We start from the raw sequence: 57671 nt of genomic DNA on the forward strand, positions 1-57671 counted from the left end.
GGAACTCCTTGGGATACGGCTTGGGCACTGCGACATCCTTCCAGGCCGCCTCTCAGCAAGCCAGGTCAGGTGTCACCCAACCCTGCAGCAGTCCCTCCCGCGATGCTGCGTGAACAGGTGGCAGGGCTGGACAGGGCGGCTCTGATACGCACCCTGGCCCGGCTGCGGCCCGGCGAGGACCTGTCCCGGCCCCTGGCCGCGACCCGGGCGGCGCTGCGGCGACTGGCCCGCCGTCACCAGGCGCTCGACGAGGAGATCGCCGAGCTGGACGTCGAGATCGCACCCCTGGTCAAGCAGGCCGCACCTCAGCTGCTGGAGCTGTTCGGCGTCGGTCCCGAGACCGCCGGACAGCTGCTGGCCTCAGCCGGGAACAACCCCGAGCGGATGCGCTCGGAAGCCGCGTTCGCGCACCTGGCCGGGGTCGCGCCGATCCCGGCCTCGTCCGGACGCACCCACCGCCACCGCCTCAACCGCGGCGGCGACCGGGCCGCCAACAACGCCCTGCACACCATCGTGCTCACCCGCATGCGCTTCGACGAACGCACCCGCGCCTACGTCGAACGCCGCACCAAGCAAGGGCTGAACAAGAAGGACATCATGCGCTGCCTCAAGCGATTCGTCGCCCGCGAGGTCTACCGCGCCCTGACCAGCACACCAACCGAACGAATCCCCCAAACCGACCTCGCTCCAGCGGCTTGACAGCCATAGGAGCATCCTCTTGGCTGGTCAATCGAGGCGTCCGCGCCGCGGACAGCGTGGCCGCCACGGCCATGGAAGTCGCCAAGGACCAGCAGACCACACTGCCCGGCGAGGACACCGCCGCACAGATCGTCGCCGACCTCGCCACTCAGATCCTGGCCCTGGACGATCGACTCAAGCGCATCGATCCCCATCCTCGGAGCCGAATTCGTCGTCGCATCAGGCGACATGACCCCCTACGCCGACGCCGGCCACCTCGCCTCAGCCGCCGGACTGGTCCCCGTCCCACGCGATTCCGGCCGCCGCGCCGGCAACTTGCACCGCCCCAAGCGCTACAGCCGCCGTCTGCGCGGAGTCTTCTACCTCTCAGCACAGCGCAGCAACTTCAGCGACGGCCCCAACCGGGACTACTACCTCAAGAAACGCGGTGAGGGCTGCAAACACGTGTCCAGGCCGTCATCGCCCTCGCACGACGCCACACCAGTGGGTTGTGGGCCCTCCTACGCGACGACCGGGCCTTCACCCCCACGCCGCCCATCACACAGACGGCTTGAGCAAGGCCACAAAGTCGACAGCATGGCTGAGGCCGACGGGGCTGCAGCGAGACACACGCGCACCTGATCGGTCGGCGTGCCCGCCGTCGTGGCTGACTTTCGTCGGCTGAGGCGCAGACGATCTCCGGGACGAGGTGCCGCCCTCACGGGTGGAAGGCGGCCGCAGCCTTGACTCGGTCAATGAAACTCCCGCCCAAGGGCGCTCCACCGACCTTGACCCCAAGCGCGCGTCGATACCGCTCCAGTTCAGATACGCATGTCAAGGAGGCCCAATAGCGGGTCCTGGACCGCCGACTCGTCACCAGTTTCTCTTTTGGCACACTCCACTGTGTCAATAGCCGACATTACAAGGTCGCGTACGCTGCTCTCGTCCTGCCGATACTGCAGGAGCCATTCGAATCCTGCGTGCGCGTAGCAGTCAAGCAGGGCCAGCTGCTCGACCAAGTTTTCGCTGGCCAGCAGATCCAGCTGGGATCTCAGGGAGTCGTCGATGGCTTGGTCAGGCGCACCGCTGGTCAGCACGACCGCGGCCGTGATTTCGGAAGCCCCATCAGCGCCAAAGAAGACCCGGTCCTGAATGGTGAGCACGTCCTTCTTGGAGGCTGGCATCTTGTCCATCGGTGTGGGCTGGTTCAGCGCCATCGCCAGCGAAGCAGCGAATACGTATGCGTCACGCATCTCCTTGAACGGCCCCGTCTTGGTGCCTGCCGCAACCGACTTCGCTTTACCCGACGTGACAAGCGAATCAAGAATATCCCTATGGGCCGGATAGATGTTGACGTTTGCCATATCCCATCCTTCAGCTGATACTGGTTATGCGTGTCCTAGCGTGTGCCACGCCATTATCTTGAGCGCTGTAGATGTGATCCTTTCCATTCCATCGTACTTTTCTATTGGTTGAATTGCGCGAGGTCAACTCCATAATGTTGGCACTTCCGACACTGTCGGCGATCCCCTCCCACACAGTCACGGATTTCGCTGAAACGACCACCACGACTTGCGGCAGCAGCTTGGGCAGCGCGTCCACAACATCGACCTCGTACTCATCATCCAGTGGACTCGTTGGCGAGTCGAGGACGACCGGGAATCCCTGACTCCGGGATGTTGCAACGCTACCTGTACGCTTCAGCTGTTGCTGGTTCCGGGCAATCTCCTCGTAGATCGGAGCGAGCCTCGCTATAGCTCCCAGGAAAGCAATCAAGACCAGCACCTTCTCTGATTGAGAAAGTGGGATCTCCTCAACTTTCCCAGGAAAGCGAACTGTGATCCCGAAGTCGTCACCGACGTGAATTTGATACGGCTTGGCGATCAAGTCTGAATAGGTGCCATTGATTGCCTTTTCGAAATCCTCTCGACCGAACCGGTTCAGACCATTTCGCGCCGCGTCAAAGAACTCTTTGGCCTCTCGAAGAATCTCAATGGCGAGCGTCTTACGCTTGTGTCCCTCAGATTTTGAAGACTTTTTGCGATAATCTGTTAGCGAATCTCGGGTTTTGGCTGACAACTCTTCGATCTTACCTCCTATCTCTTTTGACTCAGCCTCGAGTACGTCCACGGTCTGTTGACTCACCATGGCGATCTCTACAGGGCTTTGCCCTTCTGGGGGCCGCTCGACGTCCTGGGCAGCGGTGAAGTCATTGAGTTCACGTGATGTTTTCGCAAGCAGCCCGTCGGCCACGTCGACGCATGTCCGCAGCACCGCCTGGAGCATTCTCATGTCCGCGTCCTGCTGTGGGGGAGCAACCCCGAGGTCTGTCGCGAGTGAGGCGACGTCCATGCGTAGGTGCGCGACCTCATTATCTCTCTGCGTAGCATGCCGCGTGAGAAGGGAGCGGGTCTCCATGCCGCGAACAGCAACCCGCGCGTCAGCAACGTGCGCACGCAGCGTCCTGACGCGATCGTTCGCCACCTCGGATAGAGGCTCACCGCACAGCGTGCAGCGGCAGTCCTGCAACGTCTTGTCGAGGACCGACTCGTGGATGCGTGGAGGCATCAAGCCGGCTTTCTCAGCCAAATTGAGCTGTGAGATCGCGGAGTGAACTGCGCTCTGAGCGAAATGGAGATGTGCCTTGCGGGCGAGGTTGATGTAGAGCTGGTTTGCCCGTTGCGCTGCGTCTTGTGCCTGTTGCACATGGGACGTCCGCTCGTTGTACCCCTGCTCCCATTTTTTGATCTCCTCTGGGTTGTACTTTTCAGCGTTCTTTTTAGCCTTACTGGCTTTATCCCTAGCCTCTGCTAGTAGCCCTGGGAGATTTTCGCGACGCCTCTCCGCCGAGTTGAGCTCCTCCTGAGCCTGTTCATACTTCCGCCGGGCCTCTTCGACGGTGATGTCACTGTAGTTCTTAGGCGGCTTGAGGGCGTCACTCTCCATCGCCTTGCGAAGGTCCTCGATCGCTCGATCGTAGATGTCCCCAGCCAACAACGACCTGATCGCCTGTCCAATGTTAAGGGAGGAGCCTTCGCCTGGCCTAGTCCCCTCCAATACACTGGCGGTACTGAAAGTCTCGGCAGGAAAGAAGAACAAGTCTTTGAGCGCTTTAGGTAGAATTCGGTAGATGTCGTCCTCGACCGCGCGTTCGCCATTCTTTGTAACAGTTAGGTCGAATTCGCCAGTGGACTGTCTGCGCGCATCGGTGACTCTCCGAACGTGAAACTCATCTTTCTCATGAGCCAGCGTGAGCTCCACCCAGGTCTCCGCAGAGGGGTCCATCTCCACTGCGTCGAAGTTGACCAACTGGCTTGGATGCGCGAATCCGTCGGTGAATTCACCGTACAGAGCCCATGTGAACGCATTGAGCAGCGCCGTCTTGCCAGCACCGTTGGGTCCCAGAATCAGAGTCACAGGCTTGCCGGGATCGGTGGAAAACTCGACCCGGTGGTCGCCGTGAAAGGATCGCCAGTTACGCAATGCCAAAGTCACGAACTTCATTTGTGAGTCTCCTTAGCCATCGCCATTTGGAGGGCCCGTGTAGCGAAGTTCTCGGGTAGGTCGCTGCGGTCGTCAGAGAACCGCCGCCTGTGTTCCGCTGTAACTACATGGTTGACCACCTCCCTCGCCTCCGGGCTCAAGCTGCGGGCGAACGCCTGCATTTTCTCCTCAAATGGGTTCATTAGACCCATTCCTCCATGTCGTCGTCCTCAGCCATGTTCATCCAGGGCTGGCCGGCAGGGCGTAGTCCGTATTCGTATGCCCATTCGATGATGGTCAACATTGCCTCACGGTTCCGTGCCGCCTCGGCAAGTTCGGCTGCTCGGGACAGCTCGGCCCCGATCAGTCGCTTTTCCGAGTCGGAGGGCTCGCCGTCAGGTCGCGGGGGCATGACGATGAAATCGTGGATGACAGCATGCGATTTCGGGTTTTTCGGGTCACGCCGCAGCAGTCGCCCACGGCGCTGCACGAACTGCCGGGGGTTCCGTGTCGACGCGGTGATGACCCCAATACGCGCGGACGGGATGTCAACTCCTTCGTCTAGGCATTTCATCGCCAGTAGAGCGTGGATGTCCCCGTTGGCCAGGCGCTCCTGGAGTACCTCGCGACGCCCCCTGTCGGTCTCACCGTAATAGCGCTCGACCCGCATACCAAACTCCTCGCGGAGCATCTTCTCGGTCCTTTCGAGCGCGGGAAAGTCAGTATCGGGGTCTTTACCTTCAGCAATGTAGATAATTTGGTGCGTCTGGTCTTTCAGACCGCTCGCCATCAGATGATGTAGGCGATCGTGCTTGCCAGCAGCGTGCTGGGTTAGCCTGGTACGCGCCCGTATTTGAGCCTCTGCCGCCTGCTCATCTCCCTTGGCGAACGCCGCCGCGATCCGTTGGGAGATCTGCCGATACCGCTTGGCCTCGTCATCGGTCAGCTCGATCGGGTAGGGCAAGTAGTCATACGGCACGAGGGCGTTATGCTTATAGATCGCCTGCTTGATGCTGATGGAGACCACAGAGTCGCCGAAGTAGCTAAGGAGAGCTTGGGTACCCTCGTCGTCGCCGTGTCGCTTGGGCGTCGCAGACAACCCCAGGGTGAATGTGGGGTTGGAGGGCAGCGCGTCCAGGCGTGGCTGAGTGCCCAATGAGTGCATTTCATCGCCGATGACCATTATTCGGCCACGATGACGAGCCAACTGCCGCTGTACGAAGTGCTCGTTATCGATAAATTCACTTGTACGTGGGGTGAGACTGCCCGCTGTGGTGATGACCATCTCAGCGCGGCGTCCTTGGCTTGACCGGGCAGCTGAGAAAACGGATTTCAGATGCTGCCTCTGACTGTTACTAAGGGAGCCGTGACAGACAGCGGGGCGAAAGCCGAACCTCTCGGCCTCTTTGCGCCATTGCTCCACTAGGTCGATCAATGGCACGATCACCAGAACAAGCAATGGCTGGTTGGTTTGGGCGGAGTGCACGGAGGCTTGTGTCGCGGCGGTCAGGGCGGTGATGGTCTTCCCGGTGCCCGTCGCCATAGCGAAAACGCCGCGACCACCAGCCCGGAGCCAGTCGTTCACCGCGTCTTGCTGATAGTCGTGCAGTTTGAGGTCGTCAGGAAGCGACGGGACGAGCGACACCCCATCCAAAGGCGGGAGTTTCGATGACGGTGGCTGGTCAACTTCCGTTAGGCTCCGTGCTGTGGACGGCTCGCGGATGCCGAAGTTGGCCCGCATCGGATGTTCGATCCAGTCGTTCACCCTCCACAAAGCTATGCCGTCAACGTGCTCGCCCCATAGCTGCTCGAACCGATCCCTCTCTTCATGGGCGTACTCACGCTGCTCCTCGTTCACCCAGCTACGGTGCAGTGGGAACGACTCCGAATGAAGCCTGGCCCCGCCGATGGTTTCATTCGGGCTGCCCGTGAACGTCATCCAGTTGCCGTCCTGGTCAGAGAAGACCCCGATTTTTTCGTGAAACAGTGCGTAACTGTGGGCATGCTCCCGCAGTGCAATGCGGACATCCAGCCGGCCAGTGGCGATCATCCACGTCAACAGCTTCAGCCGGTCCGCCAGCACGGGACTGGGAATCGGCTGCATGATGGCGCGGCGAAGACCCTCCTTAATGTGACTCTTGAGGTCCTCCCCCTTACCCATTGCCTCCAACTCGTCGTCGCCGAGGTGTGCAGGAGACGTGATGAGACGCATCATGCCGCCGTTGAGAACGAACCTGTCGAGGGAGGGCGCAACTGCCGCCAGGATGCCCGCTGAGAAGAAGCCAACGGCGCGGTCGTAGTTACGCGACCGGGCGAAGGCAGGGACATAAAAATCTCTGATTAGGTCGTCCGGTGGCGAGTTGTACCGGCGCTTCCATCTGGGTTCCCAGGACGGCAAGTTGTCAGCCATCACGCGCCCTTCAGGAGGTCAAGCAAGGGGTCCTTCACAGTCTCGTCATCTGTGCTGTCGTCAGGAGACCTCTCAGGCTCGAGCGGATCCAGCTGGGCGTCAATCCCCGGCAACGGGACATCGGACCTCTTCGGCTGCATCCCTGAATCGCCAACTAGTGTCAGCAACAGTGCGGCCAAGATGTCTACGGCACTCTCTCTGCCGCACTGCCGTATGCTTCGCAAGTCGGAGATGGTGAGGCCCAACAGCCGATCGAGCCGAGTGAGATGGTTCTTTAGAAGCAAGTTGCGCGCTCGCTGGGTACGGCAGCAGACATCGACCTCACCATCTGTGGTCGCCGGACGCCCCAACAACCGTCCCAGGTCGTGGGGAGAGTCGACGGCTACGAGGATCCGAGCCCATGTCTCGGCCGTCGCCACGCGCATGGCGCCGGCAGGAGCCGAGTCCACGTCGACGACAGCCTGCTCATACTCCACGTTCTCGCCTCACTCCTAGCGATACCTAAACCGTCATTGTTCTCAGCCTGCCGCCACGCGACAAACGCCTTGACGAGCCTTGCCTTCGATCGTCACCCCCGGACATGCCAGCGCCGCCGTAGGTTGTGCCCCTGGTCAGCCATTTGTGAAGAATTAGCGTAGACGATCACCCTGACACATTGGGGTCTCGGAAGGTTGCCCTTAGATACCAACCTGTGATCCAACCCGGCGCCCCCTGGGAACTCGGACAACCCCCACCACCACATGGACGGCACCAGCAACCCTTCATCCCAGTCAAGACGTGCCCGCCCCACGCAGGGCCTAGACGGGCTCCTCGCCGCATCGCCATGCAGCTCGCACACCTGCCACCCTCCCCGGGCGGAGAAGCAACACCTCACCCACCCCTCAAGAAATGCTTGGTCATTACACCTTTTACGGCGTGATCACACGCTTCCGCACCAGGAGCAGCACGGGGTGCGGCACACCTAAAACTGACATGCTGTTCGGGCAGCGAGGGGAGAAAGCGGCATATCGAACGAGTCGCCGAGACTTCGGATACGCGGCGGGAGCGCATGGCCACAGTCTGGCATCCTGGGCGAACCCGGTCGAGACGGGTCGTCGTCCATAGGACGGGCTAGCGCTACAACGGCAGCGCTCTGCCGCCAGCGCAGCCCAGATAGACTGATCCCCCAGGACAATGTGCCTGGGGGATCAGTCAGAGGCGCGTCAGGCGGGTACGACAGCGCCGACTAGGCCTTCGATCGTGGCCATTTGCTTGTCGGCGCCGAGGTAGCCGATGCCGCGGTGCAGGTGGACGGTCATGATGCGCTGGATGTTGTCGTCGGTGGGTTCCTCGCCTATGGCGACGCAGCGCTGTTTGAGCAGGGCAAGGTAGAGGTCGCCGTGCTGACCGGCGAAGGTCTTCCAGGTCATCTCCACGTTGGAGTCGGTGACGATGTCCTTGACCAGCGGAGTCGAGGGGTCTTTGAGGGACAGCAGCAGCGCCCAGCGGCACAGTACGTTCCACTGAGTGATGCCGGTGGTGCGCTTGAGGTAGATCAGCCGGTCCTTAGCTGGCTGGGACAGGCGGACGTTGTCAACCGGCATGCTGTGCTCCTGCGTTCCACCAGTAGCCTTCGACGACAGCGGTGGTGAACTCGGTGTCGTCGTGGACGAGGGTGTAGGTCTGGGCGACGGACTTCTTCAAGCGGCCCAGCAGGTACTCGTCGATCTCCTCGTCGGTGGACAGCAGGAGGACCTGGTCGCTGGCGTTCGGGAAGTAGCGGTCGACGAGGTGCTCGCGATGACGGCTGTCGAGGCGGCCCAGCGGGGTGTCGATAACGCTGGGCAGGCGGTTGCCGGCGACCCGCATCAGGCCCCACAGCAGGGAGACGGCCAGGAGCTGGCGCTCGCCGGCGCTCAGGCGCGCGGGGTCGATAGGCTCCCCGTCGGCATCGGCGAGGGTGAGGGTGAACTTATCGGTGTCGATGCGCAGGTCGTGCACGAGTCCTTGCTTGCGCATGAGGACCTTGAAGCTCTGCAGGACGGCCACTTCGAGTCGGCTGATGTGCCGCTTGAGGAGTGCGGAGCCGAAGCGTTCGAGAGTGTCGCGGGCCTTTTCAGAGTATTTGATGATCCGCTCGACTTCTTCTGCTTTGACCTTGGTGCGGACGAACTCCTTGTGGGCCCGTTCGAGCAGGGTGGTGACGTGCTCGCGGCGTCGCTTGAGGTCCTCCAGCTTGGCCGTAGCGCGGTCACAGGCGGCTTGGCTGCGGGCGACTTCCACGATCTGCTCGTCCCGGGCGACTTGCAGGGCTTCGACCTTGTCCTGGGCAGGGACGCCGGCGAGCTGCCGGTCCAGTTGGTCGAGTTGTTCTGTCAGTTCTGCGGCGCTGTGCAGTAGCTGCTGTGAGCGCTCCTGGTCCCGCTGCAGGAGTTCATTCAAGACGGTGAGCTGGGCCAGTGCATCGTGCGGCAGGCGTAGGTCCACTGGGAGCTGCGTCTTGTCGGCGCGCTCGGCGCGGTCGGCGTCCAGTTGCTTGAGCACATCGGCGCGGACGGTGTCGGGCACCAGATCCAGCAACCACTGGTCACGCGCTTCGAGTACCTCCAGGACCTGTGCCGATTGCTGGGCTTCTTGCTCCCTTTCGGCCTGCCGACGCACGTCCTGCAGGAGCGGTTGGGCCATCAGCAGGGGCAGCGGGCCCGCGGCGAGCTGGATCAGTTCGCCGCGCACGTGGGCCAGGCGGGCGGCGGTCTGCTTTTTGTCGTTCTCCAGCTCGATGCGCCTAGTGAACAGGTCGCCGCCCTCGTCGGCGAAAGCCTTCTCCAGGCTGTCCAGCTTGCGCTGCGCCTTACCGAGCTCGATGCGGGAGTGGCCCAGTTCCTGATGTGCGACGTCGTACTGGGAGAGCACCGCGTCGCGTTCGGCTTCTTGGGCGCGGATGTTGTCCAGCAGGTGCTGTTCCTCGTCGGACAGCTTTTGGCGACGCTGCAGGGCCAGCAGGTCGTTGCGCAGCTGCTGGACGGTGCTCACGCCCAGGAGAGAGTGAACGGCGGACTCGATGACAGAGGCGGCCCGTTCGGGGTCGGCCAGTGATTCGATCTTCTCACCGTCGAAGAAGGCCAGGGAGGCGATCTCCAAGGGGAGGAGGGATTCGACGTGGTCAGCCCAGCCCTCGCTCAACAGCCGATTGAACTTGCCTTCGGGCGTGACGTCGCGTTGCGTCTTTGCGCGCGCACCGTAGGTGTCGTCGACGTAGACATTAAGGAATTCTTTGAGGGTTTTGCCGCTGATGTGCCAGCTGCGGACGACGCGGTAGTAGTGCTCGTGCCCGCCGGTCATGACGGTGAACTCGAGGGTGATGGCAGAGCCGCGGGTGGGGTCAGCCTTGCGGTTAATGCTCTCGCGCAGGTAGGCGTCGTAAGCCTTGGTGCCGCGGCCGCTGCAGCGGGCGCGGTTGCCGTAGAGCGCCAGCTGGATGGCGTCGAGCAGGGTCGTCTTGCCGCACCCGTTCAACCCGCCGATCAGGATGATCGGCTTGTTCTTCTTGGGGGTGAGATCAAGAGACTGCTTGCCGCGGTAGGCCCCGAATTCTTCGAGGGTGATCTTACGCAGGAGCATCGAGTTCGTTTTCGTCGTCGAAGGTCAGGTTCTCGGCGATGTCGTCACGCCACTTTTTCTTGCGCGTAGCGAATTCCACGGCGTCTTCGTGGTTGTCGTAGTAGCCCTTTTGCACGGCTTGCTCGAGAGCCTGGAAGAGGCCGGATCGGCGAGCCATGGTGCGGTACTTCCGCTCGACGGCGAGGAGTTCGCGGACCATGTTGTAGTGCAGGTCGTCGCCGTCACAGACCTGTTTGAGGACATCCATCTCGTCGGAGCCCATGACAAGCTGCTCATCCAACGGACCGCCCGGGAACGGCTCGCCGGTGGCGTCCTGGTAGATCTGCGGCAAGCTGTCCTCGACCTCATGCTTGTCGAACACCCAGATCCGGCGGATCTCATGGAGTTCGTCGAGCGTGATGAGTTCGATGTTCTGCACGTGCTCGGGGGCATGGGCACGGATCCATGTTTGCGCCTGGAGCAGCTCCTTGAGCCACTCTTCGCGGTAGGACTGCAGATAGGGGCCGTGGATGGCGCCGTCGTTGAACAGCATCACCTTGCCGTTCATCCGCCGGAAGTCACGGGCCGGCTTGTCCGGGCGCGGGAAGGGTGCCTTGCGGCCGGCCGGGAGGTCGGGGTCGCCCTCCTGGTAGTGACCGAAGGGTGCATCGAGCTTGTTACGCAGATCCAGCAGAGGGAGCATCCACTCCTTTTCCTCGTCGTTCTGGATCATGGCGGACATGGACTTGTCCTGCTCGACGAGGGTGCAGGTCCAGCAGCCGAAGCGGCTGGAGCCGCAGGAGGGGGTGGTGGAGTCGACCACGAGAGGGCATTCGCCGTCCCCGGAGGCGCCCTGGTACATGGTGAGCAGGTCCTGATTGTTGTAGCCCCAGGGGTTGGGCTTCTGCATCAGGAACTCCCACACATCGTCGTTGGTCCAGTCCTCAACGGGACTGTAGACGAGGGAGTTGGGCAGGTTGGCGTTGGGTGAGAGGCGGTCGCGCACGCGTCGCTTCTCGTGCTTTTCCATGGCGCGGGCGCGGGCTTGGCTTTCTGCCTTGCGAATGCCCAGCACCATGATCGCTTCGCCGTGGGCAGCGACCACGCTGCGGATGAAGCTGTTCGACGGCTTGATCTTCAGTCGTTCGGTGCACCAGCGGAACTTCGGGCGCGGGGCCGGATAGCCGCGGCCGATCAGGTTCACCCAGAAGGTGTCCTTTATCTCCGGCGTAAGGCGGTGCGGTTCGATCGGCAGGTTCTGCGCCTGTGCCGCGTCCTGCATAGTGCCCAGCGAGGCGGAGACCCAGGCAGCGACGACAGGGTTCTCCACGAGGGTGTCGGTGGAGATGACGTGCACGGTCTTGGTGCGTTGCTCGGCGGGCAGGTCTGCGAGGGCCATCCACACCAGTTGGAGGACAGCGGTGGAGTCCTTGCCGCCGCTGTAGCCGATGACCCAGGGCACCTGGTCGGCGGTGTAGAGCTCGCGGATCTCCTCGGTGAGCTCGGTGACGACCTCGTCCAGCGAACGCCCGTTGAAGGGCTTGCGGCGTACGGGGGTGAGCCCGAGGTTGAGGGGGATGGTGGTCATGCCTCGCCTCGCAGGTATGCGTCTTCCACGCGTTGTTCTTCCGGGCTCAGCTCCAGGCCCAGATGCTTACGCAGGTAATTAACGGTAAGTGTCACGTTTTGGTGGCTTTTGGAGACCCGGCCGCCGACGATGGCGCGCCCCTCCCAGTCGGCGTTGGCCCGGCTCCAGTCCACGTGCTTCAGCGGAGCCAAACGCTTCTTCCACACAGTCACCTTGATGGACTCTCGCAGCAGCGAGTTGCCGATACGGCCCAGCGCATGCAGGGCGATGCCGTGACTGTGAATGAAGTCTCGGCGCATCTCTTGCGCGGACAGCTGCTTGTCACGCACCATCGCCCATTCTGGCAGCGCGGCGTCCATGGCCTCCCAGAACGACTGCGCTAGCCCAGTCGCCTCGTCCTGCTTCAGCCCGAGGCCTTTGAGCAGGGATTGGTTGCCGAAGTACAAGGCGCTGAGGGTGAACAGCTTGCGGGAGCGGGCGGACAGGGTGCTTTTTTCCATCTCCACAAAGCCCTTGAAGATGGCCGAGCGTTCGGTGAGGGTCCGGGTGATCTGTGCGTTGACGTCTCGGTGGTCGTACAGGACGCCGATCGAGCGCGCCGGACGGACGGCGTGCCGGTTGAGGTCGGCGAACATCTGCTGAGAGCGCGCGAGTCCCGTGTCGTGGAAGAAGACCACGGCGATGGTCTCGTCCCCCAGATCGGGGTTTTCCTTCAACGCCAGCTCGATGGCGGCGCGGCGGTGCTGCCCGTCGTTGATGAGGAAGCGTGCGTCCATGGGGATGCGCAGCTGCCCGGTACGGTGCGCGGCTCCTTCGGCTCCCTGGCTATCGAAGACCATGTCTCCGTCCACGGAGGCGGTCAGGGCGCTGAAGACGTAGTCCTCGGGGTTGTCCAGGATGTAGCGGGCGAGCGCCGGCAGGCGTCCCTTGTTCAGGACGCGCTGGGCTCTCAGCTCGGCGGAGAGATCATCTTCGTCGAAGAGGAAGATCTTCGGGATGAGTCGCAGCGGGCACATCGACGCATAAAACTCCCGCCCCGCCTGCACCCCGCGGATCGCAGGGAAGGTGTACTCAAAGCCATTAGACGCTCGCGAGACAGCCCGCCCCGCAGCTTTGCTCGCCGCTTCAGTCTGCACCCGTGCACTCTAGCGTGCGCGTACGTGTCCTGAGAAACGTACGTCGCTTTCGTCTCGACGTACTCAGGTGCACCAAATGACGTACGACTCCTTCGACGGTGCGTCTGCAGTCGGCGAAGCGACACGGGAACAAGCACCGCGAGGACGATGTTGACGTACTGGGGTGATGGCTACGTGCGCTGCGGTCTCAGCGTGTACGTTAACCACTTGACGTACGACCGTTATGCAAGCGTGCAAAGAGGCGGGTGAGCGCCGTGGTGGCGTATCTGGATGTGGCGGCGACGACACGGGTGGACCCGCGGGTTGCCGAGGTGGTGCTGCACTGGATGACCGAAGACTTCGGCAACGCCGGCAGCCGCACCCACGAGTACGGTGCACGCGCCAAGAAGGCGGTGCAGCAGGCGCGTTCCTTCATCGCCGGCACCGTGGGCGCCAAGACGGAAGAAGTGATCTTCACCAGCGGGGCGACGGAGTCCAACAACATCGCTCTGCTCGGGTTGGCGCCGCACGGCGAGCTCACGGGTCGCAAGCACATCATCACCTCCGCCATCGAGCACAAGGCGGTACTGGAGCCGCTGACGCACCTACGCGATACCCGCGGCTTCGAGGTTGACTTCCTCTCCCCCGGCCCCAGCGGCCGCATCACCGCCGACGCCGTGCTGGAGCGGCTGCGTCCGGACACCCTTGCGGTGTCGCTGATGCACGTCAACAACGAAACCGGCGTCATCCAGCCGGTCGCCGAACTCGCCGAGAAGCTGCGCGTCACGCCCACCTATCTGCATGTAGACGCCGCTCAGGGCTACGGCAAAGTCCCCGCCGACCTGATGGCGCCCATCGACCTGATCAGCATCTCGGGCCACAAGATCGGCGCCCCGAAGGGCGTCGGCGCTCTTATCACCCGCCGGCGGGGATGGGACAAGGTGCCGCTGGAGCCGATCATGTTCGGCGGTGGGCAGGAGCGCAAACTGCGCCCCGGCACCCTCGCAGTGCCGTTGATCATGGGCCTGTGCGAGGCCGCGAAGATCTTCACCGAGAGCCGGGCAACGTGGGAGCGGGAGGCGAAGGCGATGCGCGAACGGATCCTTGCTGCGCTCAGCGCGACGCGCTTCCGTCTCAACGGAGACCCAGAGCACAGCGTCCCCCACATCCTCAACGTCAGCTTCGATGAGCTGAGTGCCGAAGCACTCATCGTCCGCCTCAAAGACCAGGTTGCCATCGCCACCGGCTCGGCCTGCACCAGCGCCTCCTACACCCCCAGCCATGTCCTTCAGGCGATGGGCCTGGACGACGCCGTGGCTGCCAACGGGCTGCGTCTTTCCTGGTTCCCTTCCCAGGCAGCCGATTTCGATCCTCTCCCGCTCGCCGAGACCATCGCCAGCATGCAGCCGCAGGAAGGTTGACCAGCCCTACGCCTCTGAGCGACGCACCAGCCGGTGCCCGCGTAGCTGCCGGCCGCACCTGACGAGCTCGGCCTCCCAGCCGTTCTCGGTCCCGATCAGATGCGGCCGTTCATACAACCCCACCCGCATCTCAGACTCGGTCAACCGGCGGTATCGCGGCACGTCCGGATCATCCGGTGCCAGAAACTCGTGCTTGCGGTGCAGCAGCGGCCGGTTGACCGAGCTCTCGTATGAGAGATGGGACGCCTCAAGCGTCTGCAGATCCACCATGTAGGAGGACCGGATCCGCGGATGCGGGTCTTTGTCAAAGTCTGGGTAGTCCAGCCACGAGACCGCTCGCCCTTGGTGCTTGAGCTTGGCCACGGTCCACTGCTCCGGGCGGCCTGCGGCGATCGATGCGCAGTGCTCGTACAAGCGCAATACCGTCGGGATCCGCTCCAGCGCGCGTCGATGCACATACAGCGCCGTCGGTGTCACCTTGCCGGCAACGGAGGCATTCATGGCATTGCGCACATAGCCGTCGTCGCGGAGCTTCAACAACAGTCGGTCAGCCCGCTGACACGCCTCCTTGTAGGAACTGAAGAACGTGCGCACGTCCTGTTGCAAGCCCACTGGCAGACTCCCGAACGGCCCACGACCGTTGAACAGCTCCACCGCCAGGTAGAGCAGTGTGTTCAACGTCGATCGCTTAGCCCCCGCAGTGGCCCGTTCAGGATCAGCACCATCCCGCACCAGGCGCTTGACGTCGCCGGGCCGCAGGTGAGCCAACAGCTCCGCAACGGTCCGCGGCATCTCCTCAATGCGCGGCGGACGTCCCCTGCGCTCGAAGAAGTCCACCACCGCACTCACCGCTGAGGCAGTGTCCTCGGAAGCAAGCCACTCGGCATCCGGGATCACCCGCTGCGCCAGGTAGCTCAGACGGGCGCCCTCATCCCGAAACGCGTAGACGACTCCGGGCGCGGCCGCTACCACCCGCGCGCCGGTCACCTGCTCCACGTACGCCCGAAGCTCACTCGCGGCATATAGATGCTGGAACGTCTGCCGACTCGTCAGTAGACCGTCACCGAACTGCTCACCTTGGACTTTTGACTTCTCCCAGGTCAGCCGGGCTGAGACAACCAGCAGCGTCGAGGTCAGCTCCCACGCCTGCTTCAAAGTCTGCCGACGCTCTAGCGGATCCTCGATCACGTTCAACACGTAGGTCAGCAACACAACGTCGCTGGCAGCCAGTTGCGTGCCAGGGCGGTAATACGGATCCCACCCCGCCACCTGGCAGTCCAGTTGCTGCAATGCTCTGACATCGTCACCACGGCCACAGCCGTAGTCGAGGATCGTTCGCTCAGGTACCAACTGGCGGTCCGCCAGCGCCTGACGGGCGGGCACCGACAGCGCCATCCGCCCAATCGCCGTCCGGCGACGCTCGCTACCCCAGATTTGCTGCATAACAGACACCTGCGTCCAGGTACGACACCATCAGCAGGATAGAAGACATGGGACCGGCACACCTACGCAACGACAAAGTTGCCCCCAAAGCGCCAGCAGGCGGCTGTCTGGCAGTGGACGGTTGTCGCGCGCCCTGGCCAGTCCTTGCGACGGTAAACGTAGCCCGGCTATGAGCACACGCGAGGGGTGCGGCACCTGACACTCGCCGCCGCCGCGTCTGCTACCACGCGTGCTATCGGGATGCGGCAGGCCGCTTTATGTGACTGAGCCACTTCTCGACCAGTGTCGCTTGAGTAAGTGTAAGCCCCGCCAGAGATCCATCCTGGAGTTTTTTGCGTAGATCCGCCCTTGTGAGGGACCTGGATAGTTCTTCGATTTCCCGGGCACCCACGATACGACTTAGGAACAGCTCGAGGAGGAAGTTTGAATCAGGGTTTTCTAGCAATTTCCGACCAGCCAGGGTCAAGTTCATGTGGTCATTTTCAACATCCACTAGCCCCAGGGAGACCAGGACACGGGACCGTCGACGCGCCTCATCGGAGCGCGTAATCGTAGGGAACCGCTCTTGGAATTTGACGACGTAGTCATCCCAACTCGGCTGACCGTCGGCAAGGTCGGTCATAGAAACGATGCAGCCCAAGAGATCCTTGCCTCGATCCGATGGCATCTTCTCGATGTAGTAGCGCGGCTGAGCAGTTTGAGGCGGTCGGGAGGAGCTTCCTTGAAGGGGGCTACCAGCCTTGCCTGTAATAGTTGCCAAGGCCTCCAAGTCGAGAGAAAGGAGGGAAAGACGCGACGCCTGGACGCCAATACCATGCTCAGTTAGCAAATCAGTCAACAACCGGCCATCGATCAGGTGAATTGGAGTGAGAGCATCATCCAGGGCCTCCTTGGGAGCATCTTTAGTGTACCCTCCAGTGGTCACAATGATCCCTTGCGTACCAGCCCTCAGCGTGCCTCTGAGCTCTCTGACCTCCTTTACTGTTACCGGTTTCGACCAGCGCTTCACCTGAATAGCTGTAGGTACTGTCATAACGCCGCCTGCAACGAGAGTGGCTCGGACGTCAACGCCACCATCCTTAGATCTTCTAGTGACCTTTACGTCTTCGTATTTCATCGCAGTGAACAAATCGGCTACGATGTGCTCGAAAACCTCTGGAGGAACTTCCCGCAACTGCTTCAGCAGCTGCTCCTTAACTTGCCCATTTTCTTGTTCAATGGCCAGCTCAGCCCGGTTGCCGGGAGGGCGGAGGCGAATAGACCTCCCGGACATCGAAAAGCGCTGTCGATACCCTCGCGCCGAACGCAATCTGTCATCCCTCAACAACGCTTCAAGCAGCTGCTCTTGCGCAAGCGTGCTGCCGGCAATCTGTTCGTCACCCAATTCCGTGAGAATGCGGTCAAACTCCAGAGGGCCCCCACTGTGGTCACGGAGGACTTCGTAGACCTTGCGAGCGGTGAGCTGTCCAGGAGTGGCGAGAACCGTAAAGGCGGAGTCCATCAGAGGTTTGCGTACCTTCTGTCAGATTGTGCGCGTGTTGTCGGTGCGGCCAACGCATGAAGCGAGGCGAGTATCAGGAGCAAGCATGACACTGAGGTCTGACAACCCATCGTGGCGCCAGGGCATTTGGCCCCGCACCCATCGGACAGGCGGCGGACGGGCAGTGGCTATCGAGACCTACCCATCCCCCTGACCAGCTCAGACACCGCTGAAACAGACGCCCTCCGCTTCGCCGGCTGGCCAGGGAACACCTCAGGAGGGGTCCGTCGGCGAAATCGTCAGCCGCGCCCTATATGTAGACGCAATGGCCTCGATGGCGCCTGGAGGTTGCTCTGACGTACATCGTTGTCTTCACCTGGCCTCCGGAGCCTGTTGCAGCGAAGACAGTGACGACCGTCCTGATGTTCTCCTTCGACTCGCCGGTACTGCTGGCGGGCACGCCCCAGGTAGCCCTACACCTCGCCGACCTCTGGGAAAACAGCTGAGCTGGCGCGCGAGGCGGGCACCGCGCGGGGTGGGGCGGAGCCGGACCACTGAGTGAACACACGTACGGTAACAATTGCTTGACAGGTCGCCTGGCCGACCGGTGTGCCATTCGCCCAGGAAGAGGGCGCCTCGTGGTCGTTCACCAACCCTGATCTACGTACGCTCGGTCAGCGTACGCGCACGGTGAGTGGACGGTACTCATCACCCGGGGTGACGATGGAGCCGAGTCAGAAGCGGTACGGCGAGGCTGGTGCGCGGGAGGTGGCCGACGGTGGCCTACGGCAACACGGACGACGGCGTTGCGGAAACGACGACACGGGGAGCGGGAGTCTGCACCGAGCCGGGCACGTCGGACAGTCTGCGCACCTTCGGCGCCTTCCTCCATGCCTTACGGGAGCACGTGGGCCTGAGCCGCGAGGAGTTCGCGGACCTGGTCGGCTTCTCGAAGCACACGGTCGCCTCGATCGAGCAGGGCCGGCGGATGCCGGACCGCGACTTCGTGGAGCGCGCGGAAAAGGCTCTCGGCAACACGGGGGCGCTGCGGAGGGCCGCGCCGCATCTGTCGCGGCAGGCGGGGCTGGCGAGTTGGTTCCGGCAGTGGGCACGCTTGGAGACGCAGGCGGTGACCTTGTGGACCTACGAGTGCCGGGTGATTCCCGGGCTGCTCCAGACCGAACGGTATGCGCGCGCGGTGACCGAAAGCGTGCCGCCCGTGAAGGACGAGGAGCGGGTGGCCGAACAGGTCGCGGCCCGGTTGGAACGCCAGCAACTGTTCGAGCGCAAGCCGCCGATCGCGTTCAGCTTCATCATCGAGCAGGCACTTGTCGAGCGCGGTACGGGCGGCCCTGACGTGATGCGGGAGTGGCTCAACCATCTGCTGGAGCGGTCGCTGCAGTTCAACGTCGAGTTGCAAGTCATGCCGAGATATCAGCCCGATCATGCTGGATTCGACGGTCCGTTGATGCTCCTCGAAGCGCAGGACAACAAGTGGTTCGGCTACGCGGAGGGGCAGCGTGGCGGCATGCTCGTCTCGTATCCGAAGGAGGTCAGCATCATGCTCCAGCGGTATGCGAAACTGCGCTCACAGGCTCTCAACTCCGAGGATTCCAGGGGCCTGCTGAAGCGACTTCGAGGAGCGCTATGAGCAGCATCGACGAACGGGCTTGGTTCAAGAGCAGCTACAGCGGTTCCGACGGTGACGCCTGCGTCGAGGTGGCGAAGGGCAGCCGGGCCGTCCACGTCCGGGACTCCAAGGATCAGCGGAGCCCCGAGCTCGCCCTCTCCCCCACCGCGTGGGACGACTTCGTCACCTACGCCGCTCAGGGCTGATCCGCACGCAAACAGCAGCGCCCCGCGCCGGACCCTTCCGGCGCGGGGCGCTGTCACTCACCGGGTCGGCGGCATCCACTTGCCCTGTGCAGGGGAAGGGATCAGCTTCTTTGGAAGAACTCGATCTCCGCCAGGGCCAGTTGACGGCCCTGTGTCAGGCCTGCGGGTGAGCGCAAGGTCAGGCTTACCGTCTTCACGTCGCTGATGCCGGTGGGGATGGTCTGGGGGCCGGGTTTGTCGCTGAGGGTGAGTTGCTTGTGCTGCTTCTCGCCGTCCTGCGTCGTCACCTCCAGGTCCATCTGGAGTGCGCGTGCCTCGCGGGCGTACGCCTCCGGTTCCGCGGATGGGCCGTTGGTGATGATCAGGTCCACCAAGCGGAATGGCTTGCGGAAGGTGTACGTCACCGAGGCGCCCGGCGCAGGTGCGCCCCAGTAGCTGTTGGTCAGCCCGTCCGTGGTGTTCTTCGCCGGGTGCCGGGGGGACTCGGCGCTCGCCTTGATGTCCACCGGGGTGATGGGCTGGGCCTTGCCCAGTTTGTCCCGGGTGTCCTGGAACAGCGCGCGTCCGGCGGGGAGCAGGAGGAGACCGCCGGCGCACAGCGGCACGACGACTGCCGTGATGACCAGGAAGCGAACAGCCCGGCCCGAACTCGCCCTTGTCTTGCGGCGGAACGGCCAGACGGTCCGCCACCAGGGCAGCTGTTCGGGCTGCGCGGCGGGGGTCAGCGGGGCCGCACAACGGCGGCAGAAACGGCGGTCCGGTGGGTTGGGTGTACCGCAGGAGGGGCAGGGCACGCCTGCCACCTCGTCGGGCACTTCCACGGGGCGTACGACGGGGCGGGGAGCCACCGGCTTCGCGGGGCGCACGGCCTGGATGGGATCGACGGGCTGGACGGGTTCAACGGGGCGGATGGGCGCGGGAGTCGGCGGCTCGGGGGTTGGGGCGGCCTCGTCGGTGCGGGGGGCATCGGCGGTGTGGGAAGGCCTGTCGTCAGTGGCAGGCGGGCGGGGGGCGGGGCTCGTCGTCGCGTCCTGGACGGAGGCGGGCACGGAGTCCCCGGTCCCGCTGTCACTGTCCCCGGAGCGTGGGTCCGCGGCAGGTACCGGCGGCGTCCTCCGCGCCTCGCCGCGATCGCGGCCCGTCAGTCGCGTACGCAGGGACGGGCCGTGGCCGGGAGCGGGGGACGTCGGCTCCGGAGCCGACGGTGGGGAGGGCGTGCCGGGGGTGGGCGGCTCCGGGGCTGTGGTTGGTGTCGGTGGCTCCGGCGACGTTTCCGGAGACGCCGGGTCCGGAGCTGACGTGCTGGGAGGGGGCGTGCTGGTCGACCAGCCCAAGTATGTGCCGCAGTTGCCGCAGAAGTCGTCTGTGGGGGCGTTGGACGCCCCGCACGCGGGGCAGGCGCGCATGGCGTCACCTTCCTTCGTCGGTGGGGTCGTCGGTGGGATCGGCGGTGGGTGGGCCGGGGAGGATTTCCAGGCGGCAGGTGGTGTGTACCGGGCACATGGTGTTGACGACCTCGCGGATGCGGGCCGGGTCCGGGCGCGCCTCGGCGGCCGGCCACACGCGGACCAGGATTTCGGCGGGAGGTTCCGGGGGGAGGTCGGTGCCGGGGGTGTTGGACCACACGGCGGCGCCGTCTCCGGTGACCTCGGCGTGGAGGCCGAGGGTGAGTCGGAGGGCTTCGGTCAGGCCGCGTCTGGTGCCGCGCCAGCGGTGGAGTTCCACGGCTCGGAGCACTGCCTCGCGGCGGCGTTGCAGCGGCCAGCGGGGGTCGTGTGCTGCGCCGACCCAGGACGCGAGCCAGGCGAGGAAGTCGGGCGGGGTCAGCCGGGGGTCGAGGTAGGCGGGCAGGTTGTCGAGGGTGGCGAAGGCCGGGGCGAGGACGGTGTCGAGGCCGGCGGTGAAGCGTTGCGCGAAGTCGTCGTCGGCGTAGAGGGCGGGGAGTTGCTCGCCGATCGGGTACCGGCTCGGCAGGCCGGGGATCGCGGCGCGGCTCATCCGCGTGCCTCCGGCTCCACGGCCGTGACGACCACCTGGTGCTGGTGCGAGAAGACCAGCGCGCCCGGCGCCACGTCGATGCGGTCCGTCGGTGCGCCGCGTCGCCCGGTGATCGGGTCGGCGGGGAACAGCCGGATCTCCTCCACCAGGGCGTTGCCGGTGGCGCGTTGGATGACGCCGAAGACGTCGCCGTACTGGACCGGTCGTCCGAAGGGCCAGCCGGTGCCGTCGGGGCCGCCGACCAGCGGGTTGAGGTGGCGGAACAGTGCGGCGAGTGCCGCGTCGCGGACGCGGTCGGTGTCGGCCGGGGCCGCCGCGAGCCTGGCGACCACGGTGACGCCCTGGTAGACCGGCGGCTCGACGACAAGGCGGGTGCCGATCAGGCGGCGTTCGTCGAGGCTCGCGGTGATCGCCCGGAGCACCTGGTCGGAGGGGATGAGCTGCTCGAAGCGGAGGCGGTCGTCGCCCTCGTCGGCGACCGCGTCCGGCACCACCAGGACCCGCACCGCGCCCGGACCGTCGGCGGCGGGCAGGCAGCGGACCCGGCGTACCGAGGGGGCGGCCTGGCGGCTGATGATCTCGTAGTCCTCGGCGGTGACCGCGCGTTCCTGTATGCGCAGGGCGTCCGGCGCCCGCAGCTTGGCGTTGGAGACGGTCTCACCGGCGACGCCGCCGCGTGCCGCCTCCCGGTTGACGACCCGCGCCACATACGGGACGGAGCTGCGCAGTACGGAGATCGCGCCGCGGGCGACGTTGCCGGCCGGGCCGCCGCCGGTGCGGTAGCGGGCCACCCGTATCCGGGCGCCCTTGGGCGGTACGGCGCCGCACTGGCGCAGGGTGCCGTCCGGTTCGCGCAGCGCCGGGGGGAAGGTGAACTCGGCGGTGGTGGGGTTGACTTGGACGTGGTGGGCAGTGGGGCCGGAGCGGCCGAAGTGTTCCACCACGTCCCAGCGCCGCCAGCCTTCGGCGGAGGACACCTCCACCACGGGCGGTTCGCCGTCGAGGAGGACGGGCGGGCGGCCGAGGCGGAACGTCTGGCCCGGGACCCCCTCGGAGGTGCCGAGCGGTACGTCGGTCTCGGTCTCGGCGTGTTCGACGGACATGGTGCCGCCCACGGTGAACACCGACGCCTCGCGCACCGTCGGGGACTCCGAGTAGAACGGCTGGCCCGGCTCCGCCTCGGTGACGCGGCAGCGCAGCCAGCCGGCCCGGGTCCCGCCGATCACCGACGCCGTGTGTCCGGGCGGTACGTACACGACGACCTCGCCGGGCCGGTTCAGGCCGCCGGTGGTGTCCTCGCCGGTCTCGCATGCCTGCCAGCCGCCGCCGTCCCACGCCTCCCACACCAGCGGGGGCTGGCGGGGGTCCACGCCGATGCCCTCGACGCGGCTGTCCAGGCGCACCGCGACCACGCAGCGCGGCACCGCCGCAGGGAGGCCGAACAGCAGCGCGTCGCCGGGCTGGGGTGCCGCCTGGAAGACGGGTATGTGGCGGCCCTCGGCCAGTTCCCCGGTCCGGTCGGTCTGGTCGCCCGTGCGGGGCGCGGTCACCAGGCGGGTCAACTCGGATGGGATGATGCGCAGTTCGTCGGTGGTGGTGAACACCACAGCCTCGTCGCTCTCGCCGCCCGCCGTGGTCACCTCGGTGCCCGCGGGAAGCGTCACCGTGTCGGGCTGCGGCGCCGACAGCCAGAAGTCGACCTCGGCCACCGCCGCGGACGGCGGGAACAGGCGGATGCCGAGCAGGTCGAGGAACGCGGTGTAGTTCTTGTCCGGGACCCGGTTCAGCCGGTACAGCAGCTGGTCCACGAGGTAGGCGAACGTCTCGATGAGGGTGACGCCCGGGTCGGAGACATTGTGGTCGGTCCACTCCGGGGCGCGCTGCTGCACGTACCGCTTCGCCTCGTCGACGAGTTGCTGGAACCGCCGGTCGTCCAGGTTGGGGGAGGGCAGGGTCATCAGCCGGCGCCCCGTTCCTCGGCCCCCTCCTCGGAGGGGATCGTGTAGAAGGGAAAGACCAGGTTGCGCCGGTCGTTGGTGGATCGCAGGGTGTAGTGCACGTCGATGTAGAGGGTGCCGTCCTCGACGGCGTCGTAGGCGACCACCACGTCGTCCACGGCGATGCGCGGCTCCCAGCGTTCCAGGGCCTCGCGCACCTGTTGCGCGATACGTCCGGCGGTGGCGCCGTCGCCGGGCGCGAAGACGTAGTCGTGGATGCCGCACCCGAACTCGGGGCGCATCGGGCGTTCGCCGGGCGCGGTGCCCAGGACCAGGCGGATCGCCTCCTCGATCTCCCGCTCCCGCTCGACCATGCCGATCCCACCGGTCGGCCCGACCCGCATCGGGAAGCCCCAGCCGCGGCCGATGAACCGTTCGCTCATCACACGCCCCCGATCAGCACGGTCGGGTCGCCGGCCGAGATCATCGCGCCGCAGGTGGTCTTGTCGCGCATCCGGGCGGCCGGCAGCCCGCCGATGAGGACCTGGCCCGTGGCGAGGGCGGCCGGGTCGGGCATGATCACGTTGCCCGGTCCGAGGGCCAGGTGCGGGGGCATCGCGCAGGTGTGCAGGCTGCCCACGACGGCGGCGGGACGGCCGCCGATGAGCACGCTCGCGACCGCCGCGGCAGCGCCGGGCGGCGGCGTGGCGATCACGCCGCCGTGGTTGGTGGGGTCACCGGAACGGGCTGCGGCCGGCATGCGGTGCTCCTTTCGTCCTTCGTCGGTTACGGATTCGGGCTCGCCTCAGTTGATGCGGAGCAGTTTGGCCTTGAGGACGCCCAGCAGGCCGCCGTCGATGGTGACGTCCGTCCTGCCCGTGACCTTCACCGAGGCGCCGTCGATCCGGACCGCGGCCGTGGCCTCCAGGTCCACCTGCCGGCCCTTGACGGTCACGTTGCCCTGCCGCGCGTCCAGGGTGATGCCGGTGCTGTCGAGCACGACGGAGGTGAGGGGCCTGCCCCGCCCGGCGTTCACCGTCAGCTCGATCCGGTCCCGCCGGTCGTCGAGGCGTACTTCCAGGCGTTCATCGCCGGTCACGAGTCTCAGTCCGGACGGGCCCGGTGCGGCGGCGTCCAGCAGTTCCACCCGGTGTCCCGAACGCGACACGAAGGAGCGGCGGTTGACCTTCCCGGTCGTCCTGTCGATGAGCGGGACGTCGTGCGGCGAGGGCTTGTCCACGCCGTTGTAGAGGCCGCCGATGACGTACGGGCTGTCCAGCAGGCCCTGTTCGAAGCCGACCAGGACCTCGTCGTTGACCTCGGGGCTGACCACGCCTCCGCCGCCCTTGCCGCCCCACTGCACGGTACGCACCCAGTCGGTGACGTAACTGTCGTCCAGCCAGGGGAACTTGAGTCGTACGGCGCCGTTCTGGGCGCCGCCCGGTTCGCGTACGTCCGTCACCACGCCGATCGCCAGACCGGGGATGCGCGGGCCGCGGCTCGGCGCGTTCGCCCCGGTCACCAGGCCGGTCAGGGAGCGGTCCGGGCTGGCGCTGACCCACACCGTGGTCCGGTACCCGCCGTGCGGTTCGATGACGTGCCGCACCGCGCTCGCGGTGTACCGGCCGGAGAAGTCCTGCCCGACGTTGCCGAGCGCTACGGGCCTGCCCGCCCGCAGCTTGGGGTTGCCCTCGGCCTCCGCCTCCAATTCGGCGAATCCAGAGCTGACTTGGGCGGCAGCGGCGTCGGCGACCGCCTTCGTCTCGGCCTGGGTGCGGTACGGGGTGTCCGTGACGGTCAGTTTCGTCGACCTGCCGAACCGGGAGGCGCCCGCCGTCGGGCTCAGTCCCGGCACCACCGTGCCGCTGGTCACCGACGCCTTCCGGGCCACCAGCGGGCGCTTCGTGGTGACGTCCCAGCCGCGCACCTCCACCTGGGACGCGCCGTCCGCGGCCGACAGTGAGGCCCGCAGCGCCAGCAGGTTGCGCCCGTACTCCAGCACCATGGGGTTCCGGGTGGCCGGGGTCGACGGCGCGGGCGCGCCGGACGCCTTCTGCGGCCTGGTGAACTGCAGCAGACCCTGGTCGTCGACGCGCACCTGAGCGCCGTTCTCCCCCGCCAGGAACTGCAGGAAGTCCCAGTCGGACACGTTCGCCTGCGACAGCTGCCGGTAGGTGACCGGCGCGGCTTCGACTCTGCCGCAGGCCAGCCCGGCCCCGGCGGCCACCTTGCGGACGATCGCCGCCGCCGTCATGTCGCGGTACGCCACCACCTTGCGGCCCCGCTGGAGGCGGTGCGCCTTGGAGTAGGCGCGCACGACCGTGAAGGAGCCGGTGCGGTCCCGGTCCAGCTCCAGGGCGGTCACCTCGCCGCTGAACAGCCGCTCGCGCACCTGCCCTGACACGGTCACCACCGACACCTTCAGTGGGGTGCCGATGGTGATGCCGGTCGCCTGAAGGAACTCGTGGTCGGGGTCGCGGAAGGTGAGCACCGCGGAGTCCGGCAGGCCGACGTTCTCGTCCACCACGCAGCTCACCAGCTGGGCGGCCCAGATCTGCGGGAGTTCGCCGGGCGCCTCCACGACGGGGTCCGCCGCGAACGACCGGCCGCCGCGCGCCTCGGGTGTGGTCACTGGTCCTCCTCAGCGCCCGTGTCGCGCAGCCCCGGCACCACCAGTTCGGTGCCGGGCACGAGAGCCATCGGGTCGTCGATGTCGTTCGCCTCCGCGATGACCCGCCAGGCCGTCGCGTCGCCGTACTCCCGCCAGGCCAGCAGCGCCAGGCTGTCGCCCGCCACGAGGGTGTGTGTGCTGCGCCCGGTGCGCGCGCCGGACGTCGGGTTCTGGCCCGGCGCGTCGACGCTCGCCTCCTCGATGGACAGCGCGCAGGTGGCCCGCAGCGGCTTTCCGTCCACGTCGAACAGCGTGTACGTCACCGACAGGCTGGAGAGCACGCCGTCGAACGACGTCGTCCGCGCCGTGCCCCACTCGAACCGGACCCACGGGCTGGCCGGCTTCTTGCGGCCCAGGCTCGCCGGGGTCGGCACGCATGCCTTCATCAGCTTCTCCACCGCCAGCTCCACGGAGTTGTCGTGGGTGGCGGTGGCGTCCAGGAACACCTCGAGGCTGAGCCGGCGCGGGCCGCTGCCGACGAACTCGGGCAGCGCCGACTGCCCGGCCATCCGCGAGGGGGACCGCCGCCATTCGGTGGTCTTGTGCAGTTGCAGGGTGGAGGGGTTGAACTGCAGGTTCAGCCGGGCGATCGTCCCGCCGGGTTTGGCGCCGACGGAGGCCGGGGGCTCCTTCAGGGTCAGCTGGGCCCTGGTTCGGCTGGTGCGGGCTGGGGACACGGCGGGACCTCCTTCCGGGGAACGGACGTGTGCCGGTGAACGGGTGGGTGAGGGAGAGCGGTTCAGGACGGGCGCAGGCCCTGGTGGGCGATCTCCAGGGTCTCCACCGCCGCCCGGGAGTCGGCGGGGTCGAAGGACGGGCCCTGCCAGCGCACCGGGACGATCCCGAGCACCTGCCAGCTGATGATCCGGGTCAGGTCCGGTCTCAGTGCCGCGATCTCGCCGTCCTTGGGTTCCACCCGCTTCAGCGTCTCGTCGAGCCAGCGGGCGATCTTCGCCGTGTCGGCGGTGACGGGCCGGGTGAGCGTGATGTTGGTCCAGGTCACGCGGCCGGGCAGCTGCCAGGTGAAGCCGTTGTTGCCGCCTTCGGCGTACGTCTCCATCTCGACCTCGGCGCCCATGCCGGAGCAGGTGTGGAAGGCGCCCAGGTCGTTGCCGCCGATCGCGAGCCGGAAGAACACGCTCGTCGCGAAGATGCTGTCGGTCATGCGTCCGTCACTCGTCCGTCGGTCGTCGTTCAGTCGGTCAGGCGGTCAGTTCGGCCAGTTCGGTCAGTTCACTCAGTCGGTCACTTGTCGGTCAGGGGGTCGTCGCCCGTCGCGTGGCCTCAGCGGCGTCCGTCGTAGGGGCGGCCGGTGCGTTCGCGGCCGCGCCGCAGTTCGGTGCGCAGCAGCCGCGACACGGGGTCGAGCAGGCGGCGCGCCAGGTCGTCGAGGTCGGGGCCGGGGTCGTCCTGAGGGGTCCCGGGGCGGCGGGCGGCCGAAGCCGTGGCGGACCCGGCCGACGGCTGCGACCGGCCGCGTGCCGGTACCTCCTTGACCTGTACGCCCGGTACGCCCTTGAGCAGGTCGGCACCGCCCGTGCCGGTGGTGTCGCGCTGAACGGCGGTCGTCGGCCCTGTGATCGGCCTGGGGCCCGGCGCGACGGTCCGTGGCCGGACCACGGGGACGGCCGCCGCCGGTGCCGGGGCGGCCGACGGGCGGTCCGGGAGCGGCGGCGCCTGCGGGGCGGTCACCGGCAGGGACTTCGGCGGTACGGCGGTGGTCGCCGGGCGGAACTGCGCGGGACGGACCACCGGGACGCGCTGAACGGGAGCTGCGGGGGGCTTGCCCTGTGGCCCGAGGTGCGCGGTCGTGGCCCGCTGGACGTGCGGCTGCGCCGGCGCGGGGGTGGGGGCGGACGGGTGGGGCGCCGGGCGCGCGGAGTCCCCGGCGGCCGGCGCGGTGGGCGGCGTGGTGTCGGCCGGGGAGGCAGTCGGTGCGGCGGGCCAGCGCGCCGCGACCACGGGACGGCCACCGGAGCGGGCGGCGGCGGGCGATGCCGCTCCTTCCGGGGTCCGGGTGCTCAGGGTGAGCGGGCGGGCGGCTAGCAGCGCCAGGGCGCGGGGCTCGGCCATGGCGGAGTGTGCGGTGGAGCGGGTCACGGTGAGCGGGTACGGGCCTGCCGGGCCGGTGGGCCGGGCACCGCTGGTGCCTGGGGCCACGGCCCTGGCCACGACCACCGGGGCCGGGACGGCGGGGCCCTGAGACCGTTGCCTGCCGGAGCCCGGGGCAGCGGAGGCCGTGGCCGGCGCGCCCGCCGGTGCCGGACGGTCGGCTGCGGCGGCCGGTGCCGGGCGGTCGGCTGCGGCGGCCGGGGGCGGTGTCACCAGCGGCGTGGCGGTCCCGTGCGCGCGCTCCGCGGGAGCTGCCTGTGTGGTGCTCACCGTGGAGGAGTCGTCCGTGCGGCGGCGTTGGACATCGGCCGCCCCCAGCAGCGGGGCTTCCGCGCCCGGCGCGCGGGGTGCGGCACCGGCGGGCGGCGCCACCGGAGCGGTCGCGGAGTCTTGGTCCTGCCGTACCGGAGCGCGCTGGACGTCCGGGCCGGACGCCGTACGGGAGGCGCGGGCACCGGACGTGGCCGCCGCACCGGGCAGCTCGGCGCTCGGCGGCAGCGCGGACAGGGGCGCGCCCAGGCCGCCGCGGGCGCGTGCGCCGGTGTCGCCGGGGGCGGAGGTCCGACGGGGGGCGTCAGCCGGGGGCGCGGGGATCGTTCCCTTGGCGCCGCCCGTACCGCTGTCGTCCGGCCCCGGGGTGTCGGCCTGGCGCTGGACGACGGGCAGCGTCGGGCCGGACGTGGTCGCGGCACCGGTTGCGGCACTGGTCACGGTGGCGTCCTGCGGCAACGGCATTGCCGTGGCGGGCAGTTCGTTCAGTGGGGCGCCGAGGGGCGGGCGGCTGCCCGCGGGTGTGGCGGTGCGCTGTACGGGGGCGGTGGAGCCCGCGCTCGTACGAGGCGGTGCCGCCGTACTGGAGACGGCAGGAGTGGTGGCGGTGTCGGGCGCCGCGGTCGTGGAGGGGCGCACCGCGGCGACACGGCGCACGGGTCCGGACGGGCGACGGGCGACGGTCAGTCGGGGCCCCGACGGGCCGATCCGGACTGCAACTGCCGGTCGGCCCTCGGCCGGGCCGGAGGCACGGGACGCCTCCGACCGCCCGCCCTGGCGAGCGGGCTCGGGCCCGGTCGCCTCCGTCGCGGCACGCTGGACGGCGGGGCGGGATGCCTCGCCGCCGGAGCGGGCGGGTCGGGTTGCCGTCGCTCCGTCGGTGGCGCGTTGGACGGCCGGGGCCGCAGGCGTACGCGCCCCGGAACCGGCCGACGCCCGGGAGCCACGGCCGGAGTCCGGCCCGGACGCGCCGGCGGCCCGGCTCGCAGACCCGTCGGCGGCCCCGTTGGCGACCGTGGGCGGAACCACCGCCACACGTCGGACGAGTGGAGTCGTGGAGGCGGCCGGCCGGCTGCCGGTGTCGGCGGGGAACACGACCGGGCCGGCGCCCGGCCGTGCGGCCCGTCGGGCCACGGGAACCGGCGGGGAGAGCACGGCCGGGGAGTCCGAGGGCGTGAGGCCACGGGTCCGGGGAGCGTCGTGACGCGAACGCCCCTCACCCGGAGCGCTGTTGTCATCGGAGCCGCCACCGGAGGGCCGTACGACGGAGGACGAGCGCGAGCCGACCTCCGCCGAGCCGACCTCCGTCGGACTGGCCTTCCGGTCAGCCGAGCCCATCCGGCGGGCAACCGGCGTTGTCGGGGCGGCCGTCCGCCCGTCCGGGCTCCCGGATTCCGGGGCCCCCTCACCCGAGTCGTCCGCCCCCTCCGGCCGCAGCGCCCTGAGCAGCAGTGGCCCGCCGGCGGCGTAGGTGGGCCGGGGAGCCGCCGGGTGGGTGACACCGCGTACCAGGCCGGCCGGAGCGGCCGGGAGCACCGCGTGACCGAGGCCGCTGTCGAAGGAGGGGTTCTGCCAGGAGGCCAGGCCCGCGCGGAAGGCGAGGCCGTCGCTGACACCGAGCGGGGCGCGGGACACGGTGAGTTCCGGCGCGGCGGTGCGGCGCCATCCCCCGTCCCAGTCGCCGGGCACCGAAAGACCCGCGCCACCCGGCGCGGAGGAACCCGCGTCGCGGAACGCGGAAGGACCGCCAGGCACGGAGGAACCCACGCCGCCCGGCACCCACGAACCCGGATCGCCCGGCGCCCCCGAGGAACCCTGACCGCCGGACACGGAGGTATCCGCGTCACCCGGCACGCTCCGACGACGCGGTCGCGCGCCGGACGGGTCGTGCCCGGTGGCCCGGCGGCGCAGCCAGTCCCGCCATGCCATGTCCTCAACCGCCTTCGTTCACACGGGTGTTGATACGGGCGATCTCGGCCACCCACTGCCGCCGCTCGTCGTGGGTCAGGTCGAGGATCTCCTCACGCGGCCAGTGGAAGTGATAGGCGATGTACGCGACCTCCTCCCGGAGCCGGGGAAGGGCGTACGTCACGATTCCCCCAGGCGCCCACCCGAGAGGTCGACCTCGAAGCCGCCCTCGCAGTGCGGGCAGGTCACCGCGGCACGGGTGTGGCCCTCGCTGTTGATCCGGCGGTAGAAGTCCTGGAGGAAGGCGACGTCGGTGGCGTACATCCGCTCCACGATCCCGGCGTGCACGTCGGTGATGGTGCCGAGCCGGGTGATCACCTGGCCCAGCAGGACCACGCTCAGGTAGGCCGGGTTCTCCTTGACCCGCAGGTCGATCTGCGGACGCAGCTCGTCACGGGCGGTGGCCAGGCGCATCGCGCCCTGCCGGTGCACCGTGCCCGCCTCGTCCACGTAGCCGCGCGGCAGTTCGAACTCGAACTCGTCGCGCAGCCCGTGGTCCTCCCGTGGCGGCGGGGCGGCGGCGGGGGTCTCCGCCGCCTGCTCCGCGGGCTGGGCGGGCGCCGTCATCGCGAGGATCTCGTCCAGGTTGCCCGCCGTGACCGTACGACGCCTCATTCGACGGTGATCTCCTCGAACACGATCGTCACGGACTCGGTGGCCGGAGACGACTCCCCCGCCTTCAGCGACGGGCCCTCCCACCGGGACACCCAGCCCTGCATCAGCTGGATGCGGCGGACCGTGTTCATTTCGGAGTCCATGATCTCGATGGTGAGGTTCTGCCGTGCGGAGGACACGGCTCCCTTGTTCAGGGTCTCCTTGATCCACTTGGTGAACTCGCTGCTCTTGTCGAGTCCCCGGGTGATCGTCACCTCGCCGGCCTGCCGGGCGCCGGGCTGCTTGCGGATGATCTGCATGCCCCGGTCGCTGACCTGCTTGACCTCTACGACGTCTTCCTCGACGGTCAGTCCGCTGATCTCCTGGATCGACTCGACCCGGTAGCCGCCCAGTTGCACGCCGAAGACGTGGGTGGAAAGAGCATCGCCCTCTGCCATGACTGTCTGTCACCTTCCCTTGCTGAACCCGCGGGTCACTCGTCGATGAGGCTGGTGCTGTCGGAGAACTGGGCCAGGCGGAACACCACGAACTCCGCGGGCTTGACCGGCGAGACGCCGATCTCGCAGACGACGCGGCCCTGGTCGATGGACTCCTGCGGGTTGTTGTCGCGGTCGCACTTCACGTAGAACGCCTCGTCGGCGGTACGGCCGAACAGCGCGCCCCGGCGCCACTCCTCGGTGAGGAACGCGGTGACGTTGCGCCGGATGCTGGACCACAGCCGGTCGTCGTTCGGTTCGAAGACCACCCACTGGGTGCCCAACAGGATCGACTCTTCGAGGTAGTTGAAGAGGCGGCGCACATTGAGGTAGCGCCAGGCCGGGTCGGAGGCGAGGGTGCGGGCGCCCCAGACGCGGATGCCGCGGCCGGGGAAGGCCCGTACGCAGTTGACGCCGATCGGGTTCAGCAGGTCCTGTTCGCCCTTGCTGAGCCGGACTTCGAGGTCCACCGCGCCGCGGATCACCTCGTTGGCGGGCGCCTTGTGCACACCGCGCTCGGCGTCGCTGCGCGCCCAGACGCCGGCGATGTGACCGCTCGGCGGGACGGTGGTGTTGCGTCCGGCGGCCGGGTCGAAGACGCGCACCCAGGGGTAGTAGAGGGTCGCGTACCGGGAGTCGTAGCCGGCCTCGTCGTTGCGCCAGGCGCGCACCTGCTGGGCGCCCAGGCCGGGCGGGGTGTCCAGGACGGCGACGCGGTCGCCCATCTGCTCGCAGTGCGAGATCACCGCGAGCTGCACGGTGCGCACGCCCTCGGCGTCGATGTCGCCGCGCTGGTAGGCGCTCATCAGGTCGGGCACCGCGACCATGGTGATCTCGTCGATGGTCTCCAGGCCGCCGAACCCGGTGCGGGCGGCGGCGTCGCCGACGTACTCGGCCGCGTCGAGGCGGGCGACCTCGCCCGAGCCGTTCGCGGCGGGCGCGGCCGGGGCGTCGGGCACCGCCTGGGTCTGGGCGGCGGGCCTGCTCTGCGCGGCGCCCTGCTGCTCGGTGACCTGGATCAGCTTGGAGGCACGGGCCTGGGTGACCAGGTATCCCTTGACGTTCTTGCGGGTGGAGGCCTCGTACGTCTCCGCCACCTGGTCGCCCTGGCGGACCAGGAGCTTGAAGCGGTCCTCCGGCGGGTTCTCGCCGTCCGGGTCGGCGACCTCGACCGTCACCCCGGTGACGCCCGGCCGGGCGGCGACCAGGAAGCCGCCGAGGGCCACCGGCTCCGCCGCCCGGTCCGCGCGCCGTCCGCCGTCCGCCGCCGGGGCGGAGGTGTCGTCGGCCCGGCCGCCGATCCGCACGATGTAGGCGGCGCCGCCGCCGTTGGTGAAGTAGCCGTAGACGGAGAGGGGCAGGTAGGCGCCCTCGGTGAAGCCGCCGAAGAGTTGGGTGTACTGGTCCCAGCTGCTGACCAGCGTCGGCGTGTGGAACGGGCCGCTCTCGGCGAACCCGACGAACGCGGCGACGGCGGTGCCGACCCCTTCGATCGGTCGGGCACCGGACTGCACCTCCTCCACGTACACGCCCGGGGTGAGGTACGTCGGCATGCTCGCTCCTTCGCGTCCTGCGGGTCGGTCACCTGTGTCCAGGCCGAGTCTGCGCCGGGGTCCGCCGAGGCGGCAGGGGCCTGCGGACCTGGACGGGGGCAGGACCGCTGCCTTCCGTACCCCCGCGGGCCGTCCGGGCGTCACCCGTCTCTGCCCTGCCGGTGCCCGCGTGGGCCTGGCGGAGGCGTCGCGCCGCACGGTCCACTGGGGGCCGCAGCAGGGGTGCGCCGACGAGGAGGCAGCGGATGCGGACGTCCAGGGCGCAGAGCGAGCAGGCCGAGCCCCGGCAGCCGGCGCGTGGCCCGGCCTCCGCCCGGCGGGAGACGCCCTCGGCCGGCGCCGCCGTGCCGCCCCCGCTCACCGCCGCCGCGCTCCGCGCGGCACAGCGCGGAGCGGGCAACGCCGCGGCGACCGGCATGATCGCTCGCCGCGCAGGCACCACGCCCGCCCCGGAGCAGCCGGACTCCGGCAGGGTGAACGAGGTTCTGCGCTCGGCCGGCCAACCGCTTGCCGCGCCGGTGCGCCAGGAGATGGAGTCGCGGTTCGGGACCGACTTCTCCGACGTACGCCTGCACACCGGTGCCGCCGCCGCCCGCTCGGCCCGCACCATCGGGGCCCGCGCCTACACCTCCGGAAGCCATGTCGTGATCGGCGACGGGGGCGGTGACCGGCACACCCTCGCCCATGAGCTCACCCATGTCGTCCAGCAGCGCCAGGGGCCGGTGGCCGGTACCGACAACGGTGCGGGGCTGAGGATCTCCGACCCTTCCGACCGCTTCGAGCGGGAGGCGGAGAGCAACGCGCGCCGCGTCCTGAGCGGCGCCGCGCCGGCGACCCGGGATGCGGAGCGGTCCGCACCGTCGGCCGAGCGGGTCCAGCGGCGGACGGTGCAGCGCTGGACGGAGCAGGCCACCCAGAACCAGGTGGCCATGAAGGTTTCGGCGGGCGGGCTGTTCGCGGTCGCGAGCGCCGACGCCACCTCGGTCTGGGTACGGGTCGGCACCCCGCAGGACGCCGTCTCCCCGGCGTTGCGCGCGACCAGCACACCGCCGCAGGACCTCTTCGGCACCGGGAACTACCAGGAGCACCAGCTCGCCAGGCAGATCCTGGACGACTGCCTCCACACAGCGGAAGAGATCATGCACGACGCCGCGGGAGAGCTGAAGGACGGTTCCCTGAACAGCAGCGTGCGCACGGGTGCCGGGCTCAAGCCCTTCGGTACGTCGGACGAGCTGAACCGTGAGCGGGCGGGCGCTTTCGACGGGGCGACGGATCGCCATGCCAGTCCGGAGGTCGGACAGTCCTACCTGATGATCGCGATGGATCCGGGAGACCTGGTCATGTCGCAGTACCACGCGGCCGCGGTCGTGGGACTGGACGGAACGGACACGGTGACCATGGAGGCTTTCGCGGGCAGCGGGCAGACGACCCCGGATCCCATGACCTACACGATCGGCACGGTGAACTCGTTCCACGATTACTGGACGGGCGCCTACTACGGCCCGAACTATCCCGGTGTCACCATGAGGACGGTGGTCATCGTCAAGCGCGGAAGGGGGCCGCGCGTGCCGGCGGGCCAGGAGCAGCCGGCCAACCCCAACGTTCCGTGAGGCCGTGATCAGGCCTCGTCCTGTGAGGCCCCGTCCTGTGAGGCCGTGATCAGGCCTCGTCCTGTGAGGCCCCGTCCTGTGAGGCCGTGATCAGGCGCCGGTGGCCACCGCCAGGTACGGGCCGAACTCGCCCTCCAGGACCAGCCGTCCGAGCTTGCGGTACTCCTGGGCGACCGCCGTCACCAACTGGCGCATGGTGAGCGGGCTGCCGGACTCGGCCGCCAGGTAGGCCGCGGTCACCGCGCAGGCGCGGATGGACCCGCCGGCGAGTTCGAAGCGGTCGGCGCAGAACGCGAGGTCCAGGTCGCCGGCCCGGGGCAGGCGGTCGCCCAGGCAGCGCTCCCACAGGTCGAGGCGCCGGCCGGAGTCGGGCACCGGGAAGTCGGCCACCACGTCCAGCCGCCGGGTGAACGCCTCGTCCAGGTTGGCCCGCAGGTTGGTGGTCAGCACCGCGATGCCGTCGAACGACTCCATGCGCTGCAGCAGGTAGGCCGACTCGATGTTGGCGTGCCGGTCGTGCGCGTCCTTCACCTCCGAGCGCTTCCCGAAGATCGCGTCGGCCTCGTCGAAGAGCAGCACCGCGTTGACCGCCGAGGCCTCGGTGAAGATGCGCTCCAGGTTCTTCTCGGTCTCCCCTATGTACTTGTCGACGACCGTGGACAGGTCCACCACGTACAGATCCATGCCCAGGTCGGCGGCGACGACCTCGGCGGACATGGTCTTGCCGGTGCCCGACTCGCCGGCGAACAGCGCGATCACGCCGCGCCCCCGGCCGCCGCCGGGACGCATCCCCCACTGCCCGAGCACCTGCTCGCGGTGGCGGGCGCGGAGCGCGAGTTCGCGCAGCCGACGGTGGGTGGACGGCGGCAGCACCAGGTCGTCCCAGCCGACGCCCGGCTCCACCCGGCGGGCGAGCCGGTCGAGCCCCGCGCCGTTCTGGGCGCGTACGGCGGTGCGCAGGTCGTCGGGGCGGACCGGGCGGCCCGCGAGGGCAGCCGTGCGCACCGCCACGTCGGCGGCCCGGTGCAACTGCCCCGAGTCCAGGCGGTGCGCGGCGACCGCCTCGGCGAGCGCCTCGACGTCACCGGTCGCGAGACCGCCGCGGAAGCCGTCGCCAGAGCTGTCACCGAAGCCGGCACCGGAGCCGTCACCGAGGCCGGCAGCACCGGAGTTGTCGTCGCCCGCCGCCCGTTCGAGGGCGTACCGCCAGCGCGCGGCCTGCCGCTCGGGGGAAGGCGCCGGCACGTTCAGGACGACCGGTGTGTCGGCCGCCCACTCCGGGGCCCAGCCGACGGTGCCGTGGGTGAGCAGGGGCATCCCCCGCAAGGCGGCGCACAGCGCCCCGAGCGTGCGGGCCCGTTCGGCGGGTTCCGCGGGCAGCGCCTCCAGGGGGCCGAGGACGACCCCGGCGCCGGTGAGGCGGGCTTCGCGGGCGGCGACCCGGGCGAGTTCCGGTACGTCGCCGGGGCGCCGGGCGAGCGCCACCGCGTCCAGGACGAGCGGACGCAGCCCGGCCGCGCGCAGGGCGGCGGTGGCCAGACCCGCCGCGTCGCCGCCCCGGCCGCGCAGATGGACGAGGCCGACGCCGGTGCCGGCCGCGGCCGCCGCGCGGTGGACTTCCGCCGCCTCGGCGGTCGGGTCCTCGCGGGCCTCGCCGAGCACCCCCGCCAGCCGGGCGTCGGGCCGGGCACTGCCCAGCAGGTGCCCGGTGACCCGGTCCGGGACCACCAACGCCCTTGACAGCGGGGGCCGTTCGGGCTCGGCGAGCTCCAGCAGGCCGCCCTCGATCAGCGGCGCCCCGGGGGCGAGCCGGAACCGGGCGGGCGCCGCTCCGGCGAGCCCGCACAGTTCCAGGGCGAGCCCGACCGTGGGCCGGCGGCGTGTCAGGTCGTCGTTGAGGTAGCCGTAGAGCCGCTCGAAGCGGGCGTCGAGGTCGGGCGCCACCGCGACCAGGAGCAGGTCCAGGTCCAGCGGGGACAGGCCGAACCGCCGGGCGAGGCCGTCGAGCACGGAACCGGCGGGCGGCTGCCACGGCTCGTGCCCGGATACGGCGAGGCCGCCCGGCTCGTCCAGGATGCGGGCGACCGCGTCGGGGGTGAGGTACTGGCCGCGGTACGGGTCGTCGGGATCGGGGTCGGCGGCACGACGGACGGCCACGGCGTGGCGTACCCGTTCCTCGACCAGCCTCAGCCGCGACCAGAGGTGTTCCACGTCGGTGCGTTCGGATGCGACGTCAGTGGCCACGGGTTCGGCGGTGTGCGTCATGGCTGGCGGTCCCCCCGGCGGCGACGGGCGGGGGCGGGGCCGCGTTCGCGCGGGCCGGCGAAGCCGTCCGGGCCCGGGTCGGTCGCCTCCTTGTAGCGCAGTCGGCGGCCCGGCACCGCCTCCCCGTCCTCGCCGCGGGCGGCGGAGCGTACGACGAGGCCTTCGGTGACCGGCGGTGCGGTCGCGCTGGTCACCCCGGCGAGCGGCGCCCGTACCCGTACCTGGAGGGATGCCTTCATCTCCCCGCCGAGCGCCGACCACACGTCGGCGGCGGAGGGCGCGTCCGCGCCGGCCCCGGCGGTGTCGAGTGCCACCGTCAGGCCGAGTTCGGCGAGGGTGCCGGTGAGCAGGCGGGCGGGCAGGGTGCCGGTGGCCACCAGGGTCGCCAGCACCTGCGAGAGCAGGCGGTGTTCGTCCTGCGGGCGGTTGGCCCACGCGGTGACCAGGTACGCCAGCTCGAACCAGCGCGGCGGGGAGCGCCGTGCCACCAGGTGGCCGTCCTCGTCGTACACCTCTCCGGTGCCGCTGCCGCGCCGGGTGGCGTCCTCCCGGATGTCGTAGAGGAAGACGCAGACGGTGGGGGCGCTGCGGCGGGCCGCCCAGTCCCGGGTGGGGGCGTCGAAGACCACCTCGACGCCCGACGCCTCCAGCCCGGACTCGTCGAGCAGCCGGCGCAGTCCCTCGTCGACCTCGTGGATCACCGGCGGGTCACCTCGTCGGGCGGCTGGATGCTGCCGCTGACCACCAGGAAGTCGGTCTTCACGGGCGAGAAGCCGGGGCCCTTGGCGGTGATGACGCGCGGACCGGTCTGGTCCTTGGCGAGGATGAGCAGCTGGCCGATGAACGTGCCGTCGGGACGGGGGACCGTCGGCGCCGCCGCGGCGGTGATGCCCGGCTTCCAGGTGAACCGTACCGGCGCTCCCGGCGGGAAGTCCTTGCCGCGCACGGAGGTGACGAAGCCGGGCTTGCCGACCTCCGGCACCGCGACGATGCGCGGCTGGAGGATGCGCAGCCGCTGCTTGGCGGTGTTGTCGCTGTTGTCGGCGTCCGTGCCGGTGGTGGTGAGCAGGCCGGTGACGCGGCCGGTGAGCGCCCTGTCGGGGCTCAGGACGACCCGGACGACGGTGCTCGCGCCCGGCTTGAGGTCCGGCAGCGCGCACACCCAGGACCGGTCGCAGCCCTCCGGCGGGCCGTTGTCGGGGATGCCCGCGGGCAGGCCGATGTGCAGCCGCAGCCCGGTCGCCAGCGCGTTGCGGCCGTTGCGGACCGTGTAGGTGACCACGACGCGTCCGCCGACGTAGCCCGGATTGGGCTGCGCGGTGACCTTCACCCCGGGTCCGGCGGCGGGCGCGGGCGGCTCGGCGGGCACGGTCGGGGGCGGAACCGTCGGGGTCGGGACCGGGATCGGGATCGTCGGGGTCGGGGTCGGCGGGGGTGTGGCCTCGCGCACCGGGATCACGGTCCGGCCGGCGTTGTCGCCGGGCTCGGGGTCCAGGACGGTGCCGGTGACCGACCAGTCCACGGGCTGGTCGCCGGCGGTGAGGCCGGTGAGAGTGACGTTCACCGTGACGGTGCCGCCGGGCCGCACCACGCCGACGTCGCACTGGTAGTCGGCGGCGTCGCAGGTGCCGCCGGGCCAGGTCGCCCCGGTGACCTGCACGCCGGCCGGCGGGACGATGGTCAGGGTGGTGCCCGGGGAGGCGGCGGGGCCGTTGTTCACCAGGTCCACGCCGACCGTGACGGACGTGCCGACCGTGACCTGGGGGGTGGTGCCGGGCGCGTGCACGGCGAGGTCCACGGACTGCTGGACGCTGGGCTCCTTCTGCCGGCCCGGCAGGTTGCCGGTGAGCGGTGTGAGGTCGCCGGATTCGACGTCCAACAGGCTCAGTTTCTCGGGGCTGTTGACGGCGACGGCGGCCCGCGAGCTGATCACCAGGCTGTTGCCGTCGGCCGTCCAGGCGGCGTCACGCGGCTGGAACGGGCCGGTCGCCGAGGTGTCCGGCAGCGGCCGGCCGCAGGCGCCGGGCAGGCCGCGGGCGGCGGCGGGGGTCAGCACCCGGCAGTCGTCGCCGGTGAGGGAGGTCAGGAGGATGCCGTCGCGTTCGTCGATCCGGCCGCCGCCGCTCTTGCGGTTGAAGGCGATGGCGGTCCCGTCCGGCGAGAACGCCGGGCTGTCGTCGATGACCTCGCAGGCGCCCGGGCAGATGGTGGCGCTCAGGTCGCGCTGCTGGTCGAGGTGGGCCACCGGCACGGTCCAGATGTGTTTGTTGCCGCCGGTGCCGTTGATCACCTCGCTGCGGGTGAAGGCGAGTGTCCTGCCGTCGGAGGACCAGGTGGGCTGGGCGTCGCGGCCCGTCTGCTCCCCGGCCGGCGGGGTGATCTCCCCGGTGATCGCGCCGGTGGCCGCGTCCGCGACGAGGATGCGGCTGGGCCCGCCGACGCCGCCCGGTGAGGTCCGGGTGAAGGCGAGGTACTTGCCGTCCGGGGAGAACGCCGGGTCGGTGTCCCAGTCCGTCGCTCCGCGTCCGGCGAGCGGCAGCGGCGCCGCGCCGGAGCCGTCGGCGTCCGCCGTCCAGATCCGCTCGATGCGGCCTTCCGGGCCGTCCTCGAAGCGGGTCACCACGATCCGGCGGCCGTCGGGTGTGTAGCTCTGCCGCTCGGTCCACGGGTCGTATCCGGACGCGGGCTGGAACAGCGGGTCCTGGGCGGGATCGGTGTGCGTGTCGGCCGCCGGGTCCTCCTCGAGGATCGTCAGCCCCAGATCGCGCGGGTCGGAGCCGTCCGAGCGGGCGTCCTGCAGCGTCACCACGTGCGGGCCGGACGCCGAGACGCGCTCGACCACCACACCGCCGCCGTCGAGCGGGCCGAGCCAGGTGACGGAGGAGACCTCCCGGTCCTCGCTGAGCACTACCGCAGGGGTGTCGGCGGAATGCGCGGGCACCCGGAACACGTGTTCCCAGTCGCCCTCGCAGGAACAGGTGCGGTCGGGGCTGAGGAACAGCACACCGTCCCCGTCGGGCAGCCAGGCTGCCCCGTGGGTACGCCAGTCCGCCTGCTCGCCCGCCAGCAGCGGCCCGTCGGTGGTTCCGTCGGTCACCCTCAGCCGGGGGCCGGACTGTCCGGGCGCGGCGCCGGTGTACGCGATCAGGTCCTGGTGCGCGGCGTCGTCCACCGGGTTCCACACCGGGTCGGTGGCGGTGCCGTTGGCGGGGTCGGTGACCCGGGTGACGGCGCCGCCGGCCAGCGGCCGTACGTAGATCTGCTCCCCGGCCAGGACATCGGTGTCGCTCGCGTACGCCAGCCGCCGCCCGTCCGGGGAGACCGTCGGGCACTCCTCGTTCGCGGGGGTGTCGGTGAGCCGCGTCAGGCCGGTGCCGTCGGTGCGCACCAGCCACAGGTCGCGCTGGGTCCCGCCGCCCGTACCGTCCGGCTCGGCCGCGTCGAAGACCACGGACCCGCCGTCCGGGGTCAGGCGGGGGTGCGCGGCGTCCATGCCGCTGGTCAGACGCCGTACGGAACCGTCGGCGGACCGCAGGTAGATCTGCGGGGTCCGTTCGTCGCGGAGGCTCGCGAAGACCAGCTGGTCGCCGAGGGCGGACGGCTGGACGTCCTGGTGGGCCGGGCCCGCGCCGAACAGCGGGGTGCTGGTGGTGCTGCCGGTCACCCGGCCGAGGCTGCGGTGCCGGGTGCCGGCGTAGGCGATCCGGGCATCCGGGGTGCCTGCCGCCGCGGCCCGCGGTGCGGACTCGGCGCTGCCCTGCCCGGATGCCCCCGCCACCGCCAGCAGCGGGACGAGCAGCAGCAACGCCATGCCGAGTCTGCCCGGGCGGTACCGCCCGCCGGGGCCACCGGTTCCCATCGAGATCCCCCTCGCGGTCTGCTGCGGCACGTGGCTGTGCCCCCGCCACCCTGCGACGGCCGCGCACCGACGCGGCAGGGCGGCGGAGCCGTGCCCGGGGGAAACGGGCGGTGTGTTTTCGGGCAGCGCCGGCGCACCCGGCTCTCGTCCCGGACGTCTCAGATGAGTCCGTTCCGCAGCGCGTAGCCCACCGCGTGTGCCCGGTTGCGGAGTTGGAGGCGGGTGATGATCTCGTGCAGGACGTTCTTGACGGTCCGTTCGGAGTAGGCGGTCTTGCGGGCTATCTCCGCGGTGTCCATGCCCTCCGACACCAGGCGCAGCATGTCCGCCTCCCGTGTGGTCAGCGTGGACAGGGACAGGCCGCGCGGATCGAGCGGTGAGCGCTGCAGGGCGCCGACGTGGCTGAGCAGCTTGCCCAGCAGGTCACCGGGGAGTACTCCCTCGCCGTTGGCGGTCGCCAGCACCAGGTGGGCCAGCCGGTCCTGGTCGGCCTCGCCGCGTCGCAGCACCGCCGCGACGCCGCACTCGATGACGCGTTGCAGTGCGTCGGAGCCGAGGGTGCTCACCACGAGGCCGACGCGGGTGGCGGAGTTGAGCCGCAGCCGGTTCAGCAGTTCGGCGACGTCGTCGTCGACGCTGTCCACGACCACCAGCGATACCTGGGCCTCCTCGGCGGTGTCTTCCGCGAGCAGGTCGACCTCGGGGCGCTGGCGCAACTGCTGGAGGACGCCGACGCGCAGGACCGGATCGGCGGCGTAGAGGGCCACGGTCACCCGCTCCGGCCGGCCGGTGCGAGAGGCCCAGTGCCCTAAGCCGGTGGTTGCGGATTCATATGACGTGGGGGCGGACATGGCGGGGCTGTTCTCCTCTGTGCAAGGTTCGGGGGGGTTACCTGTCCGGAGTTCGTGGGACAGGGTCGCTGGGGCCGGAGAACACCGGAAGGCGGCGCACGGGAGCCCCTGGAGTGACTTCAACAGGTCGGTATTTACGATGCGTTGACGGTGACTGCGCAGGCACCACGACTGCCCGGATGTTGCCCCCGCGCCCCTCGGCGTACACCCGCCGGTGTTCCTACGGTGGTGGCGTGACGCCTTCTGCAGCCTCTTCCGGTCCCGGTGCGCCCGGACTCGACATCCCGGTCGTGACGGTGGTCCCGGGCGGCACCGCCACGACCAGTCTGACTGTCCGCAACGACAGCGACATCGTCGAGGCCTACAGCCTGGAGGTCGTCGGGGACTGCGCCTCCTGGACCACCGTGGAACCCGCGCGGGTCTCCCTCTACCCCGGCACTTCCGAGACGGTGACGATCCGGCTGGAGCCGCCGCGCTCGCCGGAGATCCGGGCCGGCGAGATGCCCCTCGCGGTACGGGTCCTGCCGACCGAGCACCCCGAGGCGGTACGGGTCCCCGAGACCACCGTGCACGTGGAGGAGTTCCACGAGCTGCGCACCGAGCTGCTCCCGCGCCGCCGGCGCGGCTGGCTGCGCGGCCGCTACCGGCTGGCGGTGCGCAACGCGGGCAACACCCCGGTCCAGGTGGGCTTCACCCCCGGCCAGGCGGGCGAGGAGCTGGCGTTCGCCTTCAACCCGGCCGAGCCGAAGCTGGAGCCCGGCGAGTCGGCCGAGGTCGGGCTGCGGGTCCGTACCGGCAAGCCGGTGTGGTTCGGCTCCCCGGTGGTGTGGCCGTTCACCGTGGACACCGCCGAGACCGGGGACCGGGAGGGGAACCGGCCGGACGAGACGGTCCACCGGCCGCCGCTGGACGCGGAGTTCGTCCAGATACCCGTCTTCCCCAAGTGGCTGCTCGCCCTGCTCGCGGCGCTGCTCGCGCTGCTGCTCGCCTGGTTCACGCTGGTCCGTCCGGCGGTGCGCAGCGCCGCGAAGGAGGCGGCCAACGAGGCGGTGCAGCCGCGCCCCACGCCCGCCGGGGAGCAGGGCGCCAACGGGCAGGGACCCGGCGCCGGTTCCGGCGGCGGCGCGAGCGCATCGCCCGGCGCCCAGGGGTCGGGCCAGGGGCTGGGATCCGGATCCGGCGGCGACGGGGCCTCGACCGGCGACGGCACCATGGCCGGCGGCGGTCAGCAGAGCTCGGCGACCATCGATCTGAAGACGGCCGGCGGGGAGACCAGGACCGGCACCTACAAGGTCCCGGAGAAGAGCGTATTCGGCGTGACCGATATCGTTGTCGCCAATTTCCAAGGCGACGAAGGGGTGTTGACGATCACCTTCGGGGACCGCAAGATCACCACAATCGCGCTGGAGACCTTCCGCAACCAGGACTACCACTGGGTCACCCCCATCAAGATCCCCGCGAACGACACCGTGACCATCGAAGTGACCTGCGCGAAGCCGGGCACTCCGGCCACCGGCCGCCGGGCACAGGGATGTCACGAGGTGCTGAACGTGAGCGGTGTGCTCAGCAGCACCAAGCAGTGAATCCAACCTCAGAGTTCCCGATCATTCTTGATCAGTGCCGAGTACACCTGTAAAGAGCGACAAGTGGTTCCGTCCGGAAATCGATAACCCAGGTCTGAAAACCGGCACCCGGGCCGATGACGGCCTTTCCCGTCCCTCCACCGGCAATCACGCGCTCCGGCACCACGCCCCCACTCCGCCGACCGTACGACACGTCACCGCCCCGAGCCCTCGCAGCGACCGCCGACGACGGCCGCATCGCCGGGGTGTGGGTGTCACGCGGACTGATCGAGAGCCCGTGGCAACGGCGAGCCACGGCCCTGGCGTGGTCGGCGCCGACGCAGCCCCGTCCCGAGCGGTGACACCCTCCGCCCCTCCGCGGCTGCTACGCCTTGCACCGCCGGCAATGCGTAAGCCCCCGCGCTTCCGCGTCCTCTCGGGACATCTGCTCGATTCCCCCGAACGTCTCCGGTTTGCCGTTCAGCGCTGGGCAACTGGTGTCGGTGTGATACGAGTCTCGATGAATGCCGATGCGTACGTGCACTTCGTTCATGGAAGTTCCGCTCTCCTCGTGGATTACGTGTCGCCGTCGAAGCGGCCCGATTCCCTCAACGATCACGACCGGCCGCGGCAACGTCCGAAACCGGCCGATCAGCGCCTCTCCCGCCGCGGTCTCCGCCTCGACTCCACTCGACCTCTCCGCAGTTCTCGAACAGGAGCATCGTGTGCCTCGGGTCCGTTTGAACATCGCCCGGGAGAAGAAGCCCCCGCTCGACGTGCTCACAGCGATACGTGCGTGGACCATCGCGGTGATCTCCGACCTCACGCGGCAGTGAGGTGGCCGGGCAGCGGCTCGGAGAGGCCGACGTCCAGGCGCGACGCGGTGACGAGCGAGGCCGTACGAGGCACGGGCGGCGCGGTACGTGCACGGTGGAATCGCGCTGAAGCACTGCCCGCGCTCGTGCTCAGGTGTCCAGGTGGTCCACGAAGATGCCGATGAGTATGCGACCGCCGAGGCGAGGCTCGGGCAGGCTGAAGTGGACTCGGTTGCGGTGCCGTTCCTTCTTGCCGTGCCACTCGCAGCGGTAGGTCTCGCCTTCGTGATCGACGTCCCGCTGCTTCATGATCGCGGGCTTGGAACGGGTGTTGGGACTCTCCGGGGACAGGTCCAGGCCGAATCGGCCCAGTTCCGCCTGCACCTGGTGCGGCTGGCCCGAGTGCAGGGCCAGGGCGTCGGCGAAGTGGTCGTGCACCACGCCCAGGAGCCGTACGACCCAGTCGCGCATCTCCGCGTAGCTGCCGTCGAACTTCCGGAAGGAGAGGGAGTCGGCGAAGACCAGTTGCGGGAAGCTCTGGCGGGCGAGGCCGAAGAAGTCCCGCTCCGTGATGTTCTCCCGTGCGAAGAGGGATCGCCGGAACTCGGACAGCGCGGGCGCCTCGACGAGGTGGAAGACCTCCTCGGTCGCCGGCTCACCCGTCGCCCCGTCGACGCCGGAGACCGGGAGCCAGCCGCGGCGGCCTCCGGCGGGGAAGACCAGGCATGCGACGTGGTGCCGCTGCCGCGTCCGCCACCAGGCGTAGCAGAGGGACCAGGCGAGGTCCCGGTCGACGCCCGCCACTTCGACGCGGTCGGGCAGGCCGGGAACGTCCGTGTCCCAGGTGGGGCAGCGGTCCATGTGACGGATCATCCTCAGCCGCGCGTCCCGTCCGGCACGCGGCGCCTCCCCCTCGTACAGGACGTCGTAGAGCTCACGGCTGTCCGCGCACTCCACCGCCATCCACATCGGTGAGACGGCGACCGTCTGCTGTTCGGATAACTCCTCCAGCGTGTCGCTGAAGTCGTCCAGCAGGTCCGTCAACCGCTCCTCCGTCAGCCCCCGGAAATCGAATGACGACTCGTCCACGACGATCCGGTACGGCTCACCGCCCCCTGCGCCTGGCACGTGCCAGCCTCCCCAGGTCCTGTTCGATCTGGTCGAAGAAGCCCCGCGGCCACTCGGTCAGTTCGCCGTTCGTGGTGAACTCGATGGGTGCGGAACCGGCTTCCTCCTCGCCGAAGTAGTGCACGACCGCGTCCCCGGGCGGCAGGCTCCGCTCCTCCGCCACGGCCAGCCGGGCCCCGTTGAGCACGTGGTCGCTGTGCGTCTCCACGATCACCTGGGCTCCGGCCCCGGCGACCCGCGCCAGGAAGCGGCCCAGCTTGGACTGACCACCGGGGTGGAGGTGCGCCTCCGGGTTCTCGACGATCAGCAGGTCCCCGGGACGGGTGAGGAGACCGGCGACGATCACCGGCAGGGCGTAGGAGAATCCGAAGCCCATGTTGGCCGGACGGATCGGCTCGCTCAGCAGTCCCGGTTCCTGGAAGCGGATGGTGCTCGCCGTGATGCCGGGCGGCCACTGTGCGGTGATCTTGATGGGGCGGATGATGTCGGAGGCCCAGGTCTCCACCTGTGTGCGCAGTGTCGTGACGTTGTGCGTGCTCCGGGTCGCCGGATGGAGCAGCGGCTCACGCACCACCCGGGTCTCGTGCAGGGCGAGTAACTGCGCGGTGTACTGCCCCTGCACGCCGACTCCGATGAGGTCGGGATGCTCGGCGGAGACACCCAGTTGGTCGCGCGGACCAAGACGCTCGGCACACAGGTAGGTGAACGCGCTTCCCCGACCGCACAGTTCGGCCGGTGGCGGCTCGCTGTCATCGACCACCCTCAGGTAGAGCGCCTGTTCGTCGGGGACCGTGAAGCGGTGCACACTCGGCGCCCGGGTGCCGTCGCCGATCTGGATCTCGATGGTGGAGTCGGGGGCGTCCGGATGCAGCACCTCGTGCGCTTCACCCAGGGCGAGTCCGTAGGGACCGTTCAGCTGTACCACGCGGCCGGCCGGCGCGTCCGCGAGCTGACGGGTCAGCAGCAGGCTCTGGATGGTGGTGCTCTTCCCCGTGCCGTTGAGTCCGGTGAGCACGGTGAGGGGGCGCAGGGCGAAGGACGCGTCGGCGAAGCGTTTGAAGTGCCGGACGCGCAGGGAAGTGATCACTTCCCTGCCTCCGCGATGTCGGCGGTGGCGTCGAACCGGTACATCACCCGGCGGACGTCACCCGTGGAGGAGGTGATGGCTTCCAGGTATCGGTAGTCGTACGTCATCCGCTCGCGTGCCAGGGCGACGATCTCCTCGCGGCGCCGTTCAAGGTCCGTGGCGTCGTGCTTGGCGAGGGTGATCGACCAGGTCTCGAAGAGTGCCCGGTTGATCGGGTTCCGGCCGGACGACTCGAGCGGCCACTTGCGGAACGCCTGGTCACCGAAGACCAGACGGGCGTTCACCATGGCCTTCCGGAAGGCCGCCACGAGGTCTCCGACCCTGGCGTCGGTCACGTCCTTCACGCTGTCCAGCATGGTGGTGGTTCGCTGGAGGAACGGGTCCATGGCGGCGTACTTCGCGTAGCCGTCCGTGCCCATCAGCCAGAAGGCGGCGAAACGCAGGGCCATCTCCCGGTCGTTCATCCGGATGTGGCCGCCCATGTCGTTGGTCGCCGCGTTGAACTCCGCCGTGTCGGTCATCTCCCGCAGGACGGTCCGGCTGCGGTCCTTGCTCATGCAGTGCCGGATCTCCTGCGCGTTCAGGGGCGTACCCCCTGTATTGATCCGCTTGAAGATGTCGTACATGACATCGGACGGAGTCGTCGGGTCGATGACGTTGGTGACGATCTGGGTGTTGTAGATGCGCCGCTTCCAAGGGGCGGGGAGATCCTCGAAACGCTTGCCCTCCACCGCGCTCTGGAGGTACTCCAGGCCCTTCAGTTCGAATCCGCGCTCGTCTCCCCCGCGGACGAAGTCGTGGATGGTCGAAAGGCGCTGGAGGCCGTCGACCACGCGCATGAGCCCGTCGGTGTCCTCGGCGAAATAGAAGGCGGGAAGCGGGATCTGCAGGAGCACGGACTCGATGAGCCGGGACTTCTGCTTCGGTTTCCACACCCGTCCGCGCTGGAAGTCCGGGGCGAGCTCCAGTGACCCGTCCTCGATCATGTCCAGGGCGTTGCGCAGCGAGAACTGCTTGGTGTTGACCCGGATCTGCTCCGGATCCCATGGCCGGTCGATCTCCGGTGGCGCGTCCTCCGCCTCGGTCTCCGCCTCGACTCCGGTACCCGTGTCGAGGAAGTGCTCCTCCGTGATCTTCGGCGGCTCTGGGAAGTCCGAGGTCGTCATGCGGCGATCGTAGCCGGGCGACCGGCAACCGGAAGCCTCTCTTGGCCGGGCGAAACCGTGGATCCGTCCGGGCTGCCTTGTCCTCTCACTCGCCACCCAACACCGTGTCCCCGTCGAACCGCAGGGACGTGATCCGCGACTCGCCGACCCATTCCCGAAGGGTGTTCAGTGCGGCAGGCTCAAGTTTCGTGGTGAAGAGGATGGCCAGGTGCTCTCTGGCTCGTGAACACGCCACGTAGAACAGGTTGCGCGCTCTGACGAACGCCTCCAGTTCCTTGCCCACCAGTTCGTCGCGCCGGGAGAAGTTGGCCAGCATCTCGGGGATCTGGAAGCGGGAGTGGCCCTTGCTGATCACGGTGAGGACCCGGGGGAACTCCAGTCCCTTGACTCCGTGCTGCGTGGCGAAGGGCGTGCCGCCACCGAGGTGTTCGTTCAGCGCCAGCAACTCCGCGTACGGTACCTCGCGCAGCTGCTGGTATTCCTTCGACAGGACCGCCGCCCGGGCCTCGGCCCTGTCGTCACTCACAGCCTGCGGGTCGGTGCCGGACGGTGACACGGCCCTCCGGTGACGCTCGCGTACCTTCCCCAGGCCGTCGAAGAGGTGCTGCTCAAGACAGAGATCGAGGACGTCGCCAACCGTGCCCGTCTCGCGGGCCTTCCCCAGCTTCTCCAGGAACGCCACCCATTCCTGCTTGTCAGCGGGCGAGTTGATGGGTGGGCGGCCACGCGGGTCGAGTGCGTCGAACATCGCGCCGTAGCGCTTGTTCCGGTGGTGGAACAAGGCCGGTTCCAGCGCGTCCATGAAGAAGGCCATGGCGTGGTCCTCCTTCTTCACGTAGGAATCATTGCGCCGAAATGCCCCGTGGAGCTTCTGATACCCCAGCTCGCCGGCGATCGTCTCGTGCGTGAGCATGAGGATCTTCGTGCTGGGCTCCTCCGCCCGCGCCTGGTCATCGTGCCCGGATGCCCCGGTGCTCCAGAAGCGGTCGCGGACGTCGTCCAGTACCCATCTCCGGGCCGCGTGGGCCGCGTCCCAGCCGAGCTGGCCCTTCCGGTGGTGGGTGAGTCTTGTCCCGGCCCATTCGTTAGTGTGATAGACGGCGACGGTGCCCTCGCCCGCTCCTGAGGCCGCGGTCTGCGTCAGTTCGGGACGCATCGTGTTCAGGAGGTTCACGACGGCGCGCTGCGAGCGGCGGTTGCGCCGTCTGAAGACCGGCACCGGGCGCGCGTCCTCGAGTGCCCCGCATGCGTTCTCGTAGATCTGCTGCCAGTGGTCTCCGAAGAAGCCGCAGAGGGGACCGCGTGCGGTGGCCTCATCGCCCGGCGCTCCCAACATGGCCTCCGCCAGGCCAGCGGGGGTGTCCTGGTACTCGTCCACGAAGACGATCGGGAACCTGTCGGCGGCCAGGGCCCGGAACTTGGGAAGGGCGAAGAACGACCTCGCGAGGACGGGCAGGTCGTTGTGCCCCAGCCGTACCTGACAGGTGTCGTGGTCCACTTTCTGGAAGCCGGTGCTGTACTCGACGGTGTAGCCGTCCAGCGACGTACGGCCCTCCAGCTTCGACGGCATAATGTCCAGCTCGACGATGTGGCGCAGCAGGTGCTTGCGGAAAGGGGAGAGTAACTGCCACAGGAAGCCGTGGATGGTTTCGGCGAACACGTACGGGCTGCGGTCGGTACGGCTGATGATCTCGTCGCGGGCCACATTGGTGTAGGTGACGCAGGCGACGCGCTGGTGGGACCGCGGGAGGTAGCGGGCGCGGTCGGCCAGGATGCTCTGGAGCGCCTCGATCAGTGAGCTGGTCTTGCCCGCACCGGCGCCGGCCTCCACCTTGAAGTGACGGCCTTCCCGGAGGGCCGTCAGGATCGTGTGCGTGACGTCTTCCGCCTCGGTCGTCACTCGTCGTCCGCCTTCGTCGCCGTCCCGTCCTGTGCCATGAGCCACTCGAGGCCGCGCCTGATGTACTTCGGGACCTCCCAGTCGTGGTCCCCGAGGACGTGGTCGAGGGCGAAGTCGACCTTGCTGCGCCTGCCCTCCACGCTGCTACGGGCCTGTTCTTCCAGAACCTGGGCGGGAGCGTCACTCGCGGAGATGCCGAACAGGGCCCGATTGGCCAGCGCGAAGGCGTCTTCGAAGGTGCGGCCGCACGGACCGCCGGGCTCCTCCGGCACCTGGTAGGCGAGGCACATGCTTCCGCCGGCGATCGGCGGGCCCGTCTCGGCCCGCTGCAGCAGCTCGGCCACCGTGATGTCCTCTGTCTCCGAGAACCACACCTTGATGGACTGGTTGTGCGTATGCCCGGCCCCGGACACGAGACACTTGGCCATTTTGGGCCCGCTCTTGTCGACGGGATCGAGGTCCGTGATGATCAGAGCCGGGATCCCGAGGACCTTCAGCAGCGGATAGAACTTGTGGGCATGCGCCCCGCCGACCTCCATCACGGTCACGTACTGGTGCCGGGGCGTCTCTCCGGGCCTCCTCGCCGCCAGCTTCTCCTCCGCTGCCGGGACGAAGACACGCTCGCTGGCGCCTTCGACGAGGATCGCCTTGTCCGCGAAGTAGAGGTCGGCCCGGGTGAGGGTCAGGTACTTGCGGAGGAACCTCTCGTCGCCTGTCACCTGGGACAGGTCCTTGATGACAGTGCGGGCCGGCCCAGGCTCGCTTCCGCTCTCCACGGCGTCCTCCTCCTTCCGGAAGTACCGGATGCCGGAGAAGTGCCCCCTGTTGGCCACGTGTGCCGAGTGGGTGGTCACCACGAACTGGGCGTTCCACCGGGGGCCGCTGTCACCTGCGGAACCGCTCTCCTCGGCCGCTCCCGCCTGCTCGGGCATGCTCGCCCTCATCTGCGCGTCGATGCGAGGGAACAGACTGACGGAGTAGGTGAGTCGCTGGATGAACGCCTCCTGCATCTGCGGATGCAGATGGGCCTCCGGTTCCTCCAGAAAGACGAGATGGATCCCCGACTCCGGAGATGTCGCCGTGTGGTCGCGGTAGCAGGTGAAGAGCCTGAGCAGGATCATGACCAGGTTCCGTGTACCGAGGCCGTTGTACGACTCCGGAAACCGCACGCCCGCCACTCCCGGGTAGTGAATGCGCGCAAAGTTCCTGAGCAGCCTTTTGGAGTCCAGCCGGGCGGCCGTGACGAACTCTTGGTTGCCCAGGCCCGGATAACCGAAGGCATTCAACGTCGGCGCCACCCGTTCGCGGACCTTCTGGAGGCTGTTGTCGAGACTGCTGGAGCTCTCTACGAGCGTCATGTCGATGCTCGCGGCGAGCTCCTCCAGCCACGTCGCGTTCTGACTCTTCTCCGCCGCAGCCAGCAGTTGCTCGAAGACCGCTCCGATCGGCGCGGCATGCCCTTCGCCCTCATCGTCCAGCCCTCGCTGCGCCTCGATGAAGTCCACCCTCACCAGGGTGCGCACGTCGGCGAGGTCGACCGGTCGGACGTTCGCCTCATCGGTCGGGTCGACCGCCGTCACCGACATCTCGAAGTGCTTCGGGATGCCTCTGCCCAGCTTCTCAAGCGTGGCGGTGGCATCCGGCTCCACGGGCACACTCCCGAAGAACTCTTTCAGGGCACCGTCCCCCAACGCGTAGGCGAACCTGATCACCACCTCGGAGCAGTCGGGGTCGAGGTCCACCACGAAGGGGGCCAGGGGTCCGTAGTGGCCGCAGTTCTTGTCGTAGGCGACGTGGAGGGTGAGGGTGACTGCCGGAACCGTGTCGCGCGCCTGCTCCGCCTCGCCCGAGGCGAAGAGGCGATGGGCGGCGAGGAACTCCTCGTAGCAGTCGGCGGAGAAGTCCTCGATGCGCAGCGCGGTCTTCTTCCTCGCCACGAAGAATTCGAACAGCTTCGCCAGCGAAGTCTTTCCCGTGTTGTTACGGCCGACGCACAGTGTCACCTCGTCGGTGAAGGAGAGCTCGGTTCTGCGGAGCAGCCGGAAGTTGCGGATGACCGCCTTGGTGAGCCGGGGCGGCACCGGAGCCACGGGCTCAGGCGGCTCGGCGGAGCCGTCGCGCGGGCCTGGGATGACAGGCGGTGCAGTGGTCTGGGTCATCGCAACTCCTTGCTGCGCTCGTACACACCCCGGTCGCCTTGAGGGGACGCGCGGCAAAGAGAACTCAAACCCCCATGCGATGCCTCGCCCCCAGGATCCGGGGCAGCATCTTGTCACCATAAGCCTCTAAATGCACAACAGCCACATTTAATTCACTTTCAGTCATCTATCGATCAGAAATCACTCTCAAATGTTCGGTATGCGGCACGAATCAATGCGGCCACCACCTCACGGGCCGACGGATCAGGTGAGGGGTGGCCTCCCCCTGAGTGGTGGACACGCTGATACTGGATCTGCTTGATCCGGAGGAAGCGAGAAGACCGCCGATGGCGATGAAGGACTACTCGGACGAGTTCAGGGCCGATGCCGTGGCCCTGTACGAGTCCACGCCCGGGGCGACGTACAAGAGCATCGCCGCCGACCTGGGCATCAACCGGGCCACCCTGCGTGAGTGGGTGCTGCGGGACCGCGAACGCCGCGGCGTCGCCGCCGCCACCCCGTCTGCGGGCGGGATGCCGTCGGTCAGGTCCGGGCAGACGACATCGTCCGCCGATCCGGACGAGCGGATCCGGCAGCTGGAGGCCCGGGTGGCCGAGCTGGAGGCGAGTGAGCGGAAGCTGGCGACCGAGCGGGACATACTCCGCAAGGCGGCCAAGTATTTCGCCGGGGAGACCAACTGGTGAGTCGCTTCCAGTTCGTCGCCGACCACCGGGACGCCTACGGCGTGAAGCGGCTGTGCGAGGTCTTGGACCTGAACCGGTCCAGCTACTACAAGTGGCTCTCCGGCAGGAAGGCGAGGGTGTCCCGGCAGAGCGAGGACCGGCTCCTGGCCGAGCGGATCCGCGAGGTCCACGGCGAGTCCGGCGGCGCCTACGGCTCCCCACGGGTGACCGCCGCGCTCCGCGCGAAGGGCCTGCGGGTCAACGAGAAGCGGATCGCCCGCCGCGCAGCGCGAGTGTCGCGGTCTGCCGTGCCGCCCGGGTCTGCCAGGAGGGCCGCCGGACGCGTCCGGTGACGTAGGCGGCGACGGGCACGGCCGCGGTGGCGGTGAGGCCGGCGGCGAGGGCGGTGCGCTGCAGGGCGGGGTGGTGGCCGAGCCATTCGGTGTAGCGGCTGCGTGGCAGGGCGTGCCCGTCGAGTCCGCCGTGGGGCGCCGGGGCCGGGCAGCGGCCGGTCGAGGTTGTCCGAGCCGGTGTCCGGCTGGTCGGTGACCTGACTGGCGAAGCCGATGCGGCGCACGGCCATCAGCCGGTCGGTCAGTGCCGGAGCGAAACGCTGGGCCAGCACGAACTGCACGGCCGACCCGCCGACCGGCACCTCCCGGGTCGGGTGCGTGGCGGCTTTCACGATGGCCCGCGCCACCGCCTCCGGGGCGTAGACGGGCGGGGGCGGCTTGGGCAGCGCGTCGAGCTTGGAACGGGCGTGCGCGAACAGCGGGGTGTCGATGGACGCGGGGAGGATGGTGGTCACCGCCACCGGCGCCTTGTCCGCCATGAGCTCCATCCGCAGCACGTCGTAGAAGCCACGCAGGGCCCACTTGCTCGTGACGTACGGCGCCTGCAACGGCACCGCGCGGCTGCCGCCCGCGTCCGTGCGCATGCTGGACGGCAGCCCGGCCCGGTACGGCATGGGGTTGCAGACCGCCACCGTGAACGGCGTGACGTTCTGGGGGAAGACGGGCGAGACGTACGGCTGCCGCACGCGCGTGTTCTCCACCCGCGATCTGCGGCTGCGTTTCGTCCTGGCCACCACCCCTACGCCGCTGACCACGGCCGAGGACATGACCTATCGGGTCGTCACGGTCCTCACCTCCTGACACCGCGGGCAGGGCGGCGTCGGGACCCATGGGGCCGAGCGGCCCCCTGCGGGAGGACATACAGCACCTGCCGTGCTGTTTCGTGGCATCGGAGGCTGGACACGCAGCGAAGCGAACAGAAGTGAACAGCCCTGAGGAGCTTGTGATGAAGGCAGCAGTGGTCCGGTCTTTCGGCGAGCCGTTGGTGATCGAGGAGCGGCCGGACCCGCAGCCCGGTCCCGGCCAGGTCCGCATTCGTCTCGAGGCCTCCGGGCTGTGCCACACCGACATCCACGCCGCGCACGGGGACTGGCCGGTCAAGCCGAACCCGCCGTTCGTCCCCGGTCACGAGGGCGTCGGCATCGTCGAGGCGCTCGGTGAGGGCGTGACGCATCTGGCCGTCGGGCAGCGCGTGGCCGTGCCGTGGCTCGGCTGGGCCTGCGGGCGGTGCGAGCACTGCCTGTCCGGCTGGGAGACGCTGTGCGAGCAGCAGGTCAACACCGGCTACGGCTGCGACGGCGGGTACGCCGAGAAGATGCTGGCCCCCGCCGACTTCGCCTCCGTCGTGCCGGACGGCATCGACCCGCGTGACGCGGCCCCGCTGACCTGCGCCGGCGTGACCACGTACAAGGCGCTGAAGGTCGCGGGCGTGCGGCCGACGCAGCTGGTGGCGATCTCCGGCGTCGGCGGACTCGGTCACCTGGCCGTGCAGTACGCGAAGATCGCCGGGGCGACGGTCGCCGCGATCGACGTCACCGACGACAAGCTCGAACTCGCCCGGGAACTCGGCGCGGACATCCTGATCGACGCCCGCAAGGAGGACCCCGCCGAGGTGCTGAAGCAGCACGGCGGTGCGCACGCCGCCGTCGCGCTCGCCGTGAACGAGGCCGCGTTCGCCTCCGTCTACGGCGGACTGCGGCGCGGGGGCAAGCTGGTCATGGTCGCCCTGCCCGCCGGCGGCACCATCCAGGTCCCGATCTTCGACACCGTGCTCAACGGCACCTCCGTGATCGGTTCCATCGTCGGCACCCGTCAGGACCTCGACGAGGTGTTCCAGCTGCACGCCGCCGGGCGGACGAAGGTCATCTACGAGACCCGGTCCCTGGAGTCGGTCAACGAGTCCATAGCCGACGTCCTGGACGGCCGGGTGAAGGCGCGTATCGTCTTCGAGATGTGACCCGCCTTGCCCGCGTCCACGCGAGCGGCGCCGGAGCTTGCCGGCCGGCGCCGCTCGCGTGTGCCGGGCCGGCGGGGATCGCCGGGGCGTCCGCCCCGCTGTGTGAAAGGTGCTGACATGGGCGAGCCGCGCCGCGCGGACCGGCATCACCCGGCGGTGGTGGCGCACCGCCTGAAGCGGGCGGAGGACGTGCAGCTGCGCATCGCCGACGCCATCACCCGGTTCGCCGGCTCGATGCCGTTCGTCTACGTGCACGCGGTCGGGTTCGCCGTGTGGATGCTGTTCCTCGAAGGAAGCCCCTGGCCCTCGCTGACCCTGGTGGTGTCGCTGGAGGCCATCTTCCTGTCCACGTTCGTCATGATCGGGCAGAACCGGCAGGCCGCGTTCCAGCAGATGAAGGCCGACCACGACTTCGTCGAGCAGGAGCTGGAGCTGAAGACCAACACCGAGCTGACCCGCGCCATCCACGCCATGACGCGGGAACTCCACCGCCGCCTCCTGGAGGAGCAGCAGGACGAGGACCCCGTCGTGCGTTGACCGACGGCGCCGGTGACCACTCCCGCCCCCACTGGCTGCGGTTGCGGTCACGGGTGCGCGGATGTATGGGCGTACGGGGGTACTCGCCTTCACGGCGGGGGCCGTTCTCGGGGCCGCCGCCGGGAAGGGGCGGAGATGCGTTCCGTCGTCGACTGGCTCACCGGGCTGCCGGGGCCCCTAGTCTACATCGTGGTCTCGGCACTCGTGTTCGCCGAGGACGCGCTGTTCTTCGGGTTCGTGCTGCCGGGCGAGACCGCGGTGATCGTCGGCGGTGTGCTGGCCGGGCGGGGCGTCGTCGACCTGCGCCTGCTGATGGCCGTGGTGGTGTTCGCGGCGATCGCCGGGGACAGCGTGGGGTACGAGGTCGGGCGGCGCCTCGGGCCGCCCGTGCTGCACAGCCGGCCGCTGCGGCGGCGCGCCCGGCACGTGGACAACGCGCGCGAACTGGTGCGGCGGCGCGGTCCGGCCGCCGTGTTCATCGGCCGGTTCGTCGCCCTCCTGCGGGCCCTGGTGCCGGCCACGGCCGGTGTCGCCGGGCTGCCGTACCGCCGTTTCCTGCTCTACAACGCCCTCGGCGGGGTGGTCTGGAGCGTCGGCAACGCCCTCCTCGGCTACGGCGCGGGCGCCGCGTACGAGCACGCGGAGCACCTGGTCGGAGGCACCTTCGCGCTGCTGGCGGCGGTGGCCGTCGTGGTGGCTCTCGTCGTCTGGCGGGTCCGCCGCCGACGCCGGGACCGCAGCGGCGACCGGGACGGGGAGGGGCAGGGGCAGGCGCGTGCGGACGATCGCCACGGGCCCGTGGACGGGACGGCCTGACCGCCCGGAGGCTTCCGGTTCCGGCCCCCTCTCTCTCCGCCGGTCAGGCGGACCGTTTGCGGGGCGTGGCCTTCTTCGCCGGCGTCTTCTTGGCTGCTCCCTTGGCCGAGGACCCGGCGGCCGTCTTCTTGGCGGTGGTCGTCCTGGTCGGCGCCGCCTTCTTCGTCCCCCGCGCCGACTTCGCCGGGGTCTCCTTGGCCGCCGCCGTCTTCTTCGCCGCGGACGTCGACTTCTTGCCGCCGGTCTCCTTCGGGGTCGCGCGGGCCGGCTCGCGGGCGGACAGGCGCGTGACCTCCGTCTCCTCCTCGGCCCCGGCCTCCGTACCGGTCTTCTCGGCCGCCTCGCCCCGCGACTCCTTCGCCGCCTTGACGCTCTTCTCCAGCGCCGCCATCAGGTCCAGGACCTTGCCGCCCGCCGCCGGCTGCGGGGCCTCCGGTGGAGCCTCGCCGGCCGCCTTCGCAGCGACGACCTCCTCCACCGCCTCCCGGTACTCGTCGTGCAGGTCCTCCAGGTCGATCTCGCCGAGGGTGTCCATCAGGGTGTCCGCGAGGTCGAGTTCCCTGTCGTTCACCGTGACCTTCGTGTCGGGGGCGACGCCCTCGGGGGCGCGGACCTCGTCCGGCCACAGCAGTCCGTGCATGGCGATCGCGTCCCCCACCACCCGGAGCATGCCCAGGCGCTCCTTGCCGCGGAGCGCGAACTTGGCGACGGCGACCTTGTTGCTGCGCTTGAGCGCCTCACGCAGGAGGGTGTACGGCTTCGCGGCCTGGGCGCCGCCCGCCGCCAGGTAGTACGCCGCGTCCATCTGGAGCGGGTCGATGCGGTCCCCGGGGACGAAGGCCACGATCTCGATCGTCTTCGCCGTGGGGATCGGCAGCTGGGCCAGGTCCTCGTCGGTGATCGGGACGACCGAGCCGTCCGCGTCCTCGTAGGCCTTGCCGATCTCCGACTGGGTGACCTCGCGGTCCTCCAGTTCGCAGACCTTGCGGTAGCGGATGCGGCCGCCGTCCTCCGTGTGGATCTGGCGGAAGGAGATCGAGTGGTTCTCGGTGGCGTTCACCAGCTTGATCGGGATGCTGACCAAACCGAAGGAGATGGCGCCGTTCCAGATGGATCTCACGTGCAGCACCCTTTCGGTCGTTATGCACCATTGGCCACTATTTGCATGAGATTCTCATCGTATGACGCCTATCACCGAGGTGGAGGGGAGACGGGTCGCGCTCAGCAACCTGGAGAAGGTGCTGTATCCCGCGACCGGGTTCACCAAGGGCGAGATGTTGCACTACTACGCCACCACCGCCGACGTTCTGCTCCCCCATCTGCGTGATCGGCCGGTCTCCTTCCTGAGGTATCCCGACGGGCCGGGCGGGCAGGTCTTCTTCGCCAAGAACGTGCCGCCCGGTACCCCCGGCTGGGTCACGACGGCCGAGGTGCCGCGGTCGGAGGGGCCGGTGCGGATGGTGCTGGTGCAGGATCTGGCGAGCCTGATGTGGGCCGCGAACCTCGTCACCGAGTTCCACACCCACCAGTGGCCCGTCGGCACGCCGGGGGTGGCCGACCGGATCGTCTTCGACCTCGATCCCGGGGCGCCCGCCGACATCGTCCAGTGCTGCGAGGTCGCGCTGTGGCTGCGGGAGCGGCTGGCGGCGGACGGGATCGAGGCCTGCGCCAAGACCTCCGGGTCGAAGGGGCTGCATCTGCTCGCGGCGGTCGCGCCGGCCCCTTCGGAGCAGGTGAGCGACTACGCCAAACGGCTCGCCGTCGAGGCCGAGCGGGCCATGCCCCGGCTCGTGGTGCACCGGATGACGCGGAGCCTGCGGCCGGGCAAGGTGTTCGTCGACTGGAGCCAGAACGCCGCCCGCAAGACCACCGCGGCCGCCTACACGCTGCGGGCCCGGCCCGAGCCGACCGTGTCCGCACCCGTGACCTGGCGCGAGGTCGAGGACTGCGGCGCGCCCGCGCAGCTGACCTTCCTGGCGCCCGACATCGCGCCGCGCGTACAGGACTACGGCGACCTGCTCGCCCCGCTCCTCGAACCGGAGCGCGCGGGCAGCCTGCCCTGAGGCCCCAGGCCCGGACGGCCCGGACGGCGAAGACACCTGGAGCCCCCGGCGCCCGGCCGCACCGCCCGGTCCCCGGCGCCCGTGTCAGCCGCCGGCCGGGCCCCCGTTCACACCCGCGTCCAGGTGTGCCGGTCGCGGGCCATGGCGTGCAGAGCCTCCACGTCGGCCGGTTTGAGGATGCCGCCCAGGCGGGCCAGATCCGCGATGTCCGCGTCCGTGACGACCCGGACCTCGCGGAGGGGGACGGG

47 protein-coding genes and 2 pseudogenes (1 of these 49 running past the window's edge) are annotated in these 57671 nt (G+C 69.0%); 14 read left to right on the forward strand and 35 right to left on the reverse strand.

The window, feature by feature from the left end; translation table 11 throughout:
- Window positions 1–699: transposase (locus ACZ5GT_RS26455; RefSeq protein WP_469031176.1), on the forward strand; the 699-nt coding region annotated here is incomplete at its 5' end.
- A 14-nt stretch (window positions 700–713) separates the two neighbouring features.
- A pseudogene (locus ACZ5GT_RS26460) lies at window positions 714–1253 on the forward strand (transposase); the annotation flags it as partial.
- Window positions 1254–1499: 246 nt separating this feature from the next.
- Here the strand turns inward: ACZ5GT_RS26460 and ACZ5GT_RS26465 are convergent.
- From ACZ5GT_RS26465 to dndB, 8 genes are all read right to left on the reverse strand, one after another.
- Window positions 1500–2042: a hypothetical protein gene (locus tag ACZ5GT_RS26465; protein ID WP_469031179.1), complete on the reverse strand. Its 543-nt coding sequence runs from the start codon at window positions 2040–2042 to the stop codon at window positions 1500–1502.
- 10 nt (window positions 2043–2052) lie between these two features.
- Window positions 2053–4182 carry an AAA family ATPase gene (locus ACZ5GT_RS26470; RefSeq protein WP_469031181.1) on the reverse strand — a complete coding sequence of 710 codons (2130 nt, stop codon included), beginning with the start codon at window positions 4180–4182 and terminating at the stop codon, window positions 2053–2055.
- A 181-nt stretch (window positions 4183–4363) separates the two neighbouring features.
- Window positions 4364–6571, reverse strand: a complete 2208-nt coding sequence (locus ACZ5GT_RS26475; protein ID WP_469031183.1) for a DEAD/DEAH box helicase family protein — start codon at window positions 6569–6571, stop codon at window positions 4364–4366.
- Window positions 6571–7047, reverse strand: coding sequence for a hypothetical protein (locus ACZ5GT_RS26480; protein WP_469031186.1), 477 nt, complete (start codon window positions 7045–7047; stop codon window positions 6571–6573). The genes ACZ5GT_RS26475 and ACZ5GT_RS26480 overlap by 1 nt, the downstream gene beginning before the upstream one ends.
- Window positions 7048–7773: 726 nt before the next feature.
- Window positions 7774–8154 (reverse strand): DNA sulfur modification protein DndE, encoded by a 381-nt coding sequence (dndE, locus tag ACZ5GT_RS26485; protein ID WP_469031190.1) that lies wholly within the window; start codon window positions 8152–8154, stop codon window positions 7774–7776.
- Complete coding sequence (gene dndD, locus ACZ5GT_RS26490) at window positions 8144–10171, reverse strand: DNA sulfur modification protein DndD (protein ID WP_469031194.1); 2028 nt, start codon at window positions 10169–10171, stop codon at window positions 8144–8146. The genes dndE and dndD overlap by 11 nt, the downstream gene beginning before the upstream one ends.
- Window positions 10158–11738, reverse strand: a complete 1581-nt coding sequence (dndC, locus tag ACZ5GT_RS26495; protein WP_469031198.1) for a DNA phosphorothioation system sulfurtransferase DndC — start codon at window positions 11736–11738, stop codon at window positions 10158–10160. The genes dndD and dndC overlap by 14 nt, the downstream gene beginning before the upstream one ends.
- Window positions 11735–12874: a DNA sulfur modification protein DndB gene (gene dndB, locus ACZ5GT_RS26500; protein ID WP_469031202.1), complete on the reverse strand. Its 1140-nt coding sequence runs from the start codon at window positions 12872–12874 to the stop codon at window positions 11735–11737. The genes dndC and dndB overlap by 4 nt, the downstream gene beginning before the upstream one ends.
- A gap of 245 nt (window positions 12875–13119) precedes the next feature.
- Between dndB and dndA the strand changes: the two genes are divergently transcribed.
- Complete coding sequence (dndA, locus tag ACZ5GT_RS26505) at window positions 13120–14274, forward strand: cysteine desulfurase DndA (RefSeq protein ID WP_469031205.1); 1155 nt, start codon at window positions 13120–13122, stop codon at window positions 14272–14274.
- Window positions 14275–14280: 6 nt separating this feature from the next.
- Here dndA and ACZ5GT_RS26510 read toward each other — a convergent pair whose 3' ends face one another.
- A complete protein-coding gene (locus tag ACZ5GT_RS26510) occupies window positions 14281–15717 on the reverse strand; it encodes a DNA phosphorothioation-associated putative methyltransferase (protein ID WP_469031208.1) in 1437 nt (478 codons plus the stop codon).
- A gap of 232 nt (window positions 15718–15949) precedes the next feature.
- On the reverse strand, window positions 15950–17218 hold the full coding sequence (locus tag ACZ5GT_RS26515; protein WP_469031212.1) for a restriction endonuclease: 1269 nt from the start codon (window positions 17216–17218) through the stop codon (window positions 15950–15952).
- Window positions 17219–17975: 757 nt separating this feature from the next.
- Here ACZ5GT_RS26515 and ACZ5GT_RS26520 point away from each other — a divergent pair.
- Window positions 17976–18848, forward strand: coding sequence for a helix-turn-helix domain-containing protein (locus ACZ5GT_RS26520; RefSeq protein ID WP_469031215.1), 873 nt, complete (start codon window positions 17976–17978; stop codon window positions 18846–18848).
- Window positions 18845–19033 (forward strand): DUF397 domain-containing protein, encoded by a 189-nt coding sequence (locus tag ACZ5GT_RS26525; RefSeq protein WP_469031219.1) that lies wholly within the window; start codon window positions 18845–18847, stop codon window positions 19031–19033. Before ACZ5GT_RS26520 ends, ACZ5GT_RS26525 begins: the two co-directional genes overlap by 4 nt.
- Window positions 19034–19134: 101 nt before the next feature.
- Here ACZ5GT_RS26525 and ACZ5GT_RS26530 read toward each other — a convergent pair whose 3' ends face one another.
- From ACZ5GT_RS26530 to ACZ5GT_RS26590, 13 genes are all read right to left on the reverse strand, one after another.
- On the reverse strand, window positions 19135–19899 hold the full coding sequence (locus ACZ5GT_RS26530) for an NADase-type glycan-binding domain-containing protein (RefSeq protein WP_469031221.1): 765 nt from the start codon (window positions 19897–19899) through the stop codon (window positions 19135–19137).
- Window positions 19900–20443: 544 nt separating this feature from the next.
- Window positions 20444–21031 carry a phage tail protein gene (locus ACZ5GT_RS26535; RefSeq protein WP_469031224.1) on the reverse strand — a complete coding sequence of 196 codons (588 nt, stop codon included), beginning with the start codon at window positions 21029–21031 and terminating at the stop codon, window positions 20444–20446.
- Window positions 21028–22989, reverse strand: a complete 1962-nt coding sequence (locus ACZ5GT_RS26540) for a putative baseplate assembly protein (RefSeq protein ID WP_469031227.1) — start codon at window positions 22987–22989, stop codon at window positions 21028–21030. Before ACZ5GT_RS26540 ends, ACZ5GT_RS26535 begins: the two co-directional genes overlap by 4 nt.
- Entirely contained in the window at window positions 22989–23411 is a 423-nt protein-coding gene (locus ACZ5GT_RS26545; protein ID WP_324786173.1) for a GPW/gp25 family protein, read from the reverse strand. Before ACZ5GT_RS26545 ends, ACZ5GT_RS26540 begins: the two co-directional genes overlap by 1 nt.
- Window positions 23411–23728, reverse strand: a complete 318-nt coding sequence (locus tag ACZ5GT_RS26550) for a PAAR domain-containing protein (RefSeq protein WP_469031231.1) — start codon at window positions 23726–23728, stop codon at window positions 23411–23413. The genes ACZ5GT_RS26545 and ACZ5GT_RS26550 overlap by 1 nt, the downstream gene beginning before the upstream one ends.
- Window positions 23729–23773: 45 nt before the next feature.
- On the reverse strand, window positions 23774–25600 hold the full coding sequence (locus tag ACZ5GT_RS26555) for a VgrG-related protein (RefSeq protein ID WP_469031233.1): 1827 nt from the start codon (window positions 25598–25600) through the stop codon (window positions 23774–23776).
- Complete coding sequence (locus tag ACZ5GT_RS26560) at window positions 25597–26316, reverse strand: CIS tube protein (protein ID WP_469031237.1); 720 nt, start codon at window positions 26314–26316, stop codon at window positions 25597–25599. The genes ACZ5GT_RS26555 and ACZ5GT_RS26560 overlap by 4 nt, the downstream gene beginning before the upstream one ends.
- 62 nt (window positions 26317–26378) lie before the next feature.
- Entirely contained in the window at window positions 26379–26804 is a 426-nt protein-coding gene (locus ACZ5GT_RS26565; protein ID WP_398280382.1) for a phage tail protein, read from the reverse strand.
- 119 nt (window positions 26805–26923) lie between these two features.
- Window positions 26924–28462, reverse strand: coding sequence for a hypothetical protein (locus ACZ5GT_RS26570; RefSeq protein WP_469031244.1), 1539 nt, complete (start codon window positions 28460–28462; stop codon window positions 26924–26926).
- 1492 nt (window positions 28463–29954) lie between these two features.
- Complete coding sequence (locus ACZ5GT_RS26575; protein ID WP_324786165.1) at window positions 29955–30113, reverse strand: DUF6760 family protein; 159 nt, start codon at window positions 30111–30113, stop codon at window positions 29955–29957.
- Window positions 30110–30604 (reverse strand): hypothetical protein, encoded by a 495-nt coding sequence (locus ACZ5GT_RS26580; RefSeq protein ID WP_469031247.1) that lies wholly within the window; start codon window positions 30602–30604, stop codon window positions 30110–30112. Before ACZ5GT_RS26580 ends, ACZ5GT_RS26575 begins: the two co-directional genes overlap by 4 nt.
- The gene (locus ACZ5GT_RS26585; protein ID WP_469031251.1) at window positions 30601–31041 is read right to left on the reverse strand and encodes a phage tail protein; all 441 of its coding nucleotides are present in this window, start codon (window positions 31039–31041) and stop codon (window positions 30601–30603) included. Before ACZ5GT_RS26585 ends, ACZ5GT_RS26580 begins: the two co-directional genes overlap by 4 nt.
- A gap of 35 nt (window positions 31042–31076) precedes the next feature.
- Window positions 31077–32633: a phage tail sheath family protein gene (locus tag ACZ5GT_RS26590; protein WP_469031254.1), complete on the reverse strand. Its 1557-nt coding sequence runs from the start codon at window positions 32631–32633 to the stop codon at window positions 31077–31079.
- Between the two features lie 245 nt (window positions 32634–32878).
- Between ACZ5GT_RS26590 and ACZ5GT_RS26595 the strand changes: the two genes are divergently transcribed.
- Entirely contained in the window at window positions 32879–34243 is a 1365-nt protein-coding gene (locus tag ACZ5GT_RS26595) for an eCIS core domain-containing protein (protein WP_469031255.1), read from the forward strand.
- Window positions 34244–34333: 90 nt separating this feature from the next.
- Here the strand turns inward: ACZ5GT_RS26595 and ACZ5GT_RS26600 are convergent, their stop codons facing one another.
- From ACZ5GT_RS26600 to ACZ5GT_RS26615, 4 genes are all read right to left on the reverse strand, one after another.
- On the reverse strand, window positions 34334–36508 hold the full coding sequence (locus ACZ5GT_RS26600) for an AAA family ATPase (RefSeq protein WP_469031256.1): 2175 nt from the start codon (window positions 36506–36508) through the stop codon (window positions 34334–34336).
- A complete protein-coding gene (locus ACZ5GT_RS26605; protein WP_469031260.1) occupies window positions 36505–37209 on the reverse strand; it encodes a Pvc16 family protein in 705 nt (234 codons plus the stop codon). Before ACZ5GT_RS26605 ends, ACZ5GT_RS26600 begins: the two co-directional genes overlap by 4 nt.
- Window positions 37206–40367, reverse strand: coding sequence for a hypothetical protein (locus tag ACZ5GT_RS26610; RefSeq protein ID WP_469031264.1), 3162 nt, complete (start codon window positions 40365–40367; stop codon window positions 37206–37208). Before ACZ5GT_RS26610 ends, ACZ5GT_RS26605 begins: the two co-directional genes overlap by 4 nt.
- A 158-nt stretch (window positions 40368–40525) precedes the next feature.
- Window positions 40526–41218 (reverse strand): helix-turn-helix transcriptional regulator, encoded by a 693-nt coding sequence (locus ACZ5GT_RS26615; protein ID WP_469031267.1) that lies wholly within the window; start codon window positions 41216–41218, stop codon window positions 40526–40528.
- Between the two features lie 233 nt (window positions 41219–41451).
- Between ACZ5GT_RS26615 and ACZ5GT_RS26620 the strand changes: the two genes are divergently transcribed.
- Window positions 41452–42801, forward strand: a complete 1350-nt coding sequence (locus tag ACZ5GT_RS26620; protein WP_469031269.1) for a COG1470 family protein — start codon at window positions 41452–41454, stop codon at window positions 42799–42801.
- A gap of 944 nt (window positions 42802–43745) precedes the next feature.
- Here ACZ5GT_RS26620 and ACZ5GT_RS26625 read toward each other — a convergent pair.
- The 5 genes from ACZ5GT_RS26625 to ACZ5GT_RS26645 form a co-directional block, all read right to left on the reverse strand.
- Complete coding sequence (locus ACZ5GT_RS26625) at window positions 43746–44723, reverse strand: hypothetical protein (RefSeq protein WP_469031271.1); 978 nt, start codon at window positions 44721–44723, stop codon at window positions 43746–43748.
- Entirely contained in the window at window positions 44701–45810 is a 1110-nt protein-coding gene (locus ACZ5GT_RS26630) for a DUF3696 domain-containing protein (RefSeq protein WP_469031273.1), read from the reverse strand. Before ACZ5GT_RS26630 ends, ACZ5GT_RS26625 begins: the two co-directional genes overlap by 23 nt.
- Window positions 45807–46976: a GmrSD restriction endonuclease domain-containing protein gene (locus ACZ5GT_RS26635; protein WP_469031275.1), complete on the reverse strand. Its 1170-nt coding sequence runs from the start codon at window positions 46974–46976 to the stop codon at window positions 45807–45809. The genes ACZ5GT_RS26630 and ACZ5GT_RS26635 overlap by 4 nt, the downstream gene beginning before the upstream one ends.
- An 85-nt stretch (window positions 46977–47061) precedes the next feature.
- Window positions 47062–48876 carry a UvrD-helicase domain-containing protein gene (locus ACZ5GT_RS26640; protein WP_469031277.1) on the reverse strand — a complete coding sequence of 605 codons (1815 nt, stop codon included), beginning with the start codon at window positions 48874–48876 and terminating at the stop codon, window positions 47062–47064.
- Complete coding sequence (locus tag ACZ5GT_RS26645; RefSeq protein ID WP_469031281.1) at window positions 48873–51035, reverse strand: ATP-dependent nuclease; 2163 nt, start codon at window positions 51033–51035, stop codon at window positions 48873–48875. The genes ACZ5GT_RS26640 and ACZ5GT_RS26645 overlap by 4 nt, the downstream gene beginning before the upstream one ends.
- Before the next feature lie 326 nt (window positions 51036–51361).
- On the opposite strand from ACZ5GT_RS26645, the gene ACZ5GT_RS26650 reads away from it, so the two are divergent.
- Together ACZ5GT_RS26650 and ACZ5GT_RS26655 are read left to right on the forward strand one after the other, a co-directional pair.
- Complete coding sequence (locus tag ACZ5GT_RS26650; RefSeq protein ID WP_469031285.1) at window positions 51362–51718, forward strand: transposase; 357 nt, start codon at window positions 51362–51364, stop codon at window positions 51716–51718.
- The gene (locus ACZ5GT_RS26655) at window positions 51715–52050 is read left to right on the forward strand and encodes an IS3 family transposase (protein WP_469031289.1); all 336 of its coding nucleotides are present in this window, start codon (window positions 51715–51717) and stop codon (window positions 52048–52050) included. Before ACZ5GT_RS26650 ends, ACZ5GT_RS26655 begins: the two co-directional genes overlap by 4 nt.
- Before the next feature lie 455 nt (window positions 52051–52505).
- Here the strand turns inward: ACZ5GT_RS26655 and ACZ5GT_RS26660 are convergent.
- Window positions 52506–52634, reverse strand: a pseudogene (locus ACZ5GT_RS26660) (hypothetical protein); the annotation flags it as partial.
- Between ACZ5GT_RS26660 and ACZ5GT_RS26665 the strand changes: the two are divergent.
- From ACZ5GT_RS26665 to ACZ5GT_RS26680, 4 genes are all read left to right on the forward strand, one after another.
- Complete coding sequence (locus ACZ5GT_RS26665; protein ID WP_469031392.1) at window positions 52573–52851, forward strand: hypothetical protein; 279 nt, start codon at window positions 52573–52575, stop codon at window positions 52849–52851. The pseudogene ACZ5GT_RS26660 and the gene ACZ5GT_RS26665 overlap by 62 nt on opposite strands.
- A 145-nt stretch (window positions 52852–52996) precedes the next feature.
- Window positions 52997–54007: an alcohol dehydrogenase AdhP gene (gene adhP, locus ACZ5GT_RS26670; protein ID WP_469031291.1), complete on the forward strand. Its 1011-nt coding sequence runs from the start codon at window positions 52997–52999 to the stop codon at window positions 54005–54007.
- A 117-nt stretch (window positions 54008–54124) separates the two neighbouring features.
- Window positions 54125–54544: a DUF1003 domain-containing protein gene (locus ACZ5GT_RS26675; RefSeq protein WP_469031293.1), complete on the forward strand. Its 420-nt coding sequence runs from the start codon at window positions 54125–54127 to the stop codon at window positions 54542–54544.
- Window positions 54545–54679: 135 nt separating this feature from the next.
- Window positions 54680–55360: a DedA family protein gene (locus tag ACZ5GT_RS26680; protein ID WP_469031295.1), complete on the forward strand. Its 681-nt coding sequence runs from the start codon at window positions 54680–54682 to the stop codon at window positions 55358–55360.
- A gap of 43 nt (window positions 55361–55403) precedes the next feature.
- Here ACZ5GT_RS26680 and ku read toward each other — a convergent pair whose 3' ends face one another.
- Window positions 55404–56480 (reverse strand): non-homologous end joining protein Ku, encoded by a 1077-nt coding sequence (gene ku / locus ACZ5GT_RS26685; RefSeq protein ID WP_469031299.1) that lies wholly within the window; start codon window positions 56478–56480, stop codon window positions 55404–55406.
- A 61-nt stretch (window positions 56481–56541) separates the two neighbouring features.
- On the opposite strand from ku, the gene ligD reads away from it, so the two are divergent.
- Entirely contained in the window at window positions 56542–57423 is an 882-nt protein-coding gene (ligD, locus tag ACZ5GT_RS26690) for a non-homologous end-joining DNA ligase (protein ID WP_469031301.1), read from the forward strand.
- 107 nt (window positions 57424–57530) lie between these two features.
- On the opposite strand, the gene ACZ5GT_RS26695 is transcribed toward ligD, so the two are convergent.
- Window positions 57531–57671, reverse strand: the final stretch of a protein-coding gene (locus tag ACZ5GT_RS26695; RefSeq protein ID WP_469031304.1) for a nuclease-related domain-containing protein. The gene runs 663 nt beyond the window's last position; the window shows 141 of its 804 coding nt (coding positions 664–804); its start codon lies off the right edge, out of view; its stop codon occupies window positions 57531–57533.

The organism is Streptomyces sp. NPDC031340 (genome assembly GCF_055569945.1).

Bases quoted from the DNA above. Each gene is read 5' to 3' on its own strand.
- ACZ5GT_RS26650 (WP_469031285.1), top strand. From the start codon at position 51,362: ATGGCGATGAAGGACTACTCGGACGAGTTCAGGGCCGATGCCGTGGCC.
- ACZ5GT_RS26595 (WP_469031255.1), top strand. From the start codon at position 32,879: ATGCGGACGTCCAGGGCGCAGAGCGAGCAGGCCGAGCCCCGGCAGCCG.
- dndD (WP_469031194.1), bottom strand. From the start codon at position 10,171: ATGCTCCTGCGTAAGATCACCCTCGAAGAATTCGGGGCCTACCGCGGC.
- ACZ5GT_RS26545 (WP_324786173.1), bottom strand. From the start codon at position 23,411: ATGAGCGAACGGTTCATCGGCCGCGGCTGGGGCTTCCCGATGCGGGTC.
- ACZ5GT_RS26600 (WP_469031256.1), bottom strand. From the start codon at position 36,508: ATGACGCACACCGCCGAACCCGTGGCCACTGACGTCGCATCCGAACGC.
- dndC (WP_469031198.1), bottom strand. From the start codon at position 11,738: ATGACCACCATCCCCCTCAACCTCGGGCTCACCCCCGTACGCCGCAAG.
- ACZ5GT_RS26585 (WP_469031251.1), bottom strand. From the start codon at position 31,041: ATGGCAGAGGGCGATGCTCTTTCCACCCACGTCTTCGGCGTGCAACTG.
- adhP (WP_469031291.1), top strand. From the start codon at position 52,997: ATGAAGGCAGCAGTGGTCCGGTCTTTCGGCGAGCCGTTGGTGATCGAG.
- ACZ5GT_RS26515 (WP_469031212.1), bottom strand. From the start codon at position 17,218: ATGGACTCCGCCTTTACGGTTCTCGCCACTCCTGGACAGCTCACCGCT.
- ACZ5GT_RS26525 (WP_469031219.1), top strand. From the start codon at position 18,845: ATGAGCAGCATCGACGAACGGGCTTGGTTCAAGAGCAGCTACAGCGGT.
- ACZ5GT_RS26470 (WP_469031181.1), bottom strand. From the start codon at position 4,182: ATGAAGTTCGTGACTTTGGCATTGCGTAACTGGCGATCCTTTCACGGC.
- ACZ5GT_RS26645 (WP_469031281.1), bottom strand. From the start codon at position 51,035: ATGACCCAGACCACTGCACCGCCTGTCATCCCAGGCCCGCGCGACGGC.
- ACZ5GT_RS26535 (WP_469031224.1), bottom strand. From the start codon at position 21,031: ATGAGCCGCGCCGCGATCCCCGGCCTGCCGAGCCGGTACCCGATCGGC.
- ACZ5GT_RS26565 (WP_398280382.1), bottom strand. From the start codon at position 26,804: ATGACCGACAGCATCTTCGCGACGAGCGTGTTCTTCCGGCTCGCGATC.
- dndE (WP_469031190.1), bottom strand. From the start codon at position 8,154: ATGCCGGTTGACAACGTCCGCCTGTCCCAGCCAGCTAAGGACCGGCTG.
- ACZ5GT_RS26635 (WP_469031275.1), bottom strand. From the start codon at position 46,976: ATGACGACCTCGGACTTCCCAGAGCCGCCGAAGATCACGGAGGAGCAC.
- ACZ5GT_RS26580 (WP_469031247.1), bottom strand. From the start codon at position 30,604: ATGAGGCGTCGTACGGTCACGGCGGGCAACCTGGACGAGATCCTCGCG.
- ACZ5GT_RS26680 (WP_469031295.1), top strand. From the start codon at position 54,680: ATGCGTTCCGTCGTCGACTGGCTCACCGGGCTGCCGGGGCCCCTAGTC.
- ACZ5GT_RS26540 (WP_469031227.1), bottom strand. From the start codon at position 22,989: ATGACCCTGCCCTCCCCCAACCTGGACGACCGGCGGTTCCAGCAACTC.
- ACZ5GT_RS26675 (WP_469031293.1), top strand. From the start codon at position 54,125: ATGGGCGAGCCGCGCCGCGCGGACCGGCATCACCCGGCGGTGGTGGCG.
- ACZ5GT_RS26610 (WP_469031264.1), bottom strand. From the start codon at position 40,367: ATGGGAACCGGTGGCCCCGGCGGGCGGTACCGCCCGGGCAGACTCGGC.
- ligD (WP_469031301.1), top strand. From the start codon at position 56,542: ATGACGCCTATCACCGAGGTGGAGGGGAGACGGGTCGCGCTCAGCAAC.
- ACZ5GT_RS26465 (WP_469031179.1), bottom strand. From the start codon at position 2,042: ATGGCAAACGTCAACATCTATCCGGCCCATAGGGATATTCTTGATTCG.
- ACZ5GT_RS26590 (WP_469031254.1), bottom strand. From the start codon at position 32,633: ATGCCGACGTACCTCACCCCGGGCGTGTACGTGGAGGAGGTGCAGTCC.
- ACZ5GT_RS26510 (WP_469031208.1), bottom strand. From the start codon at position 15,717: ATGCAGCAAATCTGGGGTAGCGAGCGTCGCCGGACGGCGATTGGGCGG.
- ACZ5GT_RS26475 (WP_469031183.1), bottom strand. From the start codon at position 6,571: ATGGCTGACAACTTGCCGTCCTGGGAACCCAGATGGAAGCGCCGGTAC.
- ACZ5GT_RS26615 (WP_469031267.1), bottom strand. From the start codon at position 41,218: ATGTCCGCCCCCACGTCATATGAATCCGCAACCACCGGCTTAGGGCAC.
- ACZ5GT_RS26550 (WP_469031231.1), bottom strand. From the start codon at position 23,728: ATGCCGGCCGCAGCCCGTTCCGGTGACCCCACCAACCACGGCGGCGTG.